Here is a 57,671-nt window from a genome sequence, read left to right as displayed (position 1 = left end):
ATTGAAATGGCATCCATTACAGTGGATTGCCCATTTTAATTTAAAAGATCAACACCACGTACAGGCACATTTAAGTTTAAACCGCCTGTGCCAATGGTTTGCCGATCGGGCGCAATTACCATTATTTGTGATTGATCCTTTAAAGGCAGATGTCAGCGCTTTAACTCAAGTCATGTCACAAGAGTTTGCGATTCGAAACCACATTTTAGCTGTAGAAGTCCATGCGGACCGAATTGTGATTGGTACCGACCAGCCTTTTAAAATAGATTGGTTAAATAATCTGGAACGCAGTTTGGCACCGAAAAAAATTGAACGGGTATTGCTTAATCCCGAACAGTTGCAACGTTATTTGCGAGAGTATTATCAGGTTAGCCGTGCAGTAAATTCAGCTCAAAAAGATGCTGCGCATGACCGTGATAACAAGGGAGTAGAAGCACTTTTACAGCTTGGTGATAGCCAAAACCCTGATGCCAATGATCAACACATTGTGAAATTGGTCGACTGGATTTTACAGTTTGCATTTGAACAAAGCGCCAGTGATATTCACATGGAACCACGCAAAGACAATGGTAAAGTTCGGTTTCGTATTGATGGTGTTTTACACACCATTTATAACATGCCTTCAAATACACTGACCGCCGTGATTTCCCGAATTAAAATTTTAGGGCGGTTAAATGTAGCGGAAAAGCGTAAACCGCAAGATGGTCGATTAAAAACACGCACACCGAAAGGACAAGAAACCGAATTACGGTTATCAACTTTGCCGACTGCATTTGGTGAAAAACTGGTTATGCGTATTTTTGACCCAGATGTATTGGTACGCTCTTTTCAGCAACTGGGTTTTGATCAGTCATTGCTGCAACAATGGCAGCGCATTACACAAAATAGTCACGGCATTATTTTGGTTACTGGTCCAACAGGTTCTGGTAAAACCACAACGCTATATTCTTCTTTAAAGCAACTCGCAACCGATCAAGTCAATGTCTGTACCATTGAAGACCCGATTGAAATGCTAGAGCCTAGTTTTAACCAAATGCAGGTCAATAATGCAATTGATCTAGGTTTTGCCGATGGCGTGCGTGCTTTAATGCGTCAAGACCCCGACATTATTATGATTGGGGAAATTCGTGACCAAGACACTGCAAATATGGCTATTCAGGCGGCACTCACAGGTCACTTGGTATTATCAACTTTACATACCAATGATGCACCGTCTAGTTTGACCCGTTTACACGATTTAGGTGTGCAACCCTTTTTAACAGCAGCGACTATTTTAGGTGTATTGGCACAGCGTTTAGTGCGACAGCTTTGTCCGCACTGTAAGCAACAGACTCATATTAATGAAGATGAATGGCAACACCTAACATTTGACTACATTATGGAAATGCCAGAAAAAGTTTATCAAGCAGTAGGGTGTGAACAATGCCGTCATACAGGCTATAAAGGCCGAGTCGGTATTTATGAATTTATGCCTGTTAGTCTTGAGCTTAAGCATCTGATTGGTAGTCACGCAACATTAAATGAACTAAGAAGCCAAACTAAAAAAGAAAGTGTGGAGCCTTTGCGAATTGCTGGGGCGCATAAAGTCATTGAAGGGCTTACTACTTTGGAAGAGGTATTACGTGTTGTGCCTTTAAATTAAATTTTTCTTAAGATTCACCTCATTTATGCTTGTTTTACTGATGTCATTCCAAGATGTAATCAAATAGGTGATTTTATGAAAACATTTAAAGTGATCTTGATGACAGCTATTACTGGTATAGCCATAGCACATCTATCTACGAGTCAGGCAGCAGCGATACCTGCAACGGTCACTACTGTTAAGCAAGCATTAAAGGCAAAAGACAATACGCCTGTAAAATTACATGGGCAAGTGGTGAAGTCTATAGGCGATGAGAAATATCAGTTTCGAGATAAAACAGGCACTATCATTATTAATGTAGATGATGAACTTTGGCAGGGTCATCCTATTTCTCCAACGACTAATATTGGTCTGGTTGGTGAAGTAGATATAGATTTTAAACCCTCAAAACATGTAGAAATTGATGTAGAGCAAGTCCAATTTTAAGCATTGGACTTTGCTTATACCATTTATAGCCGCACGAATGATGCGGCTTTGCTTTTTTAATAAATGCTTGGCAAGATCAAGTCAGAAGATAACAGGATAAATAGATGAGAATTTTGCTTGCAGAAGATGATCGCTCTCAAGCGGAAAGTATTCAATCTTGGTTAGAGTTAGATGGCTATCAAGTCGACTGGGTTGAAAGAGGTGATTACGCGCTTACTGCGATTGAACAGCATGACTATGACTGTATTCTACTTGATCGAGGTTTGCCTGAATTGGCGGGTGAAAAAGTCTTAACAACAATACGTTATAAACAAAAAAATGTACCAGTCATTTTTATTACAGCGCGTGACAGCATTCATGACCGAGTAGAGGGGCTAGATTTAGGTGCTAATGACTACTTGGTTAAACCTTTTAGCTTAGAAGAGTTATCTGCCCGTATCCGAGCTCAATTGCGCAAACAAACTTTGAGTCAGCAATCGATTTTAACGTGGGGAAATTTACATCTTGATACTCAAGCGAAAGTTGTATTATTGGCTGGAATCTCTATTGATTTAACAGCAAAAGAGTTCCAAATCTTACGTAAGCTCATGGTTCATCCTGAACATATTATTACGCGTGATCAGTTAGAAGAAGCGCTCTATGCATGGGGTGACGAGATTGAAAGTAATGCAATAGAAGTTTTTATTTACCAGCTTCGAAAAAAAATCGGCAGTAGCAGCATTAAAACCATACGGGGACTAGGCTACCGTATGGGAGATTTAAAATGAAATTGAACCGTTCATCTTTACAGTCTCAACTGGTTAAGACCACCATGTGGAGCAGTATAGTGGTAGGGCTGTTGGCTTTAGGTTTGCTGACTATATTCTCGATTTACCACAACATGTCCGTGCAAGATCAAATTATGGATGAAATTTCAGATACTTTGTTGGTTTCTGATCTTTCTAACCATCCTATGAAGCAGTTTGATGAGCTTAGTGATGAATTTGATATTCAGTATGAATTATTAAACTCTGGTCAATTGCTTACTCATTCTCATACTTATCAACATGAGCTTTTTGAGCAGGGTAATTTATCCAAAGGGTTTTCATACTTTTGGTTTGATGGTCAATTATGGCGTAGTCTGGCCACACAGCAAAAAGATTCAGAGCTGCAAGTTGAAGTCTTTCAGCCCATGAGTACACGTGTTGAAGAGGTACTCAAAGCACTCGCTGGATATAGCGGTCTTATGGTTATGTTCTGGCTATTACAATGGGTGATTGTAAGCTGGCGTACAGAACAACAATTGGCGGCTTTAAATCTACTTTCTAAACGTATTGCTCAAAAAACTGCATCAAATTTAGAACCAATTCAAGACCCGGATGTCATTACAGAAATTCAACCAGTCATAGATGCTTTAAATCAGTTACTTGCAAGACTCCAACGGGCGCTTATTGCTGAACAACGCTTTACCGCAGATGCCTCACATGAGTTACGTTCACCTTTATCAGCAATACAAATGCGGCTTCAAGTTTTACAGCGTAAATACCAGCATGTTCCAGAGCTTGACCAAGACTTTGAACGCATCCAACAAGACGTTTCAAGAAGTACAAAGATTCTTGAAAATTTACTACTACTTGCTCGTTTAGAGCCTAATGAAACAGAACAGCCAGATCTGTTTAAGAGTGTGATTGATTTAAACCATATATTGGCTCGAGTCATAGAAACCGTAAATATTGATGCGCAAGCCAAACAAATGATGATTGAGACCAATATTTTGTCAAATCAAACCAAAGTATTTGCGAATGAAGAGTTACTCTTTATTGCTTTTCGAAATCTATTTGATAACGCGATTCGCTATAGTCCTACTTTAGGATTTATTCATGTTGAACTGAGTCAGTCCCAGCAACAACTGAAAATTTCTATAGAAGACACTGGAAATGGCGTAGATGATGAAGTTTTAAGACGTCTAGGACAGCGTTTTTTTCGGGTATTAGGTACGCAGCAGCAAGGGTCAGGACTAGGGCTCTCAATTACTAAAAAAATTATTCAACTCCATAGTGGAGAACTACAATTTATGCATGCAAGCCAAGGTGGTTTAAAAGTTGAAGTGATAATGCCTTTTAATCAGGAAATACAAAAATAGCATGGTTGCCCATGCTATCCATTTTTTGTTTTCCCACGAATATTATTGAAACGCGAGGATCGTTCTTATTTAGTTAAAATGAGACGGTTATTGCGTGTAAGGCGTAAACGATATTCCTCGCCAGCATGCATAATTCGAATTTCACGACCTAATGCAAATAGGTTGTTAGAATGCAGCATTGGTAAGGCATGAGCTGAGTCAGTGTTACGAGTAAATAAGCTAAAAGGTGCGTTCATTTGTTGTGCTCCGTGGTATATTCTTGAACGATTTAAATGATAATCATTATCGAATAGATCTGTCAATGAGATTTTAAAGAATTTATAAATTGATAAAATTTGCTTACACTTGTGAAAAACTTGAGTGAGTAGAAAAATGCCTAAACCGATCGTCGATGTCGCAATAGCTATCTTAATTCATCGTGGGAAAATATTAGTTGGATGGCGTGGGGAGCAGCAGCATCAAGGTGGTAAGCATGAGTTTCCAGGAGGAAAGGTTGAGCATGGTGAAATACCAGAAGAAGCCTGCCGCCGTGAAATTTATGAAGAAGTCGGTATTGGTTTAAAAGAATGGCATCAATTTGATTATATTCACCATGAATATGACGACATTATTGTCAATCTTCATTTGTTCCATAGCTATGTACCTGATGAATTATTAAATCTTATTCATCAACCTTGGACATGGTATACGCGTGATCAGCTAGTTAAATTAAACTTCCCAAAAGCCAATAAAGACATCATAAAAAGATTGTATTGGCCGCATTTCATTAAAATTAATTCTACGCTCGCACTAGCCGAAAATGAGGACACTTTAGTGTATTGGCGTAGTGAAAAAGATAGTTTTAATCCAGAAGATATAGAAAAATTAGTGCTGTTAAATACAGAGCAGCTTTCAAAATTAATCATAAATATCGATATTTGGCGCAAACTAAAACCTGAGTTAAAAAGCCACATAAAAACAGTTCATCTTAAACAGTCCCAATTAATGAGTTTGCATAAAGGTGATTTAGAGGTGGGAGTGCGTTTTATTGCAGCTTGCCACGATGCAGTTTCTTTACAACAGGCGCAGCAAATCGGCTGTGATGCTGTTTTTGTAAGTCCTGTCAAAGTAACTGAAACTCACCCAGAAGCGAGAGCATTAGGGTGGGATCGTTTTGCTGACTTAATTGACAAATGCCAGATTCCCGTATTTGCTTTGGGGGGGATGAGTCCTGATGATTTAGCCACAGCACAGCAACACGGTGCGTATGGCTTGGCAGGTATTCGTAATTTTTAATAAGATATAAAAGCATTAAAAGCATTAAAAGCATTAAAAGCATTAAAAGCTAGAGCGCTTTTAATGCTTGCTGAGCTTCTTGAATAGTTTTTTGGTTATTGCGTTGTTGCCCAGCTTTTAAAATGGTTAGCCAAAGCTGTTTTTTCATCGCTTGGCTCTGAGCAAAGCTCAAACCACGTCTTGCAAGAGACTCAGCATTAGCATATTGCTGTTTATGATTTGCACTGAGTGCTAAAAATAAATAAGTCTCGGCGGCCTGTGGTGCTAAACGCTGCGCTTGAAGGGCGTAGCGTTCAGCCTCCGACCATTGCTGGTTTTTGTAAGCTTGCTCAGTTTTTTGCATTAACGTTTTAAAAGCAGGTAATTGGCTTCCATCATCATTAAAGCGTTGGGGCTTTTTCTGCTGAGGAACAATCACCTGTAAACTTTTACGTTGAATATCTGGATGATCATAAGGTGTAATTTTTACACCAGATGGTGTCTCAGTACTCTTTTTTTCGGCAACAGGTGGTGTTTTCTCTTTTGGGACTGAATGATCTGGTAAAGTTGTACAGCCGACCATAAGTACAGCACCAATATAAAAAACACCCTTCTTTAACATATCCTGTTTCCTGTTAACACTTAGTTGTTATAACTACCACTAGAAATCACTCGTGTGTTATTCGACAGATCTTGTTCCATCTGACTTTCACTATCACGAATATAGCTATCGCTATTATCCGGTTGAGATGCTGGTGCTGTGTTATCACTTTGTGGTGCGTATGTTGGATCAACTTGATAATAAGGTGCTGCACATGGCGTAGCACGATGTGGCACTGTATGCGTCAGCATAGGAATATACATTGCGCCAGCACAAGCCTGTGCAGACAAATCACCTGTTGCATGATCAATCCATTGCCACTGTACAGTGTCTGGTTGACGTAGATTTACTGGGGTTTGACGTAACTGTTTCATCACATTAATCCACACAGGTAATGCTCCAGATGAACCAGTTAAGCCAGTTACTTTATTGTCATCTAGACCTAACCAGACTACAGCAACATGGTTACCAGAATATCCAGCGAACCATGAATCACGTGTATCGTTGGTCGTACCTGATTTACCAGCCAATTTTAAAGTAGGTGATAAGCTGTTATAAGCTGCACGACCAGTACCTGAAGACATAACCTGTTGTAGACCATAGTTCATGATATAGCCAACAGATGGATCAATTGTTTGTTGTACGTTTAAACCATAACGATCAAGTAAACGACCCTTGGCATCTACTACAGAACGAATTGCACGAGTTGGATATTTAAAACCACCGGTAGCAAAATTTTCATAGATACCGAGTACTTCCATTGGTGACATATTAACTGCACCAAGGAAAATAGAAGGGTAGGCTGGAATTGGTGATTCGACACCAAATTTCTTTAAGTTGTTGGTAAATGTAGATAACCCAAATTCTTGACCTAAACGCACAGCAGAAAGGTTATAAGAATTTGCTAAGGCTTCACTTAAACTTACGACGCCATGACCACCGCCACTATAATTTTTCGGTGTCCAGCTTTTACCACCATCTACAGGAATGCTAATTGGTGCATCTTCGATCTTGCTTGCCCAGTTATAACGTCCAGACTCCATTGCGCTTAAATAAATCACTGGCTTCAATAGGGAACCGACTTGACGTTTTGCGTCTAGAGTACGGTTGAATCCAGTAAAGTCTTGAGTCGAGCCGACAGCTGCAATCAATTCGCCGTTTTCTGGATGTGCAATGAGCACAGCACCTTGCAAGTTTTTCAAACGAGCAGGGTTGCTTTGACTAAGACGTTCTACAGATGCTTTAAATGCATCTTGAACTTGAGTTTGAGCAATTGGGTCCAAGGTCGTAAAAATACGTAGTCCTTGATTTGTTAAATCACTTTCTTGATATTCGGTACGTAACTGACGACGTACAATATCTAAAAAGTCAGGGAATTTTGCAGGGCCTAGGCTTGGTTTACTTAGAATACCTAAAGGACGTGCAATTTCAGTTTCATATTCTGCTTGAGTTAAATAACCCATTACACGCATGTTATTGAGCACTGTATCGCGACGATTTTTTGCTCCTTCAGGGTTTTTCCAAGGGTTATATAACGATGGCCCTTGAACTAAACCGACTAAATAAGCTTGTTGTGCGACATTGAGTTCACGAAGTGGCAAACCAAAGTAAAATTGTGAAGCTAAGCCATAACCATTGATTGAATAGTTACCATTTTGACCTAAATTTACTTCGTTTAAATAAGCTTCTAAAATTTCATCTTTGCTGTAATGCAACTCAATAAGTAAAGCCATTAGTGCTTCATTTACTTTACGTTTTAAGGTGCGTTCAGGTGTTAAATAGAAGTTTTTAACTAACTGTTGTGTGAGTGTTGAACCACCTTGGCGGCGTCCTCCAGTGACATTACTCACCAAAGCACGTGCTGTACCACGAATTGAGATACCGTGGTGGTGATAGAAGTTACGGTCTTCGGTAGAAATTAAAGCTTCAATCAGTGGTTTAGGAACACTATTAAGTTTAATCAGGACACGGTCTTCATTATGCTGGGTATAAATGCCCCCAATGAGTAAAGGTTCTAAACGGGCCACACCTGTTGATGATGGTTTTGTACTACGTACATCTGCAACCTGATCGTTTGCAAAGCTGAGCTCTAAAACCTGTTCAGGTTCTACGCTATCACCGTAGTCGAAACTACGTGTATGCACATACATGTTGCTACCTTGAGCAACAAAGGTTCCTGACTTGTCATAATTACTTGAAGTTTTGTAACCTAATAATTTTAATTCTTGAGTGAAATTTGCTTGGGTAATGGGTGCATTATTATAAATTTCCAAAGGCCGAGCAAACACTTTGGCCGGAATGTCCCAGCGCTGCCCTTCAAATTTTTCACGAATAATATTATCTAAACGAATCAGATAGATACTAAGAGCAATAAAAGCACCAATCACCAAAATTGAAAAAATTAGCGCGAAGAAACCGATACCACGTTCAAACTTCATATAAATGAGATAAAACTCTAAACAATACGCTAATGATGCGATAGCTTGTCATCAATTTGCAATGATAAAACTGTGAATAAATTGAAAACTTAGATTGAATTTTACTGCATCTTGTTGTTATGTTTTTTTAAATTAATCAGGATAATGTTATGATAGCGTAGAATCGCAGCGGAGCTTACTCATTCGTGCAAATTTCACATAAGTCCTTCAGAAACGTCGGGTTAATTGGTCGACCGGATAAATCATCAGTTGTAGAAACACTATGTTTAATTCATGACCATTTGCTAAGTTTAGGCCTAAACCCCATTTTTGATCAGGAAACTGCCGAATTAGTGCCCTATGATCATGCGCAAGTTGTTAGTCGTCACTTATTAGGTGAAGTCGCTGATCTGGTCATTGTAGTAGGTGGAGATGGTTCTTTGCTTCATGCAGCCAGAGCTTTAGTTCGCTACAATACACCTGTTATTGGCATTAACCGTGGGCGTTTAGGATTTTTAACTGATATTAAGCCTGCGGAAGCTATTTTTAAACTTGATCAGGTATTACAAGGTCATTTTCAACTTGATCGCCGTTTCTTGCTTGAAATGGAAGTACGTACTAATGGTGAAGTCATTTACGACGCAATTGCTTTAAATGATGTCGTACTACACTCAGGTAAGTCGGTACATATGATCGACTTTGAACTTAATATTGATGGTCAATATGTTTACCGTCAGCATAGTGATGGTTTAATTGTTTCGACACCAACAGGATCAACTGCTTATGCATTATCAGGTGGTGGCCCAATTTTACATCCAAGTATGGATGCGATTGCATTAGTCCCTATGCACCCCCATACATTATCTTCACGCCCAATCGTAGTTGGTGGGCAAAGTGAAATTAAAATTGTCATTCGCGAAAACCGGGTATTACCGATGGTGAGTGCAGACGGACAGCACAGTGTATCGCTCAATGTCGGTGATAGTTTGCACATCCGCAAACATCCATTTAAATTAAGTTTATTACACCCACCAGGTTATGATTTCTATATGGCTTGTCGTACCAAACTGGGTTGGAACCAAGATTTTGAATCTTTTCAAAGAGATGAATCATGAATATTGAACAAATGCTATCTGTTTTAAACCCTGAAATTGTCGAGCGTTTAAAAACAGCCGTAGAGATCGGTAAATGGCCAAATGGTGTTGTCTTGACAAAAGAACAGCGCGAAACATGTATGCAAGCTGTGATTGCTTGGGAGTTAAAGAACTTACCGGAAGATCAGCGTAGTGGTTATATTGACCGCGGAACGAAAGAAGAGGGTGAAGAGTGTGATGATGATCATCACAAGCATGAGCCTGAGTTTAAACCGATTCGTTTTGTTTAAAACTTAATAAGACAGAAAAATTATTTTTGGTTATTCCATACAGCCTTATGTAGCATGTTTTTCATAACTTATAGCATATAGGCTTTTATTACTTTTGAAGGATCAAAAGTAACCAAAAATCCTCTGTATCACTGACGATACTTCCTGTATCGCAGTGATACGGTCGACATCCATGTCGACCTTCATGATAGTATCTGTTAACTACGAATTAAGATTGCTTAAATTTCGTGTTTCCCATAGCACTTTTGCTTTTTGCATCGCTTCTTCAAAGCTAGCAACAACGCCCATCGTATATAACGCAATACCCATGGTTTCTGTTACTGCCATTTCACCATATTCATGATGCTGCTGACCAAGCCAGACCGCTTTAAACGTTGCTAAATCTAACTCTTCTTCAATTGGGCTACGTTCAGGCGTAAGCTTTGGTAACTCATGTTCATAGAGTTCACCATTTTTAATGCCGCAAATGAGAGTTTTAGCATCGGGGTTTCGCTCAAATTCACCGCCTTCACCTTTAATGACGGCACTATTTTGATAGCCTAAGCGAAGCGCACTATGTTGATGAGAGGTTCTATACGCGGGATGGAATATCGCTTGTAAGGTGGCTTTCGCATTAAATGGGTTAATGAGACGAGCCAAAGTATGAATAGGAGAGCGTAAACCCATGACATTTCTTAAAGAAATTAAATCACTTAAAACAGGTGAAATCACCTCTAAAGGTAAGTAGGCAAAATTCTGTTCAGCCAATTGTGCGCGGACTTCTTGTTCAGAATGGCAAATTTTATAATCTAAATATTCCAAAACTTGTTCGGTATAGACTCGGTTAATCGTATGTCCAGAAGCGCCATGCATGACGATTTTGTAGCCGTGGTGCGCAAGTGTCAGGGCAGCCAGTAAAAACCATGGATAATGTTTACGTTTGCCTGCATAAGATGACCAGTCTAGGTCAACGTCTAAAGGTTGAAAATTAAGTTGGTCTTTGGTGGCTTGTACAAAGCCTGCAAGCTCATCAATAGATTCTTCTTTAACACGTAGTAGCATTAAAAAAGCACCCAACTGAACATCAAGAGTTTCACCTTTTAAAATCATGGTAAAAGCTTGATAGGCTTCTTCATAACTCAGTGATCGAGATCCAGTTTTCCCCTTACCTAAAATACGGACATATTGCGCAAAGGGATGTTCAGTATCTTTATAGATATTACGTTTAGTATTCATGGCAGTTCAAAACAGTAAAAATAAGGGGTATGCAGCTCAAAATGAAATGTCTGCAAGTACTTATCAATATGACATAAAAATCTGCTGAAAAAATATCAAAAGTGTTTGTCATACTAAAGTCTTAAGGCCGCATGGGTGTTTTTTATACGTATTAGCCAAAAATTTAACCGAATCGTGATTTAATTCGAGTAAACTTTCATGTGCTTTTTTGAGCACTCATATCATAATTTTCTGTGATTCTCCTATATCTTCAGCTTTTTATTGAAAAAGTAAGAGGTTATTTCTGGCTACTCAAAGTGGTTGGAAACTTCAGGTATTCTCCTGTTTTAGAAAACAGCTTTTTTGTTTTCGTTGAGGTAGTAGGAAGGTTTTTTGTTATTAAAAAACCATTTCCCTTTTGCGGTGTCCATGTGAAAGGTTAGGGCTGTGTATTCGTAAAGAATAGACGTTTCATTTTGATATTTCCAACGGACTTGGAAATATAGATTGAAGTAAAGTTATGGCTAAAAAACCGATTTATAAATCACTTTATTTTCAGGTGATTATTGCGATTATTGCGGGTGTTTTGGTAGGGCATTTCTCTCCAAGTACAACGCAAATAGTGAATGGTGTTGAACATCATATTCCAGGTTTAGGTGAGCAACTCAAGCCATTAGGTGATGCATTTATTCGTTTGATTAAAATGATCATCGCACCTGTTATTTTCTGTACAGTGGTCAGTGGTATCGCTGGTATGGAAAGCATGAAGTCAGTTGGTAAAACTGGCGGTGTTGCATTGTTATACTTCGAGATCGTTTCAACAATCGCACTTCTGATTGGCCTTGTGGTGATTAACATTGCAAAGCCAGGTGTAGGAATGAATATTGATCCTACAACCCTAGACACTTCAGGTATCCAAAAATACGTTACTTCTGGTGAGTCACAATCTACCGTTGATTTCTTAATGCATATCATCCCAGATACAGTAGTGGGTGCATTTGCAAATGGTGAAATCTTACAGGTCCTTCTTTTTGCAATTCTATTTGGCTTTGCACTGCATAAGTTAGGTGATGCAGGACGTCCAGTTTTAAAGTTAATTGATCAAATTGCACATGTATTTTTTAACATTGTAAATATGATCATGAAGCTTGCTCCATTGGGTGCATTTGGAGCAATGGCATTTACTATTGGTAAATATGGTGTGGGGTCACTCGTACAATTAGGGCAACTTATTATTTGCTTCTATATTACGTGTCTGCTCTTTATCTTCTTGATTTTGGGTACAATCAGCCGTATCAGCGGTTTTAGCATCCTTAAGATGATTCGTCTAATTCGTGAAGAACTCTTAATTGTGCTTGGTACTTCTTCTTCAGAATCAGTCTTACCACGTATGCTGCGTAAACTTGAGATTGCAGGTTGTGAAAAGTCTGTCGTCGGTTTAGTTATTCCGACGGGTTACTCGTTTAACCTTGACGGCACTTCAATTTATTTGACGATGGCTGCAATTTTTATTGCTCAAGCCACAAATACACAGCTTGATATCCAGCATCAAATTACTTTGCTTTTGGTACTTTTAATTTCATCTAAAGGTGCAGCAGGTGTAACAGGTTCTGGCTTTATTGTTATGGCGGCAACTTTATCTGCTGTTGGTCATATTCCAGTTGCAGGTTTGGCATTAATTTTAGGTATTGACCGTTTCATGTCAGAAGCACGTGCTTTAACCAACCTTGTTGGTAACTCTCTAGCAACAATTGTGGTTGCTAAATGGGTAGGTGCTTTAGATAAAGATAAATTAAATGATGCATTAAATAATCCAGAGGAAGTGGATAGAAAAATGCTTGAGCCAAAAAGTGTTGTTGCTGAAGCATCTCACTAAAAATTATGATTGATAAAAAGGGAGCTTCGGCTTCCTTTTTTATTGGCTGACTGAAAAGTACAGTTTTAATGAGCAGCTATGCCATGACAGTAACTAAAAAAATGATTAGCATGCTCAGCAATGAGAATTGATAAAACAATAAAGCTGAAGGAAAATATTATGTTGGCATACGATGCAGATTTAGAATTATTTCGTGATAATTTTAAACGTTTTATGAATGAGCATATCGCTCCACATTATGACCAATGGGAACATGAAGGAATTATGCCGCGTTCAGTTTGGAATCAATTGGGCGAAAATGGCTTTTTATGTGTAGATGTTCCAGAAGAATACGGTGGTTATGGCGTTCCAACTTACTATTCATTAATGTTGGTTGAAGAATCTGCTCGAGCTGGTTTTTGCGCATTATCAACTGCTATTTCTTGTCACTCTGAAATTGCTGCACCTTATATTTTACACATCGGGACAGAAGAGCAAAAACAATACTGGTTACCAAAAATGGTTACTGGTGAAGTGGTTGGTGCAATTGGTATGACTGAACCGGGTGCTGGTTCAGACTTACAATCAATGCGTACGAGCGCCATTTTGCAAGATGACCATTATTTGTTAAATGGTTCAAAAACCTTTATTTCAAATGGTCAACATGCTGACCTTGTGGTGCTTGCAGTAAAAACTGATCCTCAAGCGCGTGCAAAAGGCGTGTCATTATTATTGGCAGATACTCATCTAGAAGGTTTTAAAAAAGGTACCAACCTCGACAAAATCGGTCTGCATTCTCAAGACACATCTGAGCTATTTTTTGACAATGTTAAGGTTCCTAAAAACCAGTTACTCGGTCAAGCTGGGCAGGGGTTTGCTTACTTAATGCAAGAGTTACCACGTGAACGTACAGCCATTGCATCTACCGCCATTGGCGCTATTCGTGGTGCAATTGATTTGGCAACGGCTTATGTCAAAGAGCGTCATGCATTTGGTCAACCTATTTCTCAGTTCCAAAATACTCGTTTTGTTTTAGCACAAGCAAAAATTGATGAGCTTGCTACGGCTGCTTTTTACGAGAGAAACGTTGCTCTATATCAAGAAGGTAAGCTAGATGTGGAAACAGCAGCCGCACTCAAAAGTTTTAGTACGGATATGCAAATGAAAGTCGCAGACAACTTGCTGCAACTTTTTGGTGGCTATGGTTATATGACTGAATATCCAATTTCACGTTTCTTTGTAGATGCTCGTATTCAGCGTATTTACGGTGGTACAAATGAAATTATGAAAGAAATCGTAGCGCGTGGTTTAATTGGTAAAGCCTAATTAAATAGTTTTAAAAGAAGCCTACCTTTGAGTAGGCTTCTTTATATTACCTATTTGTTAGTTCGATAAATGACAGGATAGACTTGTTGTTTGGGTAACTTGTGTAAGGCTTGATTGATCTTTCTTAAAAATGCATCGGCTTCATCTTGACGAAAAGAGTCTTCGGTATATTTGCTACGTTTTTGATTGATGCCACAACCCGTTATTTCCATATTTTCAGGATTAAATGACCAGTCATTTGGGTCCTTTAAGTTAATGTTTAAATCACTTTCACAGCTTTTCCATAAACGTAAAAACTCATTTGATAATTCTGTTTTAAATCCTCGTGCTGGATAGACCGAGAAGCCTTTCATTTCGGGATTAGAAAACTGTATAAACATGTCTACTGGCATACCACCCCAAATAATTGCTGTATCTGCTGGCAAGTATATACCTGATAGATTTTTCTCATTTAAAGCATGTTTTTGCTCAAATTTCTGCCGGAAGTGTTGCGACCGATAGGTCAGTTTTGTTTGGGCTGGGATTGGAATACCACGAACTTGATTGCTGGTAGTTGTCATATAGTACGGAGAATTATCAGTACCATTACATCCTGCTATTATCGGACAACCGCTACAAGCCGTTAAACTATAACTTGCAAGACTCAGTAGACTTAAGACAATAATTTTATTCATTCTATTTTACTGTTCTTTTAACATCTTTAAGCAGTATAGCTAATCTAGGTTTTAAGATGAGTTCAGCATTTTGAAATTTGAGTAATTTCTTATTCCGCTGCCTTCTCACTCTGTTCATGAAATAAAGATTTGCAGTTTTCTAGATCTTTGCACGAAGCAAACATAAGGGCTTTAGGTAGACTTGCATATAAATTTGTAATGTGTTGCTCAGCAGGATTATAAAAATGCCAATAATTAAATTGGTTTGAACGTTTGTTTTCTAAAGCTTTAAAGAAATCTGTTTCATTAAACTTATTATTAGATTGAGTACGAGGCCCACCTTGCTCATGTGTACCGACTGTGGTCATAAGTAAAGGAGAATGATTTGATTTTTGACTTTGCCAATGCTTTAACTGTTGAAATAACATACCTTGGTCAAACCACAGAGAAGGGCTTGCAGCGAAGTAACGTTGAAATGCATCTGGCTTTTGAAAAAAATGATAAAGCACAAACAAGCCTCCAAAAGAGTGCCCATAGATACTTTGTTGTTGGCTATTAATTGGAAACTGTTGTGCAATTTCAGGTTTGAGTTCGTTATTTAAAAATGCAATAAATTGATCAGCACCACCATATTTATATTTACCTTGAGCCTGAAATTCAGAAGAACGTTTTGGTGTGTAATCGTAAGCACGCTTTTGCACATCAAAAGTTTTTTGCTGAGGATAACCAACCGCTACAATCATAAGTGGATCAAGTCCTAATTTTGTAGAGCCAGCGCCAATCGACTGAGCAATATTGACAGCACTTGGGAAAGTTGCATTTCCGTCTAGTATATATAGTACGGGATACCCATGTTGTGGTGGGGCAACAGGTGGTTTATAAATTTGAATAAGATAATCATGGCCTGTATTTTTAGATTTGATTTGGAATTGTGCCTGATTATTTTGAAAAACGATTTTTGATTGATTTTGTATAGGCATTTCAGCTAGAACATTACTGCTTATTAAAGTACTCAAGATAAAACTAGAAGAAAAAAAGAAAAATGATTTATGCATAACAGATGAAAATAAAATTTATTACTCAAATCATAAATGAAAATCATTATCAAATAAAGCTATCAAAAGAATGTCCGCAAAAAGGTTAATGAAAAAAGCTCTTACAGCCATATTGCCTAACAAATCAAAGCAGACTATTGTTATACTCTCGTTTAAAAGATGATTTTACTGAGGCTGCATTCCAATGATCAACGATGATCAAAACAAAACGACTTCTCTTAGTTTAGAACAAATTCGCGAAGATATTGATAGTGTTGATCAACAGATTCAAGAATTATTAAATCGCCGCGCAAGCCTTGCTGAAGCTGTTGCTAAAGCTAAATTTGCTTCCGAAGAGAATCCTTTGTTTTATCGTCCTGAACGTGAAGCACAAGTCTTACGTAAAGTGATGGAGCGTAACCAAGGTCCTTTGTCTGACGTTACCATGGCGCGTTTGTTCCGTGAAATTATGTCGGCTTGCCTTGCTTTAGAGGCGCCGCAAAGCATTGCATTTTTAGGGCCAGAAGGTACTTTTACTCAATCTGCTGTGCTTAAACATTTTGGTAAGGATGCAGTTGTTCGTCCACTACCAACTATTGATGAAGTGTTCCGTGAAGTGGAAGCGGGTAGTGCACATTACGGTGTAGTTCCAGTTGAAAACTCATCTGAAGGTATTGTGAACCATACTTTAGATTGTTTTAAAACATCTAACTTAAATGTGATTGGTGAAGTTGAATTGCGTATTCATCATCAATTCTTAGTCTCTGAAAATACACGTAAAGACAGCATTAAACAGATTTATGCTCACCAGCAAACTTTGGCCCAATGTCGTCAGTGGTTAGACGCGCATTATCCAGGTGTTGAACGTGTTGCCTTAAACTCAAATGCAGAAGCTGCACGCCGTATTCGCAACGAATGGCATTCAGCAGCAATTGCATCTGATATTGCAGCAGGTATGTATAACCTTGAAATCTTACATAGCAATATTGAAGATAACCCGGAAAATACCACTCGTTTCTTAGTCATTGGTCGTGAAAAAATTCCACAAAGCGGTAATGATAAAACATCGTTATTGATCTCAGCACATGACCGTGCAGGTGCTTTATTAGAAATTTTAGCACCGTTTGCAAAACATAATATCAGCTTAACGAGTATTGAGACTCGCCCAGCGCTACCTGAAAAATGGGCCTATGTATTCTTTATCGATTTAGAAGGTCATATTGATCAAGAGAACGTTGCTGCGGCAATCAATGATATTCGTCCAATGGTAAAAGAGCTTCGTATTCTAGGTTCTTATCCTGCTGCTGTTCTCTAATCACTCATGTTGGAATAATGGCATGTATCCAAATAGAGCATGTCATTATGCTTAAAAATAAATTGCTCAGAGGTTTAAATCACTTTGAGCAAAAACAAAGTTGAAGTTATGTCACAACCCCTATTTAAAAAAGTTGCATTTATTGGTTTAGGACTCATCGGGTCGAGTTTGGCGCGTGTTATTTTTGCAGAAAAATTGGCGACAACAGTTGTTGCATCCACACGCTCACAGAAAACTTTAGAAGATGCAAAATCACTTGGCTTAATACAAGAAGGTTTTTCCGATCCTGTAGAAGCTGTGAAAGGGGCCGATTTAGTTGTTTTAGCCTTGCCAGTGCGTGCTACACAAAAAGTGCTTGAGCAAATTAAACCGTATTTGTCAGAAACTACGATTGTAACTGACGTGGGTAGTACAAAAGGTAATGTCGTTGATGCAGCAAAAGCTGTATTTGGTGAAGACTTACCTGTAGGTTTTGTGCCGGGACATCCTATTGCTGGTAGTGAGCACACAGGTGTTCATGCAGGTAAGGTTGATCTATTTGCAAATCATAAAGTGATTTTAACGCCGTTGCCAACAAGTGCAGAATGGGCTGTTGATAAACTGATTCAACTATGGTCGGCTGCTAAAGCTGAAGTGATTTGTATGGATGTTGCCAAGCACGATGAGGTTTTGGCACATACGAGTCATTTACCGCACTTAATGGCATTTAATTTGGTTGAGCAACTTGCAAACCGTGAAGATAATCTTGATATTTTCCGTTATGCAGCTGGTGGCTTTCGTGATTTCTCACGGATTGCAGCCAGTGATCCTCAAATGTGGCATGACATTTTCTTTGCCAATAAAACAGCGATCTTAAATGCTGTCGATGGCTTCGAAAAGCAACTTACAGTACTTAGAAAATTGATTGAAAACGAAGACTCTCATGCATTAATGGGGTTACTCGGCCATGCTCAGGCAGCACGTCAGCATTTCAATCATATGTTAGCCAAAAAACCTTTAATGGAGAAAAATAAGGTGACACAGCAATTCAGTATCTTACCGGGAAATAAGGCCTTTAAAGGTAAATTTACCGTACCGGGTGACAAATCTGTGTCACATCGCTCCATTATGTTTGGTGCTATTGCCGAAGGCACTACCCATGTAACTGGCTTCCTTGAGGGCGAAGATGCTTTGGCAACTTTGCAAGCTTTCCGTGATATGGGGGTAAGCATTGAAGGCCCTAAAAATGGTGAAGTGACCATTCATGGCGTAGGCATGCATGGTTTAAAAGCGCCAGCAAGTGCATTGTATATGGGTAACTCTGGTACAAGTATGCGTTTGCTTTCAGGCATGTTATCAGCGCAACAGTTTGATTCAGTGATGACAGGTGATGCATCACTTTCTAAGCGTCCAATGGAGCGTATTGCTAAGCCATTACGTTTAATGGGTGCGCAAATTCAGACTACAGGTGAGAAAGGTACTCCACCTGTCAGCATTACGGGTAGCCAGCAATTAAAAGGTATTCAATACGATTTACCTATGGCATCTGCTCAGGTGAAATCAGGTATTTTACTTGCTGGTTTGTGGGCTGAAGGCGAAACTTCAGTAACTGAACCAGAACCAACTCGTGACCACACAGAGCGCATGCTTCGTGCATTTGGTTATGAAGTTAAAACTGAAGGCAACAAGATTTCACTCGTTGGTGGCGGAAAATTAGTGGGTACTGATATTCAAGTTCCATCTGATATTTCATCTGCTGCTTTCTTTATGGTGGGGGCTGCAATTACTGAAGGTTCAGACGTTGTGCTTGAGGCAGTAGGTATTAACCCTACACGCACTGGTGTAATTGAAATTTTAAAACAGATGGGTGCAGATCTGACTGTTGAAAATGAACGTATTGCTGGTGGCGAACCTATTGCTGATATTCATATTAAAGGTTCACGCACGCTTAAAGGCATTCATATGCCTGAAGACCAAGTACCTTTAGCAATCGATGAATTCCCAGCTTTATTTATTGCAGCGGCTTGTGCCGAAGGCCAAACAGTATTAACTGGTGCGGCAGAACTTCGCGTGAAAGAATCTGATCGTATTCAGGTGATGGCTGATGGCTTAAAAATCATGGGTATTGACTGTACGCCAACTGAAGATGGCATCATTATCGAAGGTAAAGGCAAATCTGGCGATTGGTCACCAATCTTCGCTGGCGGTGAAATTGAATCACACCACGACCACCGTATTGCTATGAGTTTTAGTATGGCAGGTCTTCGTAATTCTGGTCCGATTACAATTCATGGTACTGAAACCGTTGCTACAAGTTTCCCAACTTTCACTGAGTTGGCGAATCGTGCAGGTTTAACAATAGAAGTTAGCCAATAACTTTTTACCTAACACATTTTATAATTGCTAACACAATAGCAACGGCAGCAGCGAGCTAAAAGCTTGGCTGCTGTTTGTTTATTGATTATGCTAAGTGCAGATAATGATAATAGTGTTAGGACAAAGGATGAAAAAATTACAATTTATTGCCAGTTGCCCACAACATGGGGTGCTTGATCATCCACCAAATGAATGCCATATCACTCAAGAATATGTAGCGGCTTTATTATTTAAACAATTGGGGCATTATGGTTTCGATGCACAGCATATTGTGCATGAACATGAAAAGGTAGAAGTGAGTATTGATAATCATCTTTTACCTTTGTCTATTACGTGTCAAAAAACAGACCATGATGGACACCTGATGTGTGAAATTTCTGCCAATCCAGATGAAGAACAAGACTGGTTTGAGAAAATTGAAACACAAAGCATTATTCGCCAGCTTGCACAGGCCGTTGAAAATAGTTTGAAAGCCGATCAGAGTTTTTCCCAATTTGTTTGGAAGTCTTGATCACTTAAATATATTTTATAAAGTGAGGGTGAACATATTTGTTCACCCTTTTTATTTATTAATATTGATAAGAATTATTTATTTTTGTAGTGACATTATTTAATAAAAATTAACAAACGAAAAAATAATATTGTTTGAATTTTGAACTAATTTTCTATTAATTTAAAAATGCTTTTTAACAAAGAACAACTCAATTTCCTCTTCTTATTTATATTATTTTACAGAGAATTAACATGAACATAATTTCCAGTAATTATTCAAAAGGCTTTGGTATATTGATTATCTCCTTATTATCAGCGTGTAATAGTGATGATAAAGATACGACCATAAACTCAACAAACCAGAAGTTGCTAGAAGGAACAATTAGTTCTTTAGAGAATCTTAAGCAAAATCTAGTATGGCAAGAAAATCAGTGTGATAGTGTCTATTCTAAAGTTATCAGTGAGGCAGCAATTGCTCAAAAATCAGCGGCAGAACTAAGAGCCAATATCGCTAGTTCAAATAATTTAGGAGTTTTTCTTGATAATCAAATTATTCCGAAACTAGCTCAGCTTACTGATGAGTCAACTGTATTAAGAGCAAGGTGTAATGCTCCAGACTATGATGGAACAGGCGTAAGTATTGAACGACCTGCCATGCTAAGGGAAATGTTAAGTGAATGGCAGGGAACAATTAATTTATTAATTCGTCAAATCAATAACCCGCCAAATATGAATCCTGAAATTAAATTAGCCTCATTAACCAATACCAATATTAATCAATCAACTCTAGCAAAGTCTAAATTCAAAGATTGTTCAGATAGTTTTTGTCCGGAAATGACGGTTATTCCAGCTGGCAGCTTTTTAATGGGTGGAAATATAAATGAGCAAGAGCAACAAAATGTACCGGCTCAATCTCGACCATATGAATTACCTCAACATTTAGTACAAGTCGAAAAACCATTTGCAATGTCAACTTATGAAACAACAATTGCTGAGTTTCAGGCTTTCCAAAAGGAAACTGGATGGGAAGTCGAGGGATGTCGTAATTGGGAAACACGCAATGGTGTCTTCAATATGTGGTATCGAGATGATTTAAATCCGAATAATTCGGGTATGAATCAAACACCTCAGGATCCTGTTGTATGTGTACGCCGTGAAGATGGAAGAGAATTTGCGAAATGGTTATCTAAAAAAACAGGTCAGACCTACCGTTTACCAACAGAAGTTGAGTGGGAATATGCAGCGCGTGCTGGAACGACAACAGCGTATTATTGGGGAGATGATCTTAATCTTGATCAAGCTTGTAAATATGCAAATGTGTTAGATCCAACTACAGCCGCGGCAATACCCCAAACCAGTGGTTGGAGTCTATTTAATTGTACGGATGGTTATGCATTTACGTCACCAGTCGGGAAGTTTTTACCAAACAATTTTGGTTTATATGATATGAGTGCCAACGCACGAGAATGGGTGGATGACTGCTGGCATTCAAATTATGAAAATGCTCCTAGTGTGAATCGTCGCTGGGGTGAAGAAAATAATGGACAGTGTAATTTCCCTGTTTTACGTGGAGGGGCATGGATATATAACACTTATAACGTGCGAACTGCTTATCGTAATGCGTATGTAACTTCACAAGCTCGTTCAATTATGTGGGGATTCCGTTTGGTTCGCGAAATTTAGCTTTGATTTTTATACCTAATATATTCTACATTTAAAGTCATTTTTTTAATTTATCAGCGTCGATTTTAATAAAAAGCTAAAACTGCGCTGATAAATTCTTATCTTTCAATAAACCTACGTTTATTAAGAATATTTGTGAGAGTATAAATATATGGTGCCATTTGATTTTTCGAACTTATCTCCTCAAGTGGTTTGGCAGCATTTTCAAACACTTTGCACTATTCCGCGTCCTTCTAAGCATGAACAGCAGCTTCGTGAGTTTTTAAAAAACTGGGCTGAAAGTCGAAATTTAGAAACTTATGTAGATGAGGTTGGTAATTTAATTATCCGTAAGAATGCGACCACGGGTAAAGAACATGTGTCTGGCGTTATTCTTCAAGGCCACTTAGATATGGTCACACAAGCTAACACTGGCACAGTACATGATTTCTTTAAAGACCCGATTTGTCCAGTCTTTGAAGATGGCTGGTTAATTGCTAAAGATACTACTTTAGGTGCCGATAATGGCATTGGTGTAGCCTTAGCTTTAGCTGTATTAGATTCAAATGATATTGCTCATGGGCCAATTGAAGTTCTCTTAACAGTCGATGAAGAAGCAGGCATGAGTGGTGCACGGCTTTTACAGGCAGGTGTACTAAAAGGAAAATGGTTATTTAATATTGATACGGAAGAATGGGGCGAGTTATATCTCGGATGTGCTGGCAGTATTGATGTTGAAGTAGAACAATCACTCACGTATGAACCAATTTCTGAAAATTTGACGGTTGTAAATATTCAGGTAGCTGGCCTTAAAGGTGGTCACTCTGGCGTAGATATTCATTTAGGACGTGGCAATGCCAACGTTATTCTGGCCCGCTTTTTAAATCAATATTTAGGCTCACTTGGTGGGCATCTTGTTGAGCTTACAGGTGGTACGGCCCGTAATGCTTTACCGAGAGAAGCTGTAGCGACTATTGCAATTTCATCTAACCAATTGCCTAAATTAGAAAAATTACTCGATGAATATCAAACAGCATGGAAAAAACAGCTACAAGGTATTGATGACAATCTGCAATTAATTATTCAGCCTACTAGCGTTGAAGTGACCGAAGTGATTGCTCAACAACAGCAAAACGAGTGGTTACAAGCTTTAGCAACAAGTCCTTATGGCGTTGCAAGTATGAGTCAAGCTTTACCAGACGTAGTTGAAACTTCAAATAATATTGGAGTGGTGAGACTAAATAGAGAAGGCGGAAAAGCTGTTTTAATGGTTCGCTCAATGGTGAACCAAGAAGCTCAAGATTTTGCAGAAAAAATTCAGGCGCATTTTCGTCAATTTAATATCGCTTCTGCACTCACTCCGTTAGTTTCTGGTTGGACACCAAACCCTGACTCGGCTGCTCTAAAGTGCTTACAACAAGCCTATCAAAATGCGTTTAATATTGAACCAAATCTAAAAGTAATTCATGCGGGTTTAGAATGTGGGATTATTGCTGAACATTATCCACATTTACAGATGGTTTCTTTTGGGCCAGATATTCAAGGGGCGCATGCGCCGGGTGAACGAGTAAAAGTAGATACTGTAGAGAAATGCTGGAAGCTACTGGTAACCGCTTTGGCATCTGTAGAGTAATTTTTTAAGAAATAAGAAGCTCAGTTATGAGCTTCTTGAACTTTAACCTTTACATGAAATTGATCTGGATTTAACTCGACAAACTCGATTTCACAATCAATAAATTTTTCAATCATGGCCGCTTGAGTACGAGTGTGTTCGCTAATACATTGTGCGGTGAATTCACCCCCTTGACCTAATGTCAAAGGTAGCAGTAACTGGTCTGCCAAATATTCGTCTACAACAGCCTGCGAAGATAAATATAGCTTTACATCTTTTGCTAAATGATCAGCTATTTGCTCTGCACTTTTGCTCTTCTCACCTAAAGCTGTAAACAGTTGAGTGTGATATTCATGAGTAACTTTCACATACACTGTATTGCCTTGGCTAATTCCATTTAAATGAAATTGCTGCTGAGAGCTTAAGTTTAGCTTTTTACTTAATGTGGTTAATTCACGTTGTGCAATTTGTGCTTCTTCTGAAAGATTTAATACTGCTGCAAAAGCCTCATTACTTTGTAAAACACCACGATCTAATAAATTTAGCTTGTTTCGATTTTGCCATGGCTGAATGGTAACTTGAATTTCACCCGCACCAATTGGAAAGAAGCCAGCTTTATTTAATTTAAAATTTACGTTAATTCCAATCTTCGCTAGAGCAGGTAAAAAGCAGTGCTCAATAAAATCTGCTGTTGGTGCAAGTGGATTATGTGTACCCCCTGAAATGGTGAGTTCGCTAGCTTCATTTTGTAATAACAAAACAGGTAGAAGCGTTTGTAAAACCAGTGTTGTACTACCCGCAGAACCGATTTGAAATTGATATTTACCACTTTGAACATGTTGAGGTGCGAAATATAAACGCTGGCTATGTAATTCAGCGCCTTCCACATAAGCTTGGCTAATTTGTTGAGATGCCTGTACACAAACTAAATGTTGACGCATTAGCCCTGGTTTTTTACGTCCTGCACGTATATTAATTAATTCAAAGGGCTGACCTGTAATCATTGAAAGTGCAAGGGCAGTTCTTAAAATCTGGCCACCACCTTCACCTTGTGAACCATCAATTTGAATGGCTTTTGGCATATTTGCCAAAACTGTATTCACTTCTATTTTCCTTATTTTCTAATTTAATGAACATACTGTCAGTACATGGTAATGCGAAGTAACGCGTGACTTTGCTTTTGACAAAGGTTTGCTAGGTGCATAGTGCTGAGCCTGATAAGTGAATATCGATGCACGGCTCACATGCTGCCATAGCCGCCTGAATTATTTTCAATCCCTCAGATCGGAGTAATGTAGGATCTTGTACTCGCCCAGTATGTCCAAACTTTGATTGTGAAAATGATTTCACAAAATCTATTGTTTAATCGATTAGATCAATTTGCCAATTAGCAGCCTGAATTTTAACGTTTAAATCACGGAGTTTCGCACTGATGTCATCCGCCTGCTTTTGTAAGCTAGAAACAGGAATGACTTTCTTCCACTTAATTTCACGTGAGCTATAACGATCAGGTTCTCGATGCGTATTGGCAATCGCATCGATTAAAATCTTATGCTGTTCAGCATAACTATCGCGCAAGCTTAATAGAGACAATAATACTTTGCCATCTTCCAGTTTTGCTTGTGCATTGGTCAAATGAATACGACAAATCAATTGATTGCTTTCCTGAGTTAAAGCAAATACTTGTTTGATGAGTTCATTTGGATCTTCACTAGGTTCATCGCCTTCTTGTACCAATACATTGGCATTAATTCGTTGTTTTAACGAAGCAAGCTTTTTTTGTTGATCGCTTCGAAGTAAAAGTGCTTCTGCGAGTTTCATTTTATTTACCTTTTATTCAATATGTACAATCACTAAGTTCGAAATATCTTCTAATTGCATAGTAATTTTTGCACATTCAGTAATGTCTTCTAACGTTTCATCTTCATGCCAAGTTGTCATAAAACAATGATCGGCTGGTGGTTGATAGTTATAAAAAACTAGATATGTTTCATCTAGGACATCATCCCAAATAGAACACTCATATCCTGTAACCATCGCTTGAATACAATGTTTGGAATAGACAATCTGCTTACAAATCCAATTACGCCATTCAGGTAGAATTTGATCGGTTTTCACCACCAAAATTATGTAATAGGGTTGCTCAGGTAGAATCAGATGCTTTTCTTCATTTGCTTTGATTCTATAACTTCGAATATCTAAACAATCTTTTTCCATGATTAACCCTTAACACACACCACTTGTCTTAATGTATAAACCACTTCAACCAAATCGCTTTGTGCTTTCATTACATCTTCAATCGGTTTATATGCCGAAGGAATTTCATCAATTACAGCAGCATCTTTACGGCATTCCACACCTTCAGTTTGTGCAATCTGATCTTCAACAGTAAAACGTCGTTTTGCTTCAGTACGGCTCATAACACGGCCTGCACCATGCGAACATGAACAGAAAGATTCCTGATTTCCAAGCCCACGGACAATAAACGACTTCGCTCCCATTGAACCAGGAATAATTCCATATTCACCTAGACGCGCACGGACTGCACCCTTACGAGTGACCATTACTTCTTCACCGTAGTGTTCTTCCTTTTCCACATAGTTATGGTGACAATTCACTGCTTCCAAACGTGCCTGAAAAGGCTTTGGTACAATCGTAGCCAAGGCTTTAATCGCAGATTGCATCATGATTTCTCGGTTCTTCATCGCAAAGCGTTGAGCCCAACCTACCGCAAACCAGTAATCATCAAAGTGTTCAGTTCCTTCTACTAGGTATGCTAAATCTTTATTTGGCAAATTAATGAAATGCTTCTGCATGTCTTTACGGGCAAGTTCGATAAAATGATTACCGATAGCATTTCCTACACCACGAGAACCTGAGTGCAACATAATCCAAACATGATCATGCTCATCTAAACAGATTTCGACAAAGTGGTTTCCAGTACCTAAAGTTCCCAAGTGCTTGCGATTATTGGTGTTTTTTAAACGTGGATGTTTTGCACAAATGTATTCAAAATCTGCAACCAGCTCAGTCCAAGCTTGATCTACCATTTCTGGTGGAGTTTCCCATGAACCACGATCACGTCCGCGCTTAGTCATTCCATGGGGAATTAATCGTTCAAGTTCAGTACGTAGAGCATGTAAGTTATCTGGTAAATCTGAAGCAGTTAAGCTTGTACGAGTTGCCATCATTCCACAACCAATATCTACACCCACAGCAGCAGGAATAATTGCCCCTTTAGTTGGAATTACGCTACCAATAGTTGCTCCTAAACCGAAGTGTACATCTGGCATTACAGCCATCCATTTATAAATAAAAGGCATTTGAGCTGTTTGTAATAATTGTTGTTTTGAGTTGTCATCAACAAGCACGCCTTTAGTCCACATTTTGACTGGCATACTTTTTCCATTTTGCAGAACTTCATAAGAACGTTGTTGCTGCTTTTGTTCAAACTGAGCTTGTTGTTTAATTTCTTCAATGACAGACATTTTCTTTTCCTTTCAAAGCCTGCCTGCCAAGCGTTTGCAGGCAGGTGTTATTCACAATATCCGAATGATGTTGTGTGCTTTGTACTATTGCACTGAGTGTGCCAACTTTTTTTAAAACTAGTTAATTAAAATACAAGATATTGAAAATAATAAATAAAAATAATTTTAATCTATATCTAGTAAATTTTATTGATAGTTTTTGATGTTAAAAATATATCCAAAAATATATTTAAATATATTTTTGGATATATGTATTTAATGGGTCTTCCCGTTTTTATCGACTTTTAAAAGCTGTCCAGCTTCATTTAAAGTAAATTCATCAAAATCATTGGCTAAATAAAAATGACCTTTATAAAACTGGCGAACTTCTTCAGTAATAGCTTGTTGCCCAGCTTTATCCTGATGTCGGGGGCTAAAATGCGTTAGAATTAAATTGCTTAAAGATTGCTCTTCTGCAAATTCAGCCACCATTTTTGCTGAGCTATGCATTGGACCTTTGCCGACTTTATCTAAAACCGTTTGTACGTATGTGGACTCATGAATAAGGAGTTGAGCATCTTTGCAAGCGTCAGCTAATAGTTCTGGTTGGTCATTATCACCACCTATAATTGCATGAACTTGTTGATTTTGAATTTTGATAAAGTCTTGAGCTTTTAATGTTTGTCCTTCAAATTCAATATTGTAGCCTCGTTTCAAATGGCCCCACATATCGCCTTGAGGTACGCCAAGCTGAGTTAGAGCTTGGGTATCTAACTTCTTCTGAATAGATTTGATATAAATGCTAAAAGCAAAACTTGGAACACGATGGCTTAGTGGATGTGCTTGAACAATGAATTCGTCAGTGATTTGTTGTGGTTGTGTTGCTTCATTCACATCAATAAATTGAAGGGAATAGGGCAAATGTAAATCTGTAAGTTGGGCAGTGATTTCAAACCATTGCTGAATTTCTTTCGGTGCAATCACGATTAAGGGTTTGCTACGGGCATTCATGCCTGCACTTGCTAATAAACCAACTAGACCATAACAATGGTCGCCGTGAACATGTGTAATACAAATGGCAACTAGGTTTTGTAGTGAAAGTTTAGCTTGTTGAATACGGTGCTGTGTCCCTTCGCCAGCATCAATTAAAATCCAGTCCTTATTTTTGCTGTTACGAACTGCTAATCCTGAAACATTACGCGTCAGGGTCGGTACACCTGAAGATGTGCCTAAAAAAGTAAAATGAAGCATATTCTTGGAATTTTTTGGTCAAATGCGTATTGTATATTATAGACACTTATAAAATTTTATAGAAATTATGGCAGATGCAAAGAAAACAGTTGTTATTGGCTTTGTCGGTTCTACACTTGATCAGGGGAGAAGGCCAGATCGCTGGCAGCGTTGGCGTCCTACACTTAGCCTGTTAATGCATGAAGATTTGCTTGTAGATGAATTGGTACTTTTACATGATCGACAACATCATAATTTAGTTAAATCTATAGCAGCAGATGCTAAAGAGATTTCTCCACAAACTGAGGTTTCTGGACATAAGGTAAGTATTAAAGATCCTTGGGATTTTGCTGAAGTTTATGGTGCACTCTATGACTTTGTAAAAACCTATCCGTTTGATGTCGAAAAAAATAACTATTTACTGCATATCACGACAGGAACGCATGTTGCTCAAATTTGTTGGTATTTATTGGTAGATGCACATTATTTGCCAGCTCAACTCATTCAAAGTTCACCTAACCAACACAAGACATCAGAAGGTGAATATAGAATTATTGACTTGGACTTGTCTCGATACGATGTTTTAAAACAGCGTTTCGATGATGAACAAAAACAAAATTGGCAACAACTTAAAGCCAATATTTCTACTCATAATAAAGCGTTTAATCAGCTTATTGAGGAAGTTGAATTAGTTGCAACTCGCTCTAGTGCGCCTATTTTAATTATGGGGGCAACAGGGGTTGGTAAGTCTCATTTGGCAAAACAAATTTTTCAGTTAAAGAAAGATAAATTTCAATTAAGCGGTCGTTTTATTGATGTTAACTGTGCAACCTTACGTGGTGATAGTGCCATGTCGACCTTATTTGGTCATATAAAAGGTGCATTTACAGGCGCAGCTGCCTCTCGTGCTGGTTTATTAAAAAGTGCTGACCAAGGCATTTTGTTTTTAGATGAAATTGGTGAATTGGGACTTGATGAACAAGCTATGCTGCTAAAAGCGCTAGAAGACAAAAGCTTTTTTCCTGTTGGAAGTGATAAGGAAATTCAGGCCGATTTTCAGCTAATAGCGGGTACTAATCGTGATTTGCGCTATGAAGTTCAAGCGGGCCGTTTTCGTGAAGATTTATGGGCTCGTTTGAATACGTGGACGTTCTTTTTACCCAATTTAAAAGACCGTGTAGAAGATATTGCACCCAATATTGATTTTGAGCTACAGCGTTTTGCTGCAATTCATCAAAGACAATTACGTTTTCAACGTGATGCATTAGAAACATATTTAAAGTTTGCTAAATCGGCAGATGCATCATGGCAAGGAAATTTTAGAGATTTAGCAGCGAGCGTAACTCGTTTGGCAACTTTATCTCAAGGTGAGTTAATACGTCGTGAGGCTGTAGAAAAAGAAATTCAGCGCCTAAAGCAACTTTGGCTTATTCAGGGTGAATCTTACAATGATAAAAATACAGATATTTTGTTGAACTATTTGGCTTCTGAACAAATAGAGCAAATAGATGAATTTGATCAGATTCAATTACGAGGTGTGCTCAAAGTCTGTGAAAATTCAAAATCAATGGCAGAGGCGGGAAGACAACTCTTTTCGGTATCTCGCCAACAACGTAATACAACAAATGATAGCGACCGAGTGAAAAAATATTTAGCGCGTTTTGGGTTAAGTTGGAATAATTTTTAGCAGTTACTGTGCTTATGAAATGATGGACATAGACTCAATCTATGCCCATCAAATACACTTTATTTCATGATAATAAAGCGTGTAATGATTTGACGAAGCTGTTTTAAATAACCTGTAAAGAAGTGGTTAGCGCCAGGTAAAATCGTAATTGGATGCTTCTGTGGTTTTGCCCATGCAATTGCATCTGAAAGTAAGGTAATGTCATCTTGCTCACCATGAATGAGTAGAATATCACCTTGAATTTCAGGAGTTTTATAGTGACGCAAGCCCACTACAGTTGCTGTTGGTAAGCCACACAAAATTAACTGTACTGGTTGTAATTCTGGGCTAAGCTGCGCATAACATTTTGCCAAAACGTGTGAACCGAAGCTAAAACCGCCTGCATAGAACGGCAAGCCTTCATGAAGCTTACGAACGTGTTCAATCACAGCTAAAATATCTTCAGTTTCGCCATGACCTTCATCATGAACACCTTCACTACCGCCTAAACCACGGAAACTAGGACGGTAAACGATACAACCATATTCATTAAAGATTTGGGTTAAAAGAGCAGGGACTTTATGTTGAGGAGTTCCACCTTGCAATGGGTGCGGATGGCAAACAACCGCAAAGCCTTTGATTTCACCTTCAGGGCGGTCTACAAAAAGTTCAATTTTACCAACTGGACCCTGAATGAAAATTTGCTCAGACATATAAGAATCGATAAATAACAATACGTATTCCTATTTTACCGATAGTCGTCATTGAAAACACGAGTTAGCATTAAAAAAAATCTACTGTTATAGTTGGTATTAAGAATAATTTTTTCAGGTTGTCTATGCTTGCTTTAATTTCTCCTGCAAAAACTTTAGATTATGAAACAGCGTTACCTACAGATGAGTTTACTCAGCCGCGCTTATTAGAAAACTCAGCACAATTAATTGATGTTTGCCGCAAACTCTCCGCTTCGGAAATTGCGACTTTAATGAGGGTTAGTGAAAAAATTGCCACACTCAATGCAGATCGTTTTAGAGATTGGAATCCCGAATTTAATTTCTCAAATGCTCGCCAAGCAATCTATGCATTTAAAGGTGATGTTTACACTGGTTTAGATGCTTATCATTTAAAAGACAAAGATATTAATTTTGCACAGCAGCATTTGCGTATGCTCTCTGGTCTATATGGTTTATTGCGTCCTTTAGATTTAATGATGCCTTATCGTTTAGAGATGGGCACTAAATTAAAAAATACGCGTGGCCATAATTTGTATGAATTTTGGGGTGATATCATCACTAACCAGATTAATGAAGATTTGGCCGCAATTAAATCTGAGCTGCTAGTAAATCTAGCTTCAGATGAATATTACAAGTCTGTCAATGAAAAGAAAATTAAGGCTGAAATTATGAAGCCTGTTTTCCTTGACCAGAAAAATGGCAAATATAAAGTCATTAGTTTCTATGCGAAAAAAGCACGCGGTTTAATGGCTCGTTTTATTATTGAAAACCAATTAAATAAAGCTGAAGATATCAAAGCGTTTAATACTGAGGGTTACTACTTTGATGCTGATAACTCATCTGCAAAAGAGTTGGTATTTAAACGTGATGAACAATAAGCCTGTGTATGGTTAAAATATGATGATGCAGCTTTATTTATCAAAACTAGAACATGTTTGGTTTGAGCTGCATCAGCACTATCACTTTTCTGAGCCTCAAAAAATCTTGGATGAACTCATTGCGGCTTATGGTGAAAAGCAGCGAGCCTACCATAGCGTGCAGCATTTATATGAATGTTTGAGTTTGCACCAATCGATTCAGTCCGAATTAAATGATCCTTCTGCTGTCGCATTGGCTCTTTGTTTTCATGATGCGATCTATAACCCTCAAGCACCAGATAATGAGCTTAAAAGTGCTGAGTTATTTGAACAATTGATGGCTCAAGATTTATTGCCCGATACTCTAGAGAAAATAAAGCGCTGGATTCTTGCGACTCAAAAGCATGCGTTAACCGATGAAACAGATTTGCAATTTTTGTTGGATATCGATTTAGCTATTTTGGCAGCACCACCTGAACGTTTCATACAATATGAACAGCAAATTCAGCAGGAGTATGCGTGGGTTGAACCAGAAGTATATTCAATCAAAAGAAAAGAAGTTTTAATGCATTTTTATCAGTCTGAGCCACTTTATCAAACTGCATATTTCCAAAAGAATTTTGAATTAAACGCCAAGCAAAATTTAAAAAAGATATTGGAATAGCCTAAGCTAACTATAAGAATTTAAATTTGTGAATTGAATAAAGAGATACAAATTTAAAAAGACAAAAAATGCTTAGATGAGAGGATAGAGGAACCACTGAAGAAGCAGTGATTCCTTGGAAAGAGATTATTTAAAGAAATAACCTGTTTCTGGTGAACTTGCATTTGCCATGCGTTTACGTGGCATACGACCAGCTAAAAATGCTTCACGTCCTGCTTCAACAGCTTTTTTCATGGCAGAAGCCATTAAAATAGGGTTTTGCGCAGCTGCAATCGCTGTATTCATGAGCACGCCGTCACAACCGAGTTCCATTGCAATAGCGGCATCACTTGCTGTACCAACGCCTGCATCGACTAGGACAGGTACTTTCGCATTTTCTTTAATAATTGAAATAGTGTGCGGATTTAAGATACCTAAACCTGAACCAATCAAACTACCTAAAGGCATAATTGCGACACAGCCCATACTTTCAAGTTCTTGAGCAATGATTGGGTCATCAGACGTGTAGACCATAATCTCAAAACCGTCATCAATCAAAGTACGAGCGGCTTTTAAAGTCTCGGTTACATTTGGATATAAGGTTTTTTCATCACCTAAAACTTCGAGTTTTACCAAGTTGTGACCGTCTAGAAGTTCACGCGCTAACATACATGTGCGTACTGCGCTATCAGCATCAAAACAACCTGCGGTATTTGGCAAAATTGTATATTTTTCTGGTGGGATGACTGAAAGTAAATTCGGTTGATCTGGATTTTGTCCAATATTCACACGACGAATTGCGACAGTTACAATTTCTGCACCACTGGCTTGAATAGCTAAATCCGTTTCATTTAAGTCTTTATATTTGCCAGTTCCTACCAATAAACGAGATTGAAAAGAACGTGAACCAATAATGAGAGGGGTGTCTTGCATGGATAACTCCGACTTAGCCGCCGCCAACAGCGTGAATAATTTCGATACGGTCATGTTGAGCAATCGTAATTTGCTCTAATTTGCTTTTAGAAACGATTTGCTGATTGTGTTCAACAGCAAAACGTTTTCCTTCAAGTGCCAGTTCCTGAATGAGTTGCAACAGGTTTTGGCTAGGCGTGTCCGTTAATTCGCCATTTAAATAAATTTGCATGATCACATTCCGACTATTTAGCGTATTTGAAAGCATTCCAAGCCAAGATCAGCCATCCAGCAATCATTAAGGCTCCACCGATTGGTGTAATTGCGCCTAATATTCGTGGTAAACCTAGTGCCATGATATAAAGCGAACCACAGAAAAATAGAATACCAATTTGAATAAGCAAGAAAGATAACTTGATTGGAAAGAGAGGAAGAACCTTACTTAAAATACCAAGTGCTAGTAGGCCTAAAGCATGATAAAAAAAGTAATCGGTTGCAGTCTGCCACCAAGCAAGTTGCTCAGGACCCGCGTGAGCTTTAAGACCATGTGCTCCAAAAGCACCCAATATGACTGCAAAAGCAAGATTAAGGGCTGAAATGGCAATCCACATAACAAAAAACGCTACTGAATAATGAAAGGCAACGTTACCATAGAATAGGTTGGCTAAACATAGCCAGATAAAACAAAAGGGCTTATCGCCCTTTTATTTTTTTCATTTAATTTAGCTTGCTGACATTGCGACTTTAATTTTTTCCATCGCATTTTTTTCAAGCTGACGAATACGTTCCGCAGAAACATTATATTCAGCAGCAAGCTCGTGTAGGGTAGATTTATCATCATCTAACCAACGACGCTGCAAAATATTCCGCGAACGATCATCTAACTGATCCATGGCATCATGTAAAGCAGATGTGCTTTGCTCTTCCCAGTCTTCATTTTCAACTAAACGAGCAGGGTCGTAGCGGTTATCTTCAAGATACAACGCAGGCGCTGTGTGTGGTGTGTCATCGTCGTCATCGCCTTGTGCCTCAAAGGCAGCATCATAAGCGGTTAAACGACCTTCCATTTCCAGAACTTGTTCTGGAGTTACATTTAAGTCATTAGCAATCGATTGAGCTTCTTCGAGCGTTAATTTTTTACTCGATTTTTTTAGGCTACGTAAATTGAAAAATAATTTACGTTGAGCTTTTGTCGTTGCAATTTTGACAATACGCCAGTTGCGAATAACGTATTCGTGAATTTCTGCCTTAATCCAGTGGACGGCAAAAGAGACAAGACGTACGCCCATATTTGGGTCGAAACGTTTTACGGCTTTCATTAAGCCTAAGTTACCTTCTTGAATAAGGTCGCCTTGTGGTAGGCCATAACCTGCATAGCTGCGCGCAATATGAACGACAAAACGTAAATGCGACATTACCAGCATTTTTGCGGCATCAAGATCTTGGTCATAATAATAACGTTCAGCAAGTTCTTTTTCTTGCTCGGCCGTTAAAATAGGAATCTGATTGACAGTACTGATATATGCACCAAGGTTTACACCGGGCGCAGACAATGACAGGGGCATCAATTGATTGCTGCTGTCACTCATGAGTTCTCCTTATAGGATAGGATGGATTAACCAATAAATTCATCTTAATTTGAATTGTCTTCATAATTAAGGAAAATTGGGTAGAAAAATGTAAAATTTTATGCAGTTTCTAATCTTTTATTTTATCAAAGAATCATTGAGTTTCAATTAAATAGTGAAATTCTCTTTCTGAAATCTGCATGGTTTGACACATAAAATGATGTAAATTGCAGTAACGGGTTACATCAATTTCACTATGTGGGTCAGATGACTTTAATAAAAACAGTTGCTTTCCAGATACTTTTTTAAGCTCACGTTTTAACATTAATAAAGGCATTGGACATGGTTGGCCAAGCGCATTAATTTCAATAGGGGTAATAGCAGAAGAGGTAGTGCTCATTCATCATAAAAACAACTAAAAAAAATATTCTAACAAATTTTCTTATGAACTCTAGCTGTTTTATAAAATTATGAGGTCACGGATTCTTATAAAAATTCTAGTCATAAGGTGTTTAAAAAAAGAGCTAAAAAATAGGGGAAATATTTGAAAAAAATTCTATTAATTGTCATAAACCCGTGTTAAGCTCGAACCGTTTTAGGGATTACCACACAGTTAAATTGTTTTAATAACCTATAACAAATGGATGTAACCGGAAATTGTTGATAGTTTTACAGAATGATTACAAGCTTTAAGATTATAAAAATTTTAAATCCTTGTTTACTCTGCTGTTTGCAACACCGGAAGGTCCTTTTTTCATCATCTGAGGATTGACTTATGACAGCTCGTGAACAAGGCGTAGTAAAGTGGTTTAATGACACTAAAGGCTTTGGTTTTATTCAACGTAACGGCGGCGACGATGTATTCGTTCACTTCCGTGCAATCGTAGGTGACGGTCACCGTTCTCTACGTGACGGTCAACGCGTAGAGTTTAGCGTTGTACAAGGTCAAAAAGGTTTTCAAGCTGAAAACGTTCAGCCTTTAGACTAAGACTAAATTCATCTTTTTGATGAATCATGGACGCTCCAATTTTTGAATTGGAGCGTTTTTGTTTATAATGATCTTCTCATTCGAGAGATTGTTTGTTAGAGCACGTATTTATGACATCTGGTTTTGAAACCTTGAATTTACATCCGCAACTTAAAAAGGCGATTGATGCTTTAGGGTTTACTCAAATGACCCCAATTCAGCAAAAGGTTTTAAAATATACATTAGCCGGGCATGATGCAATTGGGCGAGCACAAACAGGAACAGGTAAGACAGCTGCCTTTCTGATTAGTGTAATCAATGATTTACTCAATAATCCAATTAAAGAGCAACGTTTCCGTGGTGAGCCTCGTGCTTTAATCTTGGCACCTACTCGCGAGTTGGCATTACAAATTGAAAGTGATGCGAAATTTCTCACAAAATTCTCTAATTTACATGTCGTGACCCTATTGGGTGGTGTCGATTTTGATAAGCAGAAGAAGCAACTTGATGCTAATTTTGTTGATATCATTGTTGCTACACCTGGCCGTTTAATTGATTTCGTAGAACAAAAAGAAGTTTGGCTCGATCAAATTGAATTTTTAGTGATTGATGAAGCTGACCGTTTATTAGATATGGGCTTTATTCCTTCGGTAAAACGTATTGTTCGTTATTCACCGCGTAAGGAACAACGACAAACCCTCATGTTTTCAGCGACATTTAGCTACGACGTATTAAATTTGGCAAGACAGTGGTTATTTGAACCTGTAACAGTTGAAATTGAACCTGAACAAAAGACCAATAACGATGTCGAACAACGTGTTTATGTTGTAGCTAAACAAGATAAATATCGTCTTTTACAAGATATTTTGCGTGAAGAACCGATTGATAAGGTCATGATCTTTGCAAATCGCCGTGAGCAAGTGCGCCGCCTATATGACCATTTGAAAAAAGATGGATATAAAGTGGGAATGCTCTCGGGTGAAATTGCTCAAGACAAACGTATGAAAATGTTAGAGCAGTTTAAGCAAGGTAAACATAACATCATGATTGCAACCGATGTTGCTGGTCGTGGTATTCATGTAGATGGCGTATCGCATGTAATCAACTTTACTTTGCCTGAACAGTCTGATGATTATGTACACCGTATTGGTCGTACTGGTCGTGCAGGGGCACAAGGTGTAAGTATTAGTTTCTTGTCTGAAGATGATGCTTTCTATTTACCAGAAATTGAAAAAGCAATTGGTAAAAAACTACCGCTCACACGATTAGATGGGTATTGCTAATAAAAAAAATCCCAATCAGTTGATTGGGATTTTTTTCACTTAATTAATTTTACAGTAAAAAGTAAGAGTGGTTTGGTAATCATCATCTTTTGCTAAAGACGCATTTTTACCGGTTAAACTACCAATGACGCCTGCTGCGGCTTCTACCATTTGACCAGTTTTTTCACTGACTACATCTTTTAATACACCATGATAAGTGGTTTTTTCATCAACAATAACTGGGGTTGTGCTCTTAGAGCAGGTTTTTTGTGCGGCAGTCACTGCATTGTTTTTTGCGATTAAATTAGTTTTACCAATACCAGTTACTTCAAACTGATTATTTTCTTTTTGAATTGCTAAAGTGTTTTTAGGAGTAGTTGCACAAGCACCTAGTAATAAAATAACGCTACTCATTGCACTCGCTAAAATTATTTTTTTCATGATTCACCTAAGTTAACCGCCAAAAGATAGGGTTATTTGAACATAAGTTTTCTAATTGATTTTGAAGACGTTGTATGAGTTTTGAAGTTTTGTATTAAAAAATGTCAAACTATGAGTTCGCTAAGTTTATAAGCTAGATTCCATGGTGGATTAACGGTAGATTATGCTAATCTATTTCGAATTTTTGAGTTAGATCAATATTAATGACGGATTCAGCAATACAAATAATTCACCAAAATATTCATCAGCGTCAGTCTATTGGCCAATTAATTGAACCCGCTCCAAACTCAGATCAATTAGAGTTGGCTTTTCAGGCTGCTTTAACAGCTCCAGATCATCATAGACTTAAGCCAACACGTTTTGTAATTGTTTCTGGCGAACAACGTGGAGCTTTTGGTGAGGTTCTAGCAAAAGCTTTGGCAGATTTAGGTGAAACTGATCCTGCTCAACTTGAACGCGTTAAGCAACATCCTTTTCGCGCTCCGCTACTTATTTTAGCGCTTACTCAGTTGCAAGATCATCCCAAAGTGCCACATTTTGAGCAAATCTTAAGTACAGGTGCGGCAGTACAAAATCTTTTGTTATCTTTGCAAGCTCAAGGGTTTTCAACCATGTGGCGTAGTGGTGTTGTTGTCGAATCAAATTGGTTAAAACAGCATTTAGGTTTGCAACCCCATGATTTAATATCAGGTATTATTTACGTTGGCACAGCAGCTAAAGCAATCGCACCGCGTGCAGATATTGAAAGTAAAGAATTCGTAAAAGTTTGGCAGGCTTAAACGTCTGTAAAAGTAAGAAATAGGATAATAAAGCATGGCTGAATTTAAGTTTACAGATTTGGTGGAACCTGTTGCGGTCGATAAAAAAACGGCATTACGCATTACTGTTTTAGGCGGCGGTAGCTTTGGTACGGCCATGGCTAATTTGGCTGCTCGTAATGGCTGCGATACCATGATCTGGATTCGTGATGCCGAAACAGCTGAAGAAATTAATAAAACCCATATTAATAAGCGTTATTTGCCAGACTTCACTTTAGAATCTTCATTGCGCGCTGTTTCGGATTTGGAACAAGCTGTATGTGATCGAGATATTATTTTGGTCGCAATTCCTAGTCATTCTTTCCGCGATGTTTTAAAACAAATCGCGCCTTATATTACTGCACAAGCGGTTGTTTCTTTAACCAAAGGTGTTGAAGCTAAAACGTTTAGTTTTATGAGTGATATTATTCGTGAAGAATTACCAGAAGTTCCATACGGTGTATTGTCGGGTCCAAACCTTGCCAAAGAAATTATGGCAGGTATGCCATCTGGTACGGTGATTGCAAGTGATTCGGAACTTGTTCGTTATGCTGTACAACATGCACTGCATAGTGCGTTATTCCGTGTTTTTGGTAGTGATGATGTGCATGGCGTTGAATTAGGCGGTGCGCTTAAGAATATTTATGCAGTCGCGATGGGAATTGGGGCAGCATATAAAATTGGTGAAAATACTAAGAGTATGATCTTAACGCGTGCTTTGGCTGAAATGAGCCGTTTTGCGGTAAAGCAGGGTGCAAATCCACTTACGTTCTTAGGTTTATCTGGTGTTGGTGACTTATTTGCGACTTGTAATAGTCCATTGAGTCGTAATTATCAAATCGGTTATGCATTAGGTTCTGGTAAGACACTTGATCAGGCAAGTAAAGAGTTGGGACAAACTGCAGAAGGTATTAATACAATTGTGCAAGTGCGTGGAAAAGCAGAAGAACTGGATGTGTATATGCCAATTACTAATGCTTTATATGAAGTAATTTTTGAGGGTGCTCCACCATTAAATATTGCGCTTTCACTTATGAAAAATGGACACCGTAGTGATGTTGAGTTTGTTTTACCTCATCATGAAGTCTGACGAATAAATGTCATAAATTGTGGTTATAATGCAGGAATTATTAACAAGGAAATTTTATGCAACTGACATTAGTTCGTCATGGGGAAGCTGCTCCGCCAGTAAATGGTAATGATATTAAACGTCCACTTACTGTGCGTGGACATGCACAGGCTGAGCAAACAGCAACATTTTTAAAAAATATTGTTAAGCCAGATATTTTTGTTGTAAGTCCTTTACTGCGTGCTCAAGAAACATTAGCGCATATCCAGACATATTTTAAAGATGTGCCTGTATTGTTATGCGATAAAATTAAGCCAGATGATGATGCAAGAGAAGCGGTTGAGTGGTTGTCTCAAATTCCTTATGAGTCGATTGTGGTGGTTTGCCATATGAATGTTGTCGGTCATATTGCAGAGTTACTTACTCATGAGAACTTCAATCCATTTGCCCTTGCTGAAGCTAGAATTTATGATCAAGCTGTTATTGCAAATGGTTTATCAACACAAAAGAATAGTTTTATACCCACAATATAATTAAAAGGTTATTTAGCCGACATGCTGTATATAAGGATGCCTGAAACCAATGGAACATGGCATTGGTCTAACGGAGAGAACTGGTTGCAGGCTACAAGTCTCGATCAATTAATACAAGACTTGCAAATACACCAAGGAAAAGAAGCTACAGTCTTTTTTCCGAGTCGTCATGCTCAAATGCTTCAGCAAACTATGGCAAAGTCTCACTATAAACAGCTTGGGGCTGATGGGGTTAAATATCTACTTGAAGAGTTTGTGACTTTGCCGATTGATCATATGAAAGTGGTTCATCATTTTCATGGCGATCAGTTAACTATATTGGGTGTTGCTCAGGGGATGGTTGAGACATGGCAACATTCTTTAGCATTGTTACCAACTAAACTTGCGGCCTTACTACCGGATTTTCTGATTTTACCTGAACCACAAGCTCAGCAAGTTATTCTGTGTAATATTGATCATCAACTCTTGGTGCGTGAAAATAAGTGGTTGGGCAATTCAGTTGATGATTTGGGGCTTTTTTTAGAATTTCAGGCAGCTGAAACGCATTATCAATATAGCGGTTTAACAGTAGAGCAGCTCGAAAGTTTAGAGGCGGCTTCAAGTGCTGACGAACGTTCTGAGTTTATTTATCAATTCCAGCCTTTAGATAAAACTAAACAACATCCTTTTAATGTTTTGCCAAAGTCAAAAGGCCAAGAGCGTACTTTTTCTAACTATTGGAAAGCTTGTGCAGCTATTGTTTTAGCAATTATTGTGGTGCAATTTAGCTATGATTTATTGCGTTGGGTTAAATTGAAAAAAGTGGCGAACCAAACCTCTGACCAAACAATTGAACAATATAAATACTGGTTTGGGCCATCTAGTCGCGTAACCGAACAAAATATTAAAGGTCAATTTGAAAGCCATTTAAGAATGAGCCAGCAGGGTGATACTCAAGCACTTTCTTTGTTAAGTCGTGTGGGGCCTATTTTAATGCAAAGACAGATTTTGGCTCAGCAACTTAATTATGATGCTTCAATCCTAACAATGGCATTAAAAGCAAAATCGGCAGATGATTTACAAGCTTTGACACAACAATTGAATCAGCAAGGATTTAAGGCTGAGCTAGGTAATGTCCAAGCAAATGGTAGTGGTGCAATTGGGGTGGTGAAAATACAATAATGAAAATGTTAGCTCAATTGCAAAATCGTTTTGATCAGTGGATTGAACAAGTTCTTCAATATTTGGATCGTTTAACGGTCCGTGAACGTATTATGGTTATCTTTACTACAATTTTTGTGGTGGTGGCTATCATTGGCTCTTCGCTTTGGAAAATGCATTCTTTGGCAGAACAACAGCAAAAGCGCTTAAATGATTTAAAAGATCTGATGGTGTGGATGCAAAGTAATGCTGTTACTATGAAGCCTGCAAATGAGCTTGAACTTGATAAGTCTGGAAAAATTCAAAGAGTCGCTCAACAGCAAGGTTTAACTGTGACTTCTCAGCAAAATGGAGAGCAGTTACAAATTGTTGTAACACATCAAAATTATGCAATTTTAGCTAACTTTTTAACACAACTTGCACAGATGGGTCTTAGTATTCAGAAGATGGAAATGGTTTCCAGTGAAGGTCAGATTAAATTAACAGCGACAGTTCAATAACATATCAAAATATGCTTATGTCAAGCATGGTGTTTTGTGCTACCTGTGCCTATAATATGCGTACCTAAAATCAGTAGATTGTGATTGGTATGTTATATTCACTTGCTCGCCCGATGTTGTTTAGTTTAGCACCAGAGCGTGCCCATGAATTAACATTATCCATGCTTGATAAAGCACATAAGCTAGGCATGATGCGTCAGGCTGTACAAGCAAAGCCGACCAAATGTATGGGAATCGAGTTTCCTAATCCTGTAGGTTTGGCTGCGGGGCTAGATAAAAATGGTGCTCATATTGATGCCTTAGCCGGATTAGGTTTCGGTTTCATTGAAATTGGCACAATTACACCTCGCCCACAATCAGGCAATCCAAAACCACGTTTATTCCGTATTCCTGAAGCTAAAGCCATTATTAACCGTATGGGTTTTAATAATGATGGTGTTGATAAGCTTATTGAAAATGTTAAAGCTTCAAAATTTAGAGGCATTTTAGGAATCAATATTGGTAAAAATGCCGATACGCCTGTTGAAAAGGCGGTTGATGATTACTTAATTTGTCTTGAGAAAGTTTATAACTACGCATCATATATTACAGTTAATATTTCATCTCCAAATACTAAAAACTTGCGTAGTTTACAAAGTGGTGATGCGTTAACTGAATTGTTGCAAACACTAAAAGCACGTCAACTTGAGTTGGCTGAGCAATATAATCATTATGTTCCTTTGGTTTTAAAAGTCGCTCCTGACCTTACGGCTGAAGATGTTGAATTTATCTCTGCACAATTACTTGATTTTAAAATTGATGGTCTTATTGTGACTAATACGACTTTATCGAGAGAAGGGGTTGAAAACCTGCCTTACGGTAATGAGTCAGGTGGCTTGTCAGGCGCTCCTGTATTTGAGAAAAGTACAGAATGTTTGCGTTTATTTGCTCAATCACTAAAAGGACAAATTCCTTTAATCGGTGTGGGTGGTATTTTGTCTGGTGAGCAGGCTTTAGCGAAACAACAAGCTGGAGCAACACTTGTTCAAATTTATAGTGGTCTAATCTATACGGGACCAACACTTGTAAAGCAATGTGTTGAAGCTATGACCTAATTGAACATGAATACTATTGATATCATCATTCTAATACTTTTGCTCATTGGGGGGCTAAACGGTTTGCGACAAGGATTTATAAAAGCCTTTGCGAACTTGGTAGGATGGATTTTTGCATTAATTATGGGTGCAAAATATGCTGTTCTTCTAGCTCCGTCAATGTCGGGTTTAAGTCAGGATCCGGTGGTTCAAAAGATTGCGGCTTTTGCATTTATTGCACTCATTATTATTGTTTTAACTTGGATCGTCACTGCAATTTTAAATGGCCTCTTGAAAAGTTTGAAATTGGGGCCATTAAATCGTTTAGCAGGTGGTGCTTTTGGTTCCTTAAAAGGTTTACTAGTTGTTCTTGTTACCATGCAAGGCGTAGGACCTTGGGTTGAAAGTTCAGCAAACTGGAAACAGTCCATACTTATACAGTTTTTATTGCCTTATGCGCCTTTAGCAACAGAGTTGTCTAAAGATGCAGCAAGTGAGGCGTATCATCAGATAACATCTGGAGGTAGTGCATCAAGCACTCCTTCAAAAACAATGGACGAATCGGATGAATCAGAAACCCGATCCGACCATTCAACAAAGAATCCTTTTTATTAATTCCTAGCTTGTCTGCGAGGTTGCTATGTGTGGAGTTGTTGGTATAGCCGGTAAATCGCCAGTGAACCAAATGTTGTTTGATGCATTAACGATGTTGCAGCATCGTGGGCAAGATGCAGCTGGAATAGTAACCTGCCATGAAGGCCGTCTTTTCCTTCGTAAGGATAACGGTATGGTGCGTGATGTCTTTCATACTCGTCATATGAGAGCATTACTTGGTAATTATGGTATTGGCCATGTACGCTACCCAACTGCTGGATCTGCTAGCAGTGCTGAAGCTCAACCATTTTATGTGAACTCACCTTATGGGATTACACTTGCACATAATGGTAACTTAACCAATGCAGAAGAAATTCATGATGACCTGTTTAAAACAGATTTACGTCACATGAACACTGATTCTGACTCAGAAGTTCTTTTAAACGTTTTCGCACATGAGTTGCAAAAGAAAGGAACGTTAAACCCTACAGCTGAAGATATTTTCCATACAGTTTCTCGTGTGCATGAGCGTTGTCAAGGTGCTTATGGCGTAGTAGCTATGATCACTGGTCATGGTTTGGTTGGTTTCCGTGATCCAAATGGTATTCGTCCACTTATTTATGGTTCGCGTGAGACTGAACAAGGTGAGATGGAATATATTATTGCATCAGAGTCTGTAGCGATTACTGCACTTGGTTTTAAAATCGAGCGTGATATTGCACCAGGTGAAGCAATTTTCATTGATTCAGAAGGTCAATTATTCACTAAACAATGTGCAGCAGAACCAAAATACCGCCCATGTATTTTTGAATATGTTTATTTTGCTCGTCCAGATGCAATTATTGATGGTATTTCAGTTTATAAAGCCCGTTTAAAAATGGGTGAAAAATTAGCGCATAAAATTTTGCGTGACTGGGGTGAAGACCATGATATTGATGTGGTTATCCCAATTCCAGATACCAGCCGTACTTCTGCACTAGAACTTGCAAATATTCTTGGTGTGAAGTTCCGCGAAGGCTTTATGAAAAACCGTTATATCGGTCGTACCTTCATTATGCCGGGTCAACAACAGCGTAAAAAATCTGTACGTCAAAAATTAAACCCTGTTGAGTTAGAGTTTAAAGGTAAGAACGTCTTATTGGTGGATGACTCTATTGTACGTGGTACTACGTGTAATGAGATTATTCAAATGGCGCGTGACTCAGGTGCGAAAAAAGTATACTTTGCTTCAGCAGCACCAAAGGTGATGTATCCAAACGTTTATGGTATCGATATGCCTGCTAAGACTGAGCTTATCGCTTCGGAACGCAGTGTAGAAGAAATCCAAGAAATTATTGGTGCTGACCGTTTAGTATTCCAAGATTTGGAAGACTTGAAGAACGCCGTACGTACAAGTAAGGTTCCTACATTGACTGAGTTTGATTGCTCTGTTTTTGATGGTATCTATGTAACTGGTGGAATCGATGCAGACTATCTGAATAATTTGGAGCAGAAGCGTAATGATTCTGCGAAAAAGAAAAAAGATGGTTATATTGATGTCAATATTGATGCAGCGTCAGTAGATTTGACGGGTATTAAAGAAGAATAGAAATAGCCGAAAAAAGCGGGTGTTTCCCGCTTTTTTCTTTTATGATGAAACTTAACAATGTAATTGGGATTATTTACATTGAAAGAAGTAAGCCACTATTTAATCGAAAATAAGAATATGGCATGGTCCATCACTATGTGTTTGGTCGCTGTGCTTTTAACTATTTTTATTTTAAATCTCATTTTGGGTTTACTTGTTCATTTCTTTGATTATAGCCAGCCAATTTGGTGGCATGCTTTAAGTCCATATTTTGTTGCTCTTTTGCTTTTTATTATGGTTTGGTCTGTGGTGACCGAGCTTTATATTTTGCGTAAAGGAGGACATTCTCTTGCTAAACAGCTTAAAGCGCGTCGTTTGGTAAAAGGTGAGAGTACACCGGAAGAACATGCGGCATTAAAAATTACAGAACATTTGGCGCAAACATTTTCTCTGAATATTCCAACACTTTATGTTTTGCCTGATGAAGTAGGAGTGAATGCATTAACTGCAGGTTTTCACTCAAACGATATTGTCATTATTTTGACTTGGGGAGCTTTACAGAATCTAGATGAACTAGAACTGTATGGTCTATTGGGTCATGAGTTTAACCAGATTTTATCCGGTGAAGCTGTAGAAAATACTAAATTAAAAATTTTATACAGTGGTTTAACAACCTTTAGTCAATGGGGCAGTAAGCTCGCCAAGCAGGGTTTTAAACGTTACAGTCCTGGTTATAAGCATAAATTTGAAACAGTCTTTGTAGCTGTTGGTGGTGTAATCTGGCTGGCGGGAAGCTTGGGTGTATTAATCACACGTTTTATTAAATATTTAACATTAAGTGGTCGTACGTTTCGCAACGACCAAAAAACCATGCGGTTGCTAAAAAATAGTACGAATACCCAAACTTTATTGCGTATTTATGTTCACCATTCAGGTTCGCAAATTCATAGTGCTTATTCTGAATCTATTGCACATATGTGTTTTGCAAACTCACTTAGCCCTCAAAGTTGGATGAATATTCACCCAAGTATTCGTGAGCGTATTTACGAACTTAATCCAACTCTATTGCAAGATTTACAATTAGAAAATTTAAAGAAACTTCGTAATAGACCGTTATTTAGTCTTTTTCGTTCATTAGAAGAATCTGAAACGGAAATTTATATTCCGTGGTCATCACCACAACCTTTGCCTTTGTTGCGCCTTTCTCCAATCAGTTTTGCATTAAATGATGCGATTAAACCTTTAAGTAATGATATTCGACGTAATAAAAAACGCCCGGAGCTCATTCAGCGAGCATTGCAAACCGCTACTGGTTCGCGTGAGGTGATGGTTGCAATTTTAATGATTCGCCAATATCGAGAATTTATTCCACAAGAAGCTCCGGTAAGTCATTCAATTGTCGATGCTTTGCTTAATTTAGATGGTCGTATTCATATTCAGATATTTCACGACGCATGTAAAAATATTGGCCATATGCCTGCAAGTATTGCGCGTCAATTTTTGACCAAACTGGCTCTCATTATTCAGGAAGATGGCGAAATAGGACTGCTTGATGCTTTGTTGTTAGAGCGGGTTAAATATGAATTGAACCTGATGCCACTTCATTTACCTACGGCATTTGAAGAAGTAAAGCCTCAAATAGTGCGTTTAATTGATGCACTACTTCATGTGCAGCAAATTAATAGTCCAAACCAGTTGGAAGTCCGTGAACGTATTTTACGTTCATTGCTAAACCCGGATGAAATGAATATTTATGATGAAATTTCGGATGAGCCTTTGGACTTGGCTGAAATTTTAAATGACATTGCTGGGCTTTTACTTCGTGATCGTTTAAGCATTTTGGCAATTGCTGAAATGTGCTTATGGAGTGACCGAATTATTACTCAAGATGAACTGGATGTGCTTGAGTTGCTCTATTGGCGATTTGGTTTTGAGTCCGATGAAATTGTAGAGCAAATGCAGAAGAAAAATAGCGTTATGATTATTTAAGAAACATATGTGGTTTTGAAAAGAGATCATTTAAAGAAAACGCTGAAAAAAAATCAGAAGCCCGTTAGAATGTGAGTAGATTAGAGGTACTGATTTAAACATGATTGGGCAGCAAAGAAATATACTGGCAACTTTAGGAATCGATGTGTGGATTCCTAGAACACAAGTGTGCCAAAAAAATAATGCTCATACTTTATGGCGTGATCAGGTTGTTGAGCCTCATGTTCCAATTAATATACCTATTGCTGTAGATATTCCTGCATTTGAACAGGTACCATCTAATCCTGAACTGCTTGAAGTTGCTAAAGTGGTTGAGGAGCCTTCAATAGCCATTGTAGATGTTCCGCAGCCTGAAGTGGTTGTAGAAAAACCTATAGTTATTGAGCGAGAGGCAATTGCTCCATTTGAGTTGCAGGCTTATTGTCTTGAAAAGTGTGTAATCTTTGTTGATGTAACTGCATTAGAGAAAGAGGAAAAGCAACTTTGGGCAAATATACAAAAGGCCAAAGTTGGACATTATGCTGAATTAAGGTGGCCTTTTCCATTAGCAGCTTATCAAGATCAACGCGGTGTCGGTTCATATATTCAAGGTTTTTTAGATGCTGTAGCGGCAGAAAAAAAGATTTTGTGTTTAGGTAAATGTACCTATATTCAACATGCAAATATTATTCATTTAGCTAGTTTAAAAGAAATGTTAGATAAGCCTCTCCTTAAAAAAAGGCTGTGGCAACTTATGCAAGATAACAATGAGTAGTAGGGATATACATGAAAAAGGTTGTGGTTTTTAGCCAAATTGATGAAGAAATTTTGTCACGGTTACAGCAGGATTATCATGTTGTCGTATTAAACCCTAAACTGGGTGATATTAATGAACAGATAAGAAAAGAAGTCGTAGATGCTGATGGAATGATTGGCGCGGGGCGCTTGCTCAATGAAAGCAATCTTGCTCCAGCACAAAAACTAAAAATTATTTCATCTGTGACAGTTGGTTATGATAATTATGATGTTGCTTATTTGAACCAAAAGAAAATTTGGTTATCAAATACACCACATGTTTTGACTGAAACTACGGCAGATCTTGCTTTTACTCTATTATTAAGTGCAGCTAGAAAAGTACCATTTCTAGACCATTGGACCAAACAAGGCGAATGGAAAAGAACAGTTGGGCCACAGCAGTTTGGACTAGATGTTTTTGGGAAGACGCTAGGAATTATTGGGCTTGGTAATATTGGTGCTGCAATTGCACGTCGTGGTTTTTATGGTTTTAACATGAATATTGTTTACCATAATCGACGAGAAAAGCCTGAATTGGCCGAGCCATTGAATGCTCAATATTTAAGTTTGGATGAGTTGTTACAACAGTCTGATTTTGTAGTGACAGCAGTTGATTTAAATACTGAATCTAAAGCTTTAATGGGTAAAGCTCAATTTGAACTTATGCAAAAGCACGCTATTTTTATTAATATTGCGCGTGGTTCAGTGGTCGATGAGCAGGCGCTTATTGAGGCTTTGCAGAATGAAGTTATTTTTGCTGCTGGTCTTGATGTATATGAAAAAGAGCCTTTGCAAGATTCGGCACTTTTCAAATTACCAAATGTTGTTACCTTGCCTCATGTAGGTTCTGCTACAGCTGAAACTCGCAAAAAAATGGCAAACTTAGCTTATAAAAACTTGGTAGAAGCATTGGAAGATAAAACTCCAAGATATTTGTTGAACCCTAATTTCGTATAAATATTGAATAACACTTCATTGCAAATACAGTCTATTTTCAATGTTATAGTGAAAGCCTATTGATATGATGCAAGATAATTCAAGCATTGTGTGAATGGGCTTTTTTGTTGGTCTAATTTTTAATAGAGAAGAACTTTTGAAATTTTTGCCAGTTATTTTAAGTTTGGCTTTTATAACAAATGCCTCTTATGCCGACCCTTTTGATCCAAAAACAGCTTCTGGGCAAGTTGAAATTCCGAATATTGGTAGTGGAATAGGATTGCTTGACCAGCAAAAAGAAAAATTTATTGGTGAAAAAGTTTTTCGTGAAGTTCATAAGCAAATGCCAGTCATACAGGATGTATGGCTGGAAGATCAGTTTTTTCAAGTCTTCTCTAATATTTTGGGTCAAACCCAGCTTGGGCAACCTATTGGTCTAGTTGTAATTAAAGATCCTCAAATTAACGCATTTGCTGTCCCAGGTGGGCTATTTGCATTAAATACTGGCCTTATTTCATCTGCTCGCAATATTGATGAGATTGCTGGTGTGATGGCACACGAAATTGCTCACGTTTCTCAAAGGCACTTTAGTCGTTCAGAAGAAGCATTTAAAGGGCAAGCACTCTTAAGTTTGGCTGGTTTGCTGGCAGGCGTAGCTTTGGCTGCTCAGGCGGGTGGAGATGCAGGGGCGGCAGTCATGTTGGGTACGCAAGCTGCACTTTTGGATAAGCAGCTTACCTATAGCCGTAATCAAGAGCGTGAAGCCGATCGGATCGGAATGCAATACATGTATGCCGCGGGTTATAACCCGCAAAGTATGGCAGATTATTTTGAAACAATGCATAGGGCAACTAGCCATGTAAGTTTCCTGCCGGATTTTTGGCTTACCCATCCTTTAACGACTGAGCGTATGAGTGAGGCTCGCCTAAGAGCTAATCAAATGCCTCGTGTTAAAAGTCGAATATATGATGTTGATTTTGAAATTTTAAAATGGTACACCATGGTGGTTGCTGGAGAAGCTACAGAAAATCAGCTTCAAAGTTTAGCCTCGCAAAAAAATCTGGCAGGGTTATTGGCGTTGTCTGCATTTTATTTAAAACAAGGTGATTATACGCAAGCTCAAACAACCTTAGATCAAGTAAAATCTAGTGGTAAGCCGCTTGTTTCTTTAATTCAAACAGATATTTATTTGGGGCAAAATAAACTTGATCAGGCCTATAATTCTATTGCGCCATTGCAAATGACCATGCCTGAAAATAAAGCGTTTAGCTATAAGTTGGCTGAGGTTTTGTTACGTCAGGGGAAATATGCGCAAGTACAGACACTTGTTCAGCGTTTTATTAATAAAAATGCCCGAGATATTCAAGGCTGGCAACTATTACAGCAAGCCGCTAATTTAGATAAAGAGTCGCCTTTAAGGGCGGTGAATGTGTTGCGCTATCGAGCAGAAGCACAATTTTGGTCTGGTAGTGAAGAAAATGCAATTAAATCGATGTTACATGCACAGCGACTTGCAAAAGACAATCATGCAATGTCTGCTAAAATAGATAGCCGCTTAAAGCAAATGCAAGATGAACGACGAATGAAAATTTAGGACGTATAGAGTAATCTTGTGATTTTCGCAGACACGAATTTACTTAAACTGACAAGTAACTGAAAGCTTGGTCTAAGAATGTATAAGGAAAGAGGAGGGAATTAAGCTAACTTAGCTTTAATTTTTGCTGAAACTTGAGCAGGATCGGCACGCCCGGCTATGATCGGACGTAGAGAATTCATCACCTTACCCATATCTTTCATGCTAGTTGCTTCTTGAGCAGCAATCGTTTGCTCAATGATAGAATCAAGCTCTTCCTCAGTCATAGCTTCTGGTAGAAACTGGGAAATAATCTCAGCTTCGGCTTGTTCTTTACTAGCTAAATCATCACGACCAGCACCTTCAAAGGCTTTGATCGATTCTTTACGTTGTTTAATTTGCTTTTCAATGACCGCAAGAACCTGAGCGTCGCCAAGCTCTATGCGCTCATCAACTTCGATTTGCTTAATTGCTGCTTGTAGACTACGCAAAACCGTCACTGTTGCCATATCTTTGGCACGCATAGAAGTTTTTAATGCATCAGTAATTTGGTCTTTTAAAGTAGTCATAATTTCAGCAGTCAATCACAAATTAATTAGTAAAGGCGAGTAGTACGTACAGATTCGCGAGCCAATTTCTTTTGGTAGCGTTTAACTGCAGCAGCTTTTTTGCGCTTACGTTCTTGAGTTGGTTTTTCGTAGAATTCGCGCTTACGAACGTCAGCTAAAACACCAGCTTTTTCGCATGAACGTTTGAAACGACGGATAGCTACGTCAACTGGTTCGCCTTCTTTCAACTTAACTTGTGGCATGTAAAATCCTCTAGATTATGGATAAGATCAGGCACACCATTGCGCCGGATCACAAGTGAAGGTCAGTATTTTACTCATTTACAACTCATATCACAAGTCTATAATAGCGATTGCAATATTTTGACTCATATAAAAGGCAGTTTTGATGATTGTTTTAGGCTTAGAAACTTCTTGTGATGAAACAGGGTTGGCACTTTATGATAGCGAACTCGGCTTGCGGGGACAGGTTCTTTATAGCCAGATAAAACTTCATGCTGAATATGGTGGGGTGGTTCCAGAGTTGGCTTCTCGTGACCATGTTCGTAAGCTTATTCCTTTAATGAATCAATTGCTTGAACAAAGTGGTGTAACGAAACAAGAGATTGACGCAGTTGCTTATACGCGTGGCCCAGGTTTAATGGGAGCATTAATGACAGGTGCATTGTTTGGAAGAACTCTAGCTTTTTCTTTAAATAAGCCTGCGATTGGTGTTCACCATATGGAAGGACATATGTTGGCTCCATTACTTTCAAGTCAGCCACCCGAATTTCCATTTGTAGCATTGCTTGTTTCAGGGGGTCATACACAATTGATGGCTGCCCATGCAATTGGTCAATATGAACTCTTAGGTGAGTCTATTGATGATGCTGCTGGTGAAGCTTTCGATAAAGTTGCGAAAATGATGAGCTTGCCATATCCGGGTGGGCCAAATATCGCAAAACTGGCGCTATCTGGTGATCCGCTAGCATTTGAATTTCCACGACCAATGCTTCATCAAGGCCTAGATTTTTCTTTTAGTGGCTTAAAAACTGCAGTATCTGTTCAATTGAAAAAATTGAATGGTGAAAACAGAGATGCTGATATAGCTGCTTCATTCCAAGAAGCAATCGTAGATACCTTGGTGAAAAAATCGGTAAAAGCTTTAAAGCAAACTGGGCTTAAGCGTTTAGTGATTGCTGGTGGGGTAAGTGCAAATTTACGACTACGCGAACAGTTAGAAACTTCCTTAGCGAAAATTAAAGCGCAGGTTTACTATGCAGAGCCTGCTTTATGTACTGATAATGGTGCAATGATTGCATTTGCAGGTTATCAGCGTTTAAAAGCCGGCCAACATGATGGCTTGGCTGTCACGACTACACCACGTTGGCCAATGACTGAACTTACTATTCCTGAGTAAAATTATTCATTTGCAACGGCTTGTTGGTGTTCAATATCTATATATTCGATATAACCACGGCCTTGCACTTCATTGCCAAAATAATGACCAGTAAATATATAACTACTTGCATAACCTTGCCCATGACCATAGCGGAATGGGCAGTCAATTTCTGCCTGAATATTTAAAATAATTTGTTTTGCATCATTTCTAGCAATCCAAGAAAAGTATTTGGGAAGTCGCATGTTCTTGCCCGTTGATGAAATGAAGTCATCAATTTGATATGAAATAATATCAAAGCTGACATCTGTATAAATTTCAGCTGGCCGATCAAGATGTCTAATATGCAATGTATAAGTTACTGTTTGACCCGCAATATCTGCTTTGGTTAGCAGAAGTTGAGTATTTTCATTCAAATTAATGATTTGATAAGTGAAAAAATCAAGCGGTAATTTATGGTTTTCAGGGATAAGTTGATTTGTGAATGAGTGGGGGCCAACTGCTCGAGCATATTCGTAAGTGCAAAGTCCTTCGCTTTCAATGTATTTATCTTGATAATTTAAAAAACCTTTAAATTTGGCTAATAAACTCAAATGATCATAAACAGGCGTTTTTATAAACCATGAAACATGTGAGGTCACATCGATATCAAAGTCAAAATCTAGACTTTCATAATGTCCATTAATATGAATTTTAGGAAATTTTCCTTGAATTGGAATTTCCTGACCTAGTTCGATTAAGCTTCCATCTTCATTAATTTTTGTATCTTTAGGAATGATATAGGCTTTCAATAAGGCTTGTTCAAGGGCGGCTGTGCTTGAAAAAAAAGTCGCTGTTTTTCTGGGATTGCCAACAATAATGTCATCATGATCAAAAGCAAGAGCACCAGGTGTGCCTAATAAAATCATAATATTTAAATAGCGATGCGGTTCTGGCAAAAGGGGAAAAAAGATGCCGTAATGAGTCCAGCTATAATATTTTTCGTCAACACGTGGGCGAATGATATGAGATTGAGTAAAAGGAAGCGTTGAATATTTTTTTGCTTGGTCTAAAAAGTCTTGTGCGAATAACAAACTTTTAGCAATAGTTTTGCTTGCGGTAGAAAATTTTGGCAATTGTTTTTTCATATATAAACCTAAAAGGGGGTGATCTTGGTTTTAGGTTATGAAAAACAACTGCCAAAGCTAAGCGGTTTACAGGCCAAAGCTAAGGCTTTGTGGGACATTTTATTTAACTGTTAGACAACTCTTTTAAAGCATTTAAACCAATCCAATGCTTAGAAAACTGATAAGCCGCACGGCCAGAGCGCTGACCACGCATTTGACACCAACGTAAACTCTCAGCACGAACTTCATCATTAAAAGGCATGTTTGCTTTATCAAGATAATGTTCTACGATTTCTAAGTATAAATTTTGATCCATTGGATAAAAAGATAACCATAAGCCAAAACGGTCTGATAGAGAGATCTTTTCTTCAATCGCTTCTTGTGGATGTAGTTCGGTATATTGGGGTACATCAACCTTAGTTACAGGTGTGTTTTCGTGCATAAACTCAGGTAACAAGTGACGGCGGTTACTAGTCGCATAAATAATAAAATTTGTTGAACCAGATTGTAATGAACCATCTAATACACTTTTTAGACTACGATAATTTTCATCTTCAGCATTAAAAGCTAAGTCATCACAGTAGACGATATACTTTTCAGAGCGGTTTTGAATGATTTTTTGGATTTTAGGTAAGTCTGCTAAATCATCACGCTCAATTTCAATTAAACGTAATCCTTGAGGCGCATATTCAGTGAGTAAAGCACGCACTATAGAGGATTTACCTGTACCACGTGAACCCGTTAACAGTACATCATTTGCAGGTAGGCCATTTAAAAACTGCAAAGTATTTTGAATGATTTTTTCTTTTTGACGTTCGATGCCTTTTAAGTCATCAAGATAAATATTCTTAGGCGTATAAATGGCTTTAAGTTGCTGGTTTTCCCATCTAAAAGCTGGTGCAGTGAAATCAGTTTCTTGTTTCGGTTCTGGTAAAACTTGCTGTAACTGATTTAATACAAGTGATAAGGTTTGAACTAAATTGTCGGGTAAATCAATGGTAGCCATGGTTAATCAATCATGTTAAACAGTAATTTACTAGGATACTAACACCGAAATTTGCAAGCTGACAAAAAAGATACTGCCAATCTAGTTTATCTGTTTTGCAATTGATTGAAATGTTCAGACCGCGCATAGTGTTGTCATGTCTATTCAGTAAAATCATCTGTGAAGATGAGGACGAAATATGTTTGAAAAAATACGAAGTGATATGAATCCGCATCAGGCTTACCGTATCAAAAAATTACAACGTCAATTAGACATGGCTGAATCTTATGAAGAGTGGAAGTCTTTTGCATTAAAACTGGATGAAGAAACAGGTGCACAGGAGTGGAAATTCGATAATAGTTCACCTTATTTTGATGCTGAGCTCATTTCTTATCGTTACACTTTACTGAAAAGATATCGTCAGCAACATCGTACTTTAGATTTGATTTATCTTTTAAAAGAAGGGCTAACTTACGATATTGCAAATATTGGTCACCCTATGTTATTTGCTGCAACGCATGTAGGTACAAAAAAGTTAATTGAAGATTATATTGAAGAAGTCAGCCAAAGCTTAGCTTATATTGCTTCTAGTGAATGTATTACCTTTCAAAGAAAAGAAAAAATCGAGTTTTTTGAAAATTGTGAAAAAGCATATGGGCAACCCGCACTCATGTTTTCGGGTGGTGCAACTTTAGGTCTTTTTCATACAGGTGTATGTAAAGCTTTAATTGAACAAGACTTAATGCCAAAAGTGCTATCCGGCTCAAGTGCTGGCGCGATTATGACAGGCATGCTAGGAACTTCTGCCAGTGAAGACGTTCAAAACTTGTTAAATGGCGAGCAATTTTTTAGTGATGCGTTTCATTTTAGAAAGCTTCGTGAACTTATAAAAGGGAATGGGGGCATTGCGGATGTCCACTATTTGAAAAAATTCCTTATCGAAAACTTAGGCGATTTGACTTTTGAAGAAGCATTTAAAAAATCGGGTTTAAATATTAATGTCGCAGTTGCACCGTATGATGCAACAGAAAATCCGCGAATTATGAATGCAATTATGACACCCAACGTTTTGGTTTGGAGTGCTGTATTGGCTTCTTGTGCTGTGCCAGTTTTATTTCCACCTGTGCGTTTAACCAGTAAGCGTTATGATGGTGAACATACGCCTTATATGGCAAATACAAAATGGGTAGATGGCAGTGTGCGCAGTGACTTTCCACAAGAAAGAATGGCAAGGCTTTATAATTTAAACTACACCATTGCCAGTCAAGTGAATCCGCATGTTGTGCCATTTATGCAAGATGATGCACACCGTTTCCGTAAAGATCTTTTAAGTTGGCCAGAACGAATTTTAAGACGCCAAGGTAAAGTCCTGTCTATGGGAGTAATGGACTTTACCCGTCAAAGACTCGGTGCTATTTCTCCAGTAAGAAGACTGCTTGATCATGGATATGGGGTAATAGGGCAGCGCTACTATGGTGATGTCAATATTATTGCTAAATATGGCTTAAAACATTATGCCTATACATTGCAAAACCCTCGTCCGCATTTGTTTAAGCGTTTACAACGAGAAGGTGAGCGGGCGACTTGGCCGAAAATTTCTTCTATAGAAACTCATGCACGTATTGGTAAAACTATTCAGCATTGTTTAGAAGTGCTACGTTTTGAAGAAAAGAGACAACAACCAGAGTCTTATTATGCTGAAGCATGATTTTGCTTCTCATATAGAAAATCTAAAAAGTGTGACAAAACCTAAAAGTGCAGATTTAGGGCGGCATCTATGGACATGTACTATAGATGCCCATCACTACTGGCTAAAATATCAAGTGCCACACGTATATGCTCAAAATGAGCAAGATTTTTTGCATGAATTGCAATTTTATGAAGATATTCAGCATAAAAACGCAAATTGGCTTTTACCATTTAAAATAGTTGATGCCGACACTGTTTCCCAACTACAACAACATGAAGGGAAAATATTAATTTTGCCGGATACAGAAGATTGGTTTGATCGTTCCATCGCAAAGCAAAACTTAAAAGATATTTATGAGACAGTCTTTAGCGCACTTAAGGCTTTAACAGCGCTTCATGAGTTGGGATGGATTCATGGAGATATAAAAAGGGAACACTTTCGAAAGTTTGAACAGCAACTCTATTTAATTGATTTTGAAAAAACACGGCGTATATCGAGTCCTGACTCAATCGTTGATGCTACCCCAAGATATATGGCTCCTGAATTGTTCCATGGAGCAAGTAAGAGTATACAAAGCGATTTATATGCTTTTGGAATTGTTTTGTATGAATGGTTAAGCCAAATGCGTTTACAAGCAAATAGTTATCATGATTGGGCTGTATTGCATTGTCAAAATTTAGACATTCAGTTGCGTGATTCAGTTCAAGTTTTTTACCCTTTACTGGTGGGATTATTGCAAAAACAACAGAAAAATCGGTTTTCAAATGCATTTGAAGCGATAAATTGTTTAAAAGTACATTCAAACTTATAAAAATCATTGATCTAGTATCTGTATACAATTTACACGGTCAGTTTTTTTTAGAAAAAAAACACTTGTCACTGTTAGATCTTATCGCTAATATACACAGCCATCGGGGGCGTGGCGAAATTGGTAGACGCACTGGATTTAGGTTCCAGCGCCGCAAGGTGTAAGAGTTCGAGTCTCTTCGCCCCCACCACTTTAAGTTAAGGCTTAAAGTTGATTTGAATGTTAAGTCATTTAAATCTTGGAAGAGGATTGGTGTAATGGTAGCATGACGGTCTCCAAAACCGTTCGTCAAGGTTCGAATCCTTGATCCTCTGCCACATTTATTTTAAATAAATGTCCCAGATGGGGGCGTGGCGAAATTGGTAGACGCACTGGATTTAGGTTCCAGCGCCGCAAGGTGTAAGAGTTCGAGTCTCTTCGCCCCCACCATTGAAAGAAGCAAGACGATGATCTTGCTTTTTTTATGATTAAATCTAAAGGGTTTAATTGTATATATAGAGGATTGGTGTAATGGTAGCATGACGGTCTCCAAAACCGTTCGTCAAGGTTCGAGTCCTTGATCCTCTGCCAAGATTCAAAAAAGCTCCTGTCATGGGGCTTTTTTATTTTTAGCCGATTTTTAATAAATAAATTTTGCTTTTAACATAAAGATTTATAAAAAATAATATTTAAAAAGATAAGATTTATTTTATATACAGACGAATCTGTATAAAAAATGCTTCCACTTTGTTAAGTTTTCGTTAAAATAAAATTAAGTTGATATTAATCACGGTTTAATCATATATGTTGAACTATAACAAATTTAATAAAAGTGTCTTATTCATCTGTTTATCAGTAATGGGGAGCATAAGTTCTGCTGCGGAGTCGGATGATCCGATTCGTCAGAGAATTCAGGCTGACCAAACCATTCGACAACAACAACGCGATAGTGCTTTAGAAAAACAAATTCAACCAGATGTAAACGTCAATCTAGGGCAAGAACAAAATAAGATTTCAGCTCAGCAATTACAATATTTACGCTCTAACAGTGAAACCCCTTGTTTTGAAATTAAGAAAATACTTTTAGAAGGCGAAGAAGCCCATCAATTCATATCAGATTTTCATGTGATTACGACTGGCAAGAATAATATTATTGGACGCTGTTTGGGGGTAAATGGACTAAACCAAGCCCTTGATCTTGTACAAAATAAAATTATAGCAAACGGTTATGTCACAACACGAGTTTTACTTCCTCAACAAAATATTGCATCTGGCACAGTTCGCGTTCGTGTTATTCCAGGACGAGTGGATCAGATTAAGTTTGCTGAGGGTACTTCTAAACGTGCACATTTGTGGAATGCTTTACCGATGAAGTCGGGAGAGCTGTTAAATATTCGTGATATGGAGCAAGGTCTAGAAAACCTCAAACGAGTGCCGACAGTTGAGGCTGATTTTAAAATTCAGCCAGCAGAACAAAAAAAAGAACCGGGCTATAGTGATGTGGTTTTGGCTTGGCAACAA

At 38.2% G+C, this 57,671-nt stretch carries 57 protein-coding genes and 4 tRNA genes (2 of these 61 only partly in view); 39 read left to right on the top strand and 22 right to left on the bottom strand.

The window, feature by feature from the left end:
- From ACLCEG_RS07010 to ACLCEG_RS06995, 4 genes are all read left to right on the top strand, one after another.
- On the top strand, positions 1-1,642 hold the 3' portion of the coding sequence (locus ACLCEG_RS07010) for a GspE/PulE family protein (protein WP_019457134.1). 116 nt of this gene lie to the left of the window's left edge; 1,642 of the gene's 1,758 nt are visible here — the last part of the coding sequence; its start codon lies off the left edge, out of view; it ends in the stop codon at positions 1,640-1,642.
- A 75-nt stretch (positions 1,643-1,717) separates the two neighbouring features.
- Positions 1,718-2,068 carry a NirD/YgiW/YdeI family stress tolerance protein gene (locus ACLCEG_RS07005; RefSeq protein ID WP_004700511.1) on the top strand — a complete coding sequence of 117 codons (351 nt, stop codon included), beginning with the start codon at positions 1,718-1,720 and terminating at the stop codon, positions 2,066-2,068.
- Between the two features lie 104 nt (positions 2,069-2,172).
- Entirely contained in the window at positions 2,173-2,835 is a 663-nt protein-coding gene (locus tag ACLCEG_RS07000) for a response regulator transcription factor (RefSeq protein ID WP_410566813.1), read from the top strand.
- Positions 2,832-4,190: a sensor histidine kinase gene (locus ACLCEG_RS06995; protein WP_410566811.1), complete on the top strand. Its 1,359-nt coding sequence runs from the start codon at positions 2,832-2,834 to the stop codon at positions 4,188-4,190. Before ACLCEG_RS07000 ends, ACLCEG_RS06995 begins: the two co-directional genes overlap by 4 nt.
- Positions 4,191-4,255: 65 nt before the next feature.
- On the opposite strand, the gene hemP is transcribed toward ACLCEG_RS06995, so the two are convergent.
- A complete protein-coding gene (gene hemP, locus ACLCEG_RS06990; protein ID WP_000993415.1) occupies positions 4,256-4,426 on the bottom strand; it encodes a hemin uptake protein HemP in 171 nt (56 codons plus the stop codon).
- Positions 4,427-4,562: 136 nt separating this feature from the next.
- Between hemP and ACLCEG_RS06985 the strand changes: the two genes are divergently transcribed.
- Positions 4,563-5,465: an NUDIX domain-containing protein gene (locus ACLCEG_RS06985; RefSeq protein ID WP_410566809.1), complete on the top strand. Its 903-nt coding sequence runs from the start codon at positions 4,563-4,565 to the stop codon at positions 5,463-5,465.
- A gap of 49 nt (positions 5,466-5,514) precedes the next feature.
- Here the strand turns inward: ACLCEG_RS06985 and ACLCEG_RS06980 are convergent, their stop codons facing one another.
- A complete protein-coding gene (locus ACLCEG_RS06980; protein ID WP_019457130.1) occupies positions 5,515-6,066 on the bottom strand; it encodes a tetratricopeptide repeat protein in 552 nt (183 codons plus the stop codon).
- Between the two features lie 20 nt (positions 6,067-6,086).
- Positions 6,087-8,483: a penicillin-binding protein 1B gene (gene mrcB, locus ACLCEG_RS06975; RefSeq protein WP_410566807.1), complete on the bottom strand. Its 2,397-nt coding sequence runs from the start codon at positions 8,481-8,483 to the stop codon at positions 6,087-6,089.
- 185 nt (positions 8,484-8,668) lie between these two features.
- Here mrcB and ACLCEG_RS06970 point away from each other — a divergent pair, with 185 nt between their 5' ends.
- Together ACLCEG_RS06970 and ACLCEG_RS06965 are read left to right on the top strand one after the other, a co-directional pair.
- The gene (locus tag ACLCEG_RS06970; protein WP_002049094.1) at positions 8,669-9,577 is read left to right on the top strand and encodes an NAD(+) kinase; all 909 of its coding nucleotides are present in this window, start codon (positions 8,669-8,671) and stop codon (positions 9,575-9,577) included.
- On the top strand, positions 9,574-9,846 hold the full coding sequence (locus tag ACLCEG_RS06965) for a YeaC family protein (RefSeq protein WP_002118245.1): 273 nt from the start codon (positions 9,574-9,576) through the stop codon (positions 9,844-9,846). The genes ACLCEG_RS06970 and ACLCEG_RS06965 overlap by 4 nt, the downstream gene beginning before the upstream one ends.
- Before the next feature lie 201 nt (positions 9,847-10,047).
- Here the strand turns inward: ACLCEG_RS06965 and ACLCEG_RS06960 are convergent, their stop codons facing one another.
- Positions 10,048-11,061: a glycosyl transferase family protein gene (locus ACLCEG_RS06960; protein ID WP_410566805.1), complete on the bottom strand. Its 1,014-nt coding sequence runs from the start codon at positions 11,059-11,061 to the stop codon at positions 10,048-10,050.
- A 499-nt stretch (positions 11,062-11,560) separates the two neighbouring features.
- Here ACLCEG_RS06960 and ACLCEG_RS06955 point away from each other — a divergent pair, with 499 nt between their 5' ends.
- Together ACLCEG_RS06955 and ACLCEG_RS06950 are read left to right on the top strand one after the other, a co-directional pair.
- Positions 11,561-12,916 (top strand): dicarboxylate/amino acid:cation symporter, encoded by a 1,356-nt coding sequence (locus ACLCEG_RS06955; protein ID WP_049064365.1) that lies wholly within the window; start codon positions 11,561-11,563, stop codon positions 12,914-12,916.
- Between the two features lie 159 nt (positions 12,917-13,075).
- A complete protein-coding gene (locus tag ACLCEG_RS06950; RefSeq protein WP_004700529.1) occupies positions 13,076-14,221 on the top strand; it encodes an acyl-CoA dehydrogenase family protein in 1,146 nt (381 codons plus the stop codon).
- Positions 14,222-14,271: 50 nt separating this feature from the next.
- On the opposite strand, the gene ACLCEG_RS06945 is transcribed toward ACLCEG_RS06950, so the two are convergent.
- Together ACLCEG_RS06945 and ACLCEG_RS06940 are read right to left on the bottom strand one after the other, a co-directional pair.
- Positions 14,272-14,895, bottom strand: a complete 624-nt coding sequence (locus tag ACLCEG_RS06945) for a hypothetical protein (protein WP_410566803.1) — start codon at positions 14,893-14,895, stop codon at positions 14,272-14,274.
- 89 nt (positions 14,896-14,984) lie between these two features.
- Positions 14,985-15,929, bottom strand: a complete 945-nt coding sequence (locus ACLCEG_RS06940) for an alpha/beta hydrolase (protein WP_410566801.1) — start codon at positions 15,927-15,929, stop codon at positions 14,985-14,987.
- A 184-nt stretch (positions 15,930-16,113) separates the two neighbouring features.
- Between ACLCEG_RS06940 and pheA the strand changes: the two genes are divergently transcribed.
- The 5 genes from pheA (at position 16,114) to ACLCEG_RS06915 (ending at position 23,365) form a co-directional block, all read left to right on the top strand.
- On the top strand, positions 16,114-17,223 hold the full coding sequence (pheA, locus tag ACLCEG_RS06935) for a prephenate dehydratase (protein ID WP_002049199.1): 1,110 nt from the start codon (positions 16,114-16,116) through the stop codon (positions 17,221-17,223).
- Positions 17,224-17,331: 108 nt separating this feature from the next.
- Positions 17,332-19,578, top strand: coding sequence for a bifunctional prephenate dehydrogenase/3-phosphoshikimate 1-carboxyvinyltransferase (locus ACLCEG_RS06930; protein WP_191104793.1), 2,247 nt, complete (start codon positions 17,332-17,334; stop codon positions 19,576-19,578).
- Between the two features lie 127 nt (positions 19,579-19,705).
- Positions 19,706-20,089, top strand: coding sequence for a hypothetical protein (locus ACLCEG_RS06925; RefSeq protein WP_004700537.1), 384 nt, complete (start codon positions 19,706-19,708; stop codon positions 20,087-20,089).
- 233 nt (positions 20,090-20,322) lie between these two features.
- The gene (locus tag ACLCEG_RS06920; RefSeq protein ID WP_410566799.1) at positions 20,323-21,753 is read left to right on the top strand and encodes a formylglycine-generating enzyme family protein; all 1,431 of its coding nucleotides are present in this window, start codon (positions 20,323-20,325) and stop codon (positions 21,751-21,753) included.
- A gap of 151 nt (positions 21,754-21,904) precedes the next feature.
- Entirely contained in the window at positions 21,905-23,365 is a 1,461-nt protein-coding gene (locus ACLCEG_RS06915) for an aminoacyl-histidine dipeptidase (RefSeq protein WP_410566797.1), read from the top strand.
- 20 nt (positions 23,366-23,385) lie between these two features.
- On the opposite strand, the gene rtcA is transcribed toward ACLCEG_RS06915, so the two are convergent.
- The 5 genes from rtcA to ACLCEG_RS06890 form a co-directional block, all read right to left on the bottom strand.
- On the bottom strand, positions 23,386-24,447 hold the full coding sequence (rtcA, locus tag ACLCEG_RS06910) for an RNA 3'-terminal phosphate cyclase (protein ID WP_410566795.1): 1,062 nt from the start codon (positions 24,445-24,447) through the stop codon (positions 23,386-23,388).
- 259 nt (positions 24,448-24,706) lie between these two features.
- The gene (locus tag ACLCEG_RS06905) at positions 24,707-25,165 is read right to left on the bottom strand and encodes a DIP1984 family protein (protein WP_005073494.1); all 459 of its coding nucleotides are present in this window, start codon (positions 25,163-25,165) and stop codon (positions 24,707-24,709) included.
- A 12-nt stretch (positions 25,166-25,177) separates the two neighbouring features.
- Positions 25,178-25,561 carry a hypothetical protein gene (locus ACLCEG_RS06900; protein ID WP_348884632.1) on the bottom strand — a complete coding sequence of 128 codons (384 nt, stop codon included), beginning with the start codon at positions 25,559-25,561 and terminating at the stop codon, positions 25,178-25,180.
- A gap of 2 nt (positions 25,562-25,563) precedes the next feature.
- Positions 25,564-26,832, bottom strand: a complete 1,269-nt coding sequence (locus ACLCEG_RS06895) for an RtcB family protein (protein ID WP_284118173.1) — start codon at positions 26,830-26,832, stop codon at positions 25,564-25,566.
- Between the two features lie 255 nt (positions 26,833-27,087).
- Positions 27,088-28,062: a ribonuclease Z gene (locus ACLCEG_RS06890; protein ID WP_410566792.1), complete on the bottom strand. Its 975-nt coding sequence runs from the start codon at positions 28,060-28,062 to the stop codon at positions 27,088-27,090.
- Between the two features lie 67 nt (positions 28,063-28,129).
- On the opposite strand from ACLCEG_RS06890, the gene rtcR reads away from it, so the two are divergent.
- The gene (rtcR, locus tag ACLCEG_RS06885) at positions 28,130-29,728 is read left to right on the top strand and encodes an RNA repair transcriptional activator RtcR (protein WP_410566790.1); all 1,599 of its coding nucleotides are present in this window, start codon (positions 28,130-28,132) and stop codon (positions 29,726-29,728) included.
- A gap of 59 nt (positions 29,729-29,787) precedes the next feature.
- On the opposite strand, the gene ACLCEG_RS06880 is transcribed toward rtcR, so the two are convergent.
- Positions 29,788-30,420, bottom strand: coding sequence for an alpha/beta hydrolase (locus ACLCEG_RS06880; RefSeq protein ID WP_019457113.1), 633 nt, complete (start codon positions 30,418-30,420; stop codon positions 29,788-29,790).
- 125 nt (positions 30,421-30,545) lie between these two features.
- On the opposite strand from ACLCEG_RS06880, the gene yaaA reads away from it, so the two are divergent.
- Both yaaA and ACLCEG_RS06870 read left to right on the top strand, forming a co-directional pair.
- On the top strand, positions 30,546-31,319 hold the full coding sequence (gene yaaA, locus ACLCEG_RS06875; RefSeq protein ID WP_410566788.1) for a peroxide stress protein YaaA: 774 nt from the start codon (positions 30,546-30,548) through the stop codon (positions 31,317-31,319).
- Between the two features lie 19 nt (positions 31,320-31,338).
- A complete protein-coding gene (locus tag ACLCEG_RS06870; RefSeq protein WP_410566786.1) occupies positions 31,339-31,962 on the top strand; it encodes a metal-dependent hydrolase in 624 nt (207 codons plus the stop codon).
- 126 nt (positions 31,963-32,088) lie between these two features.
- On the opposite strand, the gene ACLCEG_RS06865 is transcribed toward ACLCEG_RS06870, so the two are convergent.
- The 5 genes from ACLCEG_RS06865 to ACLCEG_RS06845 all read right to left on the bottom strand — a co-directional run bounded on the left by ACLCEG_RS06865 (position 32,089) and on the right by ACLCEG_RS06845 (position 34,821).
- Positions 32,089-32,874, bottom strand: coding sequence for a thiazole synthase (locus ACLCEG_RS06865; protein ID WP_001154366.1), 786 nt, complete (start codon positions 32,872-32,874; stop codon positions 32,089-32,091).
- 13 nt (positions 32,875-32,887) lie between these two features.
- A complete protein-coding gene (gene thiS / locus ACLCEG_RS06860) occupies positions 32,888-33,085 on the bottom strand; it encodes a sulfur carrier protein ThiS (RefSeq protein ID WP_004700562.1) in 198 nt (65 codons plus the stop codon).
- 13 nt (positions 33,086-33,098) lie between these two features.
- Complete coding sequence (locus tag ACLCEG_RS06855; RefSeq protein WP_410566784.1) at positions 33,099-33,464, bottom strand: DUF423 domain-containing protein; 366 nt, start codon at positions 33,462-33,464, stop codon at positions 33,099-33,101.
- A gap of 111 nt (positions 33,465-33,575) precedes the next feature.
- Positions 33,576-34,442 (bottom strand): RNA polymerase sigma factor RpoH, encoded by an 867-nt coding sequence (gene rpoH / locus ACLCEG_RS06850; protein ID WP_002049311.1) that lies wholly within the window; start codon positions 34,440-34,442, stop codon positions 33,576-33,578.
- A gap of 133 nt (positions 34,443-34,575) precedes the next feature.
- Positions 34,576-34,821 (bottom strand): sulfurtransferase TusA family protein, encoded by a 246-nt coding sequence (locus ACLCEG_RS06845; protein WP_039254768.1) that lies wholly within the window; start codon positions 34,819-34,821, stop codon positions 34,576-34,578.
- A gap of 375 nt (positions 34,822-35,196) precedes the next feature.
- Between ACLCEG_RS06845 and ACLCEG_RS06840 the strand changes: the two genes are divergently transcribed.
- Both ACLCEG_RS06840 and rhlB read left to right on the top strand, forming a co-directional pair.
- Positions 35,197-35,409, top strand: coding sequence for a cold-shock protein (locus ACLCEG_RS06840; RefSeq protein WP_000126912.1), 213 nt, complete (start codon positions 35,197-35,199; stop codon positions 35,407-35,409).
- 110 nt (positions 35,410-35,519) lie between these two features.
- Complete coding sequence (gene rhlB, locus ACLCEG_RS06835) at positions 35,520-36,671, top strand: ATP-dependent RNA helicase RhlB (protein WP_410566782.1); 1,152 nt, start codon at positions 35,520-35,522, stop codon at positions 36,669-36,671.
- A gap of 39 nt (positions 36,672-36,710) precedes the next feature.
- Here rhlB and ACLCEG_RS06830 read toward each other — a convergent pair whose 3' ends face one another.
- The gene (locus tag ACLCEG_RS06830) at positions 36,711-37,091 is read right to left on the bottom strand and encodes a hypothetical protein (RefSeq protein WP_019457108.1); all 381 of its coding nucleotides are present in this window, start codon (positions 37,089-37,091) and stop codon (positions 36,711-36,713) included.
- 203 nt (positions 37,092-37,294) lie between these two features.
- On the opposite strand from ACLCEG_RS06830, the gene ACLCEG_RS06825 reads away from it, so the two are divergent.
- The 12 genes from ACLCEG_RS06825 to ACLCEG_RS06770 all read left to right on the top strand — a co-directional run bounded on the left by ACLCEG_RS06825 (position 37,295) and on the right by ACLCEG_RS06770 (position 49,657).
- The gene (locus ACLCEG_RS06825; RefSeq protein ID WP_410566780.1) at positions 37,295-37,870 is read left to right on the top strand and encodes a nitroreductase; all 576 of its coding nucleotides are present in this window, start codon (positions 37,295-37,297) and stop codon (positions 37,868-37,870) included.
- 34 nt (positions 37,871-37,904) lie between these two features.
- Positions 37,905-38,978 carry an NAD(P)H-dependent glycerol-3-phosphate dehydrogenase gene (locus tag ACLCEG_RS06820; RefSeq protein WP_019457106.1) on the top strand — a complete coding sequence of 358 codons (1,074 nt, stop codon included), beginning with the start codon at positions 37,905-37,907 and terminating at the stop codon, positions 38,976-38,978.
- A gap of 56 nt (positions 38,979-39,034) precedes the next feature.
- Positions 39,035-39,490 carry a SixA phosphatase family protein gene (locus ACLCEG_RS06815; protein WP_410566778.1) on the top strand — a complete coding sequence of 152 codons (456 nt, stop codon included), beginning with the start codon at positions 39,035-39,037 and terminating at the stop codon, positions 39,488-39,490.
- Between the two features lie 21 nt (positions 39,491-39,511).
- A complete protein-coding gene (gene gspL / locus ACLCEG_RS06810; protein ID WP_107972916.1) occupies positions 39,512-40,651 on the top strand; it encodes a type II secretion system protein GspL in 1,140 nt (379 codons plus the stop codon).
- Positions 40,651-41,130 carry a type II secretion system protein GspM gene (gene gspM / locus ACLCEG_RS06805; RefSeq protein ID WP_410566776.1) on the top strand — a complete coding sequence of 160 codons (480 nt, stop codon included), beginning with the start codon at positions 40,651-40,653 and terminating at the stop codon, positions 41,128-41,130. The genes gspL and gspM overlap by 1 nt, the downstream gene beginning before the upstream one ends.
- 89 nt (positions 41,131-41,219) lie before the next feature.
- Positions 41,220-42,224 carry a quinone-dependent dihydroorotate dehydrogenase gene (locus ACLCEG_RS06800; RefSeq protein WP_019457103.1) on the top strand — a complete coding sequence of 335 codons (1,005 nt, stop codon included), beginning with the start codon at positions 41,220-41,222 and terminating at the stop codon, positions 42,222-42,224.
- 6 nt (positions 42,225-42,230) lie between these two features.
- Positions 42,231-42,818: a CvpA family protein gene (locus ACLCEG_RS06795; protein WP_004700582.1), complete on the top strand. Its 588-nt coding sequence runs from the start codon at positions 42,231-42,233 to the stop codon at positions 42,816-42,818.
- Positions 42,819-42,843: 25 nt separating this feature from the next.
- The gene (gene purF / locus ACLCEG_RS06790) at positions 42,844-44,385 is read left to right on the top strand and encodes an amidophosphoribosyltransferase (protein WP_019457102.1); all 1,542 of its coding nucleotides are present in this window, start codon (positions 42,844-42,846) and stop codon (positions 44,383-44,385) included.
- Between the two features lie 78 nt (positions 44,386-44,463).
- Complete coding sequence (locus ACLCEG_RS06785) at positions 44,464-46,353, top strand: M48 family metalloprotease (protein WP_039254776.1); 1,890 nt, start codon at positions 44,464-44,466, stop codon at positions 46,351-46,353.
- A gap of 100 nt (positions 46,354-46,453) precedes the next feature.
- On the top strand, positions 46,454-47,107 hold the full coding sequence (locus tag ACLCEG_RS06780) for a hypothetical protein (protein WP_410566774.1): 654 nt from the start codon (positions 46,454-46,456) through the stop codon (positions 47,105-47,107).
- Positions 47,108-47,118: 11 nt separating this feature from the next.
- Positions 47,119-48,084 carry a 2-hydroxyacid dehydrogenase gene (locus ACLCEG_RS06775; protein WP_410566772.1) on the top strand — a complete coding sequence of 322 codons (966 nt, stop codon included), beginning with the start codon at positions 47,119-47,121 and terminating at the stop codon, positions 48,082-48,084.
- A gap of 145 nt (positions 48,085-48,229) precedes the next feature.
- Positions 48,230-49,657: a M48 family metalloprotease gene (locus tag ACLCEG_RS06770; protein WP_191103858.1), complete on the top strand. Its 1,428-nt coding sequence runs from the start codon at positions 48,230-48,232 to the stop codon at positions 49,655-49,657.
- A gap of 101 nt (positions 49,658-49,758) precedes the next feature.
- Here the strand turns inward: ACLCEG_RS06770 and ACLCEG_RS06765 are convergent, their stop codons facing one another.
- Positions 49,759-50,205, bottom strand: a complete 447-nt coding sequence (locus ACLCEG_RS06765; protein WP_004700591.1) for a GatB/YqeY domain-containing protein — start codon at positions 50,203-50,205, stop codon at positions 49,759-49,761.
- Between the two features lie 26 nt (positions 50,206-50,231).
- Positions 50,232-50,447, bottom strand: a complete 216-nt coding sequence (gene rpsU, locus ACLCEG_RS06760; RefSeq protein WP_001136722.1) for a 30S ribosomal protein S21 — start codon at positions 50,445-50,447, stop codon at positions 50,232-50,234.
- A gap of 145 nt (positions 50,448-50,592) precedes the next feature.
- On the opposite strand from rpsU, the gene tsaD reads away from it, so the two are divergent.
- Complete coding sequence (gene tsaD, locus ACLCEG_RS06755) at positions 50,593-51,603, top strand: tRNA (adenosine(37)-N6)-threonylcarbamoyltransferase complex transferase subunit TsaD (RefSeq protein ID WP_005068344.1); 1,011 nt, start codon at positions 50,593-50,595, stop codon at positions 51,601-51,603.
- A gap of 2 nt (positions 51,604-51,605) precedes the next feature.
- On the opposite strand, the gene ACLCEG_RS06750 is transcribed toward tsaD, so the two are convergent.
- Both ACLCEG_RS06750 and ACLCEG_RS06745 read right to left on the bottom strand, forming a co-directional pair.
- Positions 51,606-52,709: a DUF6670 family protein gene (locus ACLCEG_RS06750; protein WP_410566770.1), complete on the bottom strand. Its 1,104-nt coding sequence runs from the start codon at positions 52,707-52,709 to the stop codon at positions 51,606-51,608.
- Between the two features lie 103 nt (positions 52,710-52,812).
- The gene (locus tag ACLCEG_RS06745; RefSeq protein ID WP_004700597.1) at positions 52,813-53,694 is read right to left on the bottom strand and encodes an ATP-binding protein; all 882 of its coding nucleotides are present in this window, start codon (positions 53,692-53,694) and stop codon (positions 52,813-52,815) included.
- A gap of 178 nt (positions 53,695-53,872) precedes the next feature.
- Between ACLCEG_RS06745 and ACLCEG_RS06740 the strand changes: the two genes are divergently transcribed.
- From ACLCEG_RS06740 to ACLCEG_RS06710, 7 genes are all read left to right on the top strand, one after another.
- Complete coding sequence (locus ACLCEG_RS06740) at positions 53,873-55,381, top strand: DUF3336 domain-containing protein (protein ID WP_004700599.1); 1,509 nt, start codon at positions 53,873-53,875, stop codon at positions 55,379-55,381.
- Positions 55,368-56,174, top strand: coding sequence for a protein kinase domain-containing protein (locus ACLCEG_RS06735; RefSeq protein WP_410566768.1), 807 nt, complete (start codon positions 55,368-55,370; stop codon positions 56,172-56,174). Before ACLCEG_RS06740 ends, ACLCEG_RS06735 begins: the two co-directional genes overlap by 14 nt.
- A gap of 102 nt (positions 56,175-56,276) precedes the next feature.
- A tRNA-Leu gene (locus tag ACLCEG_RS06730) sits at positions 56,277-56,361 on the top strand.
- 53 nt (positions 56,362-56,414) lie between these two features.
- A tRNA-Trp gene (locus tag ACLCEG_RS06725) sits at positions 56,415-56,488 on the top strand.
- 27 nt (positions 56,489-56,515) lie between these two features.
- Positions 56,516-56,600: transfer RNA gene (locus ACLCEG_RS06720), tRNA-Leu, on the top strand.
- A gap of 67 nt (positions 56,601-56,667) precedes the next feature.
- A tRNA-Trp gene (locus ACLCEG_RS06715) sits at positions 56,668-56,741 on the top strand.
- 213 nt (positions 56,742-56,954) lie between these two features.
- Positions 56,955-57,671, top strand: partial view of a ShlB/FhaC/HecB family hemolysin secretion/activation protein gene (locus tag ACLCEG_RS06710; RefSeq protein ID WP_410566766.1) — the beginning only. The gene runs 1,041 nt beyond the window's last position; the window shows 717 of its 1,758 coding nt (coding positions 1-717); the start codon lies at positions 56,955-56,957; its stop codon lies beyond the right edge, outside the window.

Source organism: Acinetobacter sp. H1(2024), from assembly GCF_046557555.1.
In the GTDB taxonomy this organism is placed as follows: domain Bacteria; phylum Pseudomonadota; class Gammaproteobacteria; order Pseudomonadales; family Moraxellaceae; genus Acinetobacter; species Acinetobacter seifertii.
The sequence above is the reverse complement of the archived record's forward strand: the minus strand, read 5'-3'. Positions and strand labels throughout refer to the sequence as shown.

Bases quoted from the DNA above. Each gene is read 5' to 3' on its own strand.
- ACLCEG_RS07005 (WP_004700511.1), top strand. From the start codon at position 1,718: ATGAAAACATTTAAAGTGATCTTGATGACAGCTATTACTGGTATAGCC.
- ACLCEG_RS07000 (WP_410566813.1), top strand. From the start codon at position 2,173: ATGAGAATTTTGCTTGCAGAAGATGATCGCTCTCAAGCGGAAAGTATT.
- ACLCEG_RS06995 (WP_410566811.1), top strand. From the start codon at position 2,832: ATGAAATTGAACCGTTCATCTTTACAGTCTCAACTGGTTAAGACCACC.
- hemP (WP_000993415.1), bottom strand. From the start codon at position 4,426: ATGAACGCACCTTTTAGCTTATTTACTCGTAACACTGACTCAGCTCAT.
- ACLCEG_RS06985 (WP_410566809.1), top strand. From the start codon at position 4,563: ATGCCTAAACCGATCGTCGATGTCGCAATAGCTATCTTAATTCATCGT.
- ACLCEG_RS06980 (WP_019457130.1), bottom strand. From the start codon at position 6,066: ATGTTAAAGAAGGGTGTTTTTTATATTGGTGCTGTACTTATGGTCGGC.
- mrcB (WP_410566807.1), bottom strand. From the start codon at position 8,483: ATGAAGTTTGAACGTGGTATCGGTTTCTTCGCGCTAATTTTTTCAATT.
- ACLCEG_RS06965 (WP_002118245.1), top strand. From the start codon at position 9,574: ATGAATATTGAACAAATGCTATCTGTTTTAAACCCTGAAATTGTCGAG.
- ACLCEG_RS06960 (WP_410566805.1), bottom strand. From the start codon at position 11,061: ATGAATACTAAACGTAATATCTATAAAGATACTGAACATCCCTTTGCG.
- ACLCEG_RS06955 (WP_049064365.1), top strand. From the start codon at position 11,561: ATGGCTAAAAAACCGATTTATAAATCACTTTATTTTCAGGTGATTATT.
- ACLCEG_RS06950 (WP_004700529.1), top strand. From the start codon at position 13,076: ATGTTGGCATACGATGCAGATTTAGAATTATTTCGTGATAATTTTAAA.
- ACLCEG_RS06945 (WP_410566803.1), bottom strand. From the start codon at position 14,895: ATGAATAAAATTATTGTCTTAAGTCTACTGAGTCTTGCAAGTTATAGT.
- ACLCEG_RS06940 (WP_410566801.1), bottom strand. From the start codon at position 15,929: ATGCATAAATCATTTTTCTTTTTTTCTTCTAGTTTTATCTTGAGTACT.
- pheA (WP_002049199.1), top strand. From the start codon at position 16,114: ATGATCAACGATGATCAAAACAAAACGACTTCTCTTAGTTTAGAACAA.
- ACLCEG_RS06930 (WP_191104793.1), top strand. From the start codon at position 17,332: ATGTCACAACCCCTATTTAAAAAAGTTGCATTTATTGGTTTAGGACTC.
- ACLCEG_RS06925 (WP_004700537.1), top strand. From the start codon at position 19,706: ATGAAAAAATTACAATTTATTGCCAGTTGCCCACAACATGGGGTGCTT.
- ACLCEG_RS06920 (WP_410566799.1), top strand. From the start codon at position 20,323: ATGAACATAATTTCCAGTAATTATTCAAAAGGCTTTGGTATATTGATT.
- ACLCEG_RS06915 (WP_410566797.1), top strand. From the start codon at position 21,905: ATGGTGCCATTTGATTTTTCGAACTTATCTCCTCAAGTGGTTTGGCAG.
- ACLCEG_RS06905 (WP_005073494.1), bottom strand. From the start codon at position 25,165: ATGAAACTCGCAGAAGCACTTTTACTTCGAAGCGATCAACAAAAAAAG.
- ACLCEG_RS06900 (WP_348884632.1), bottom strand. From the start codon at position 25,561: ATGGAAAAAGATTGTTTAGATATTCGAAGTTATAGAATCAAAGCAAAT.
- ACLCEG_RS06895 (WP_284118173.1), bottom strand. From the start codon at position 26,832: ATGTCTGTCATTGAAGAAATTAAACAACAAGCTCAGTTTGAACAAAAG.
- ACLCEG_RS06890 (WP_410566792.1), bottom strand. From the start codon at position 28,062: ATGCTTCATTTTACTTTTTTAGGCACATCTTCAGGTGTACCGACCCTG.
- rtcR (WP_410566790.1), top strand. From the start codon at position 28,130: ATGGCAGATGCAAAGAAAACAGTTGTTATTGGCTTTGTCGGTTCTACA.
- ACLCEG_RS06880 (WP_019457113.1), bottom strand. From the start codon at position 30,420: ATGTCTGAGCAAATTTTCATTCAGGGTCCAGTTGGTAAAATTGAACTT.
- yaaA (WP_410566788.1), top strand. From the start codon at position 30,546: ATGCTTGCTTTAATTTCTCCTGCAAAAACTTTAGATTATGAAACAGCG.
- ACLCEG_RS06870 (WP_410566786.1), top strand. From the start codon at position 31,339: ATGATGATGCAGCTTTATTTATCAAAACTAGAACATGTTTGGTTTGAG.
- ACLCEG_RS06865 (WP_001154366.1), bottom strand. From the start codon at position 32,874: ATGCAAGACACCCCTCTCATTATTGGTTCACGTTCTTTTCAATCTCGT.
- thiS (WP_004700562.1), bottom strand. From the start codon at position 33,085: ATGCAAATTTATTTAAATGGCGAATTAACGGACACGCCTAGCCAAAAC.
- ACLCEG_RS06855 (WP_410566784.1), bottom strand. From the start codon at position 33,464: ATGTGGATTGCCATTTCAGCCCTTAATCTTGCTTTTGCAGTCATATTG.
- rpoH (WP_002049311.1), bottom strand. From the start codon at position 34,442: ATGAGTGACAGCAGCAATCAATTGATGCCCCTGTCATTGTCTGCGCCC.
- ACLCEG_RS06845 (WP_039254768.1), bottom strand. From the start codon at position 34,821: ATGAGCACTACCTCTTCTGCTATTACCCCTATTGAAATTAATGCGCTT.
- ACLCEG_RS06840 (WP_000126912.1), top strand. From the start codon at position 35,197: ATGACAGCTCGTGAACAAGGCGTAGTAAAGTGGTTTAATGACACTAAA.
- rhlB (WP_410566782.1), top strand. From the start codon at position 35,520: ATGACATCTGGTTTTGAAACCTTGAATTTACATCCGCAACTTAAAAAG.
- ACLCEG_RS06830 (WP_019457108.1), bottom strand. From the start codon at position 37,091: ATGAAAAAAATAATTTTAGCGAGTGCAATGAGTAGCGTTATTTTATTA.
- ACLCEG_RS06825 (WP_410566780.1), top strand. From the start codon at position 37,295: ATGACGGATTCAGCAATACAAATAATTCACCAAAATATTCATCAGCGT.
- ACLCEG_RS06820 (WP_019457106.1), top strand. From the start codon at position 37,905: ATGGCTGAATTTAAGTTTACAGATTTGGTGGAACCTGTTGCGGTCGAT.
- ACLCEG_RS06815 (WP_410566778.1), top strand. From the start codon at position 39,035: ATGCAACTGACATTAGTTCGTCATGGGGAAGCTGCTCCGCCAGTAAAT.
- gspL (WP_107972916.1), top strand. From the start codon at position 39,512: ATGCTGTATATAAGGATGCCTGAAACCAATGGAACATGGCATTGGTCT.
- gspM (WP_410566776.1), top strand. From the start codon at position 40,651: ATGAAAATGTTAGCTCAATTGCAAAATCGTTTTGATCAGTGGATTGAA.
- ACLCEG_RS06800 (WP_019457103.1), top strand. From the start codon at position 41,220: ATGTTATATTCACTTGCTCGCCCGATGTTGTTTAGTTTAGCACCAGAG.
- ACLCEG_RS06795 (WP_004700582.1), top strand. From the start codon at position 42,231: ATGAATACTATTGATATCATCATTCTAATACTTTTGCTCATTGGGGGG.
- purF (WP_019457102.1), top strand. From the start codon at position 42,844: ATGTGTGGAGTTGTTGGTATAGCCGGTAAATCGCCAGTGAACCAAATG.
- ACLCEG_RS06780 (WP_410566774.1), top strand. From the start codon at position 46,454: ATGATTGGGCAGCAAAGAAATATACTGGCAACTTTAGGAATCGATGTG.
- ACLCEG_RS06775 (WP_410566772.1), top strand. From the start codon at position 47,119: ATGAAAAAGGTTGTGGTTTTTAGCCAAATTGATGAAGAAATTTTGTCA.
- ACLCEG_RS06765 (WP_004700591.1), bottom strand. From the start codon at position 50,205: ATGACTACTTTAAAAGACCAAATTACTGATGCATTAAAAACTTCTATG.
- rpsU (WP_001136722.1), bottom strand. From the start codon at position 50,447: ATGCCACAAGTTAAGTTGAAAGAAGGCGAACCAGTTGACGTAGCTATC.
- tsaD (WP_005068344.1), top strand. From the start codon at position 50,593: ATGATTGTTTTAGGCTTAGAAACTTCTTGTGATGAAACAGGGTTGGCA.
- ACLCEG_RS06750 (WP_410566770.1), bottom strand. From the start codon at position 52,709: ATGAAAAAACAATTGCCAAAATTTTCTACCGCAAGCAAAACTATTGCT.
- ACLCEG_RS06745 (WP_004700597.1), bottom strand. From the start codon at position 53,694: ATGGCTACCATTGATTTACCCGACAATTTAGTTCAAACCTTATCACTT.
- ACLCEG_RS06740 (WP_004700599.1), top strand. From the start codon at position 53,873: ATGTTTGAAAAAATACGAAGTGATATGAATCCGCATCAGGCTTACCGT.
- ACLCEG_RS06735 (WP_410566768.1), top strand. From the start codon at position 55,368: ATGCTGAAGCATGATTTTGCTTCTCATATAGAAAATCTAAAAAGTGTG.